Here is a 56,424-nt window from a genome sequence, read left to right as displayed (position 1 = left end):
CGCCCACCTGGAAGGCGAGCAGCAGATGGCCGCCGGGCGCCAGCACCCGGTGGAACTCGGCGAACAGCCGCGGCAGTTCGGCCGTCGGGGTGTGGATGCTGGAGTACCAGGAGACGACGCCGTCCAGCGTGCCGTCGGCGAGCGGCAGCTCCAGCATGGACCCCTGCTCGAAGCGGAGCCCGGGGTTCTCCCGGCGGGCGATGGCGAGCATGGCCCCCGACAGGTCGAGCCCGAACGCGGCCAGGCCGAGCGAGGCGAGGTAGGCGGTGTTGCGGCCCGGCCCACAACCGAGGTCGGCCACCTTCCCGCCGGCCCCGACCAGTTCGGCGTACGCACCGATCAACGCCCGCTCCACCGGCGTGCGCGCGGTCACCCCCGGAAAGTGCCCGGCGTAGTCCTCGGCGACGGTGTCGTAGAAGGTACGGGTGGCGGCGAGAAAGTCCACGTCATCGCTCATGCCCGGGACCGTACCGGGCGGCACTGACACCCCCGTCTAGGCTGCTGTGGTTTGGCCGGCTCAGAGAACGGGGGAAGTGGGCCGATGGACCACGCGACAGACGTCTTCCAGCCACTCCAGGCGGACGATCCACCGGCGGTGGCCGGTTACCGGCTCGCCGCGCGGCTCGGCGCGGGCGGCATGGGCCGGGTCTACCTCTCGCACACCCAGGGCGGCCGCCCGGTGGCGTTGAAGGTCGTACGGCCGGAGCTGGCCGACGACCCGGACTTCCGGCGGCGGTTCCGGCGGGAGATAGCGGCGGCCCGGCGGGTGCGGGGCGCGTACACCGCCGAACTGATCGACGCGGACGCGGACGGCACCCCGCCCTGGCTGGCCACCCTCTACGTGCCCGGTCCCTCGCTGGCGGACGCCGTCGCCCGGCGCGGCCCGCTGCCGGTGCCGGCGGTGCTGTGGCTGATGGCGGGGGTGGCCGAGGCGCTCCAGGTGATCCACGGGGCGGGGATCGTGCACCGGGACCTGAAGCCGTCGAACGTGCTGCTGGCCGCCGACGGGCCCCGGGTGATCGACTTCGGTATCGCGCTCGCCGCCGACGGCACCGCGTACACGGCGACGGGCGGCACCGTCGGCACCCCGGTGTTCATGGCCCCCGAGCAGGCGTCCGGCGCCGAGGTCGGCACGGCGACCGATGTGTTCGCGCTCGCCCAGACCGTGGCCTTCGCGGCGCTGGGCAGGCCGCTGTACGGGGACGGCCCGGCCCTCAACGTGCTGTACCGGATCGTGCACTCCGAACCCGACCTGACCGTGCTGCCCGAACCGCTGCGGCCGGTGCTGGCGCGGTGCCTGGCCGCCGACCCGGCGGAGCGGGCCACGGTGGCGGAGGTCCTGGAGTGGTGCCGGACGCGGCTGGGGGAGGGGACCGACGCGGGCGGGGCACCGGCCGTGTGGCGGGACCTCGCCGGGCCCCCGGCGGTGGTGCCCGCTCCGGTGCCCGACCCGACCCCCGCCTACACCGTGCCGGTGGTCTCGGCGCCCCGACCCTCGCCCGGGGACGGGAAGGGCCGTCGGCGCCGCACCGTGCTGCGCGCCGCCGCCGGGGTGGCCGGGGGCGCGCTGCTGGTGGCGGCGCTGGCCTGGGCGGTCATGGACGCGCGGGGCGGGCTCGGCCACCGGGACGCGGCCGGCTCCACGACCTCCGGCGCGGGCGCCCTCGCCCGCTCGTCGCAGTCGTCGCACTCCTCGCACTCGTCGCCGGAGTCCACCCCGGAGACCTCGCCCTCCTCCGGCCCCGCGGGGTCTTCTGCGGCGGACCCCTCCGCCCCGCCGCGGCAGCCGCAGGCCCAGGCCTACGCCCCGGTGATGGTGGACACGAAGAACTCGCTGAGCCTGGCGGACCCGTACGCGAACCTGGACAACCGCAAGGGAGACATCCGCTTCGACTGCAAGACGGTCGGCTGCGAGCTGGAGAGCGACACCAGCGTGTTCGTCCAGATGTTCGGCAAGCCGGGCACCACCTACGACGACTGCCGGCTCATGCTTCACCACGCCCAAAGGCACCGGCTCCCGCTGGCCTCGGCGGCGAACGGCACCGAGATCTGCATCAAGCACTCCTCCGGTGACATCGCGCTCTTCGTGATCCAGACCAAGTCGACCGCGATGCCGGAGATCGGCTTCGTCTCCGGAGACCTGACCGTCTGGCGGAAGTCCTAGGCCACCCCGGCCATCCGCAGCAGCGCCGTTGTCGCCGCCGCGCCGATCACCACCACCGCGAAGGGGGCCCGGCGCCAGGCCAGGAGGGCGCCCACCAGGACGCCGGTGGGGCGGGCCCAGCCGGCGAAGCCGCCGGACTCGGTCAGGGCGCCGGTGGCCAGCAGGGCGGCGAGCAGGACCACCGCGCCCGCCGAGGCCAGCTGCTGCACCCGGGGCGGGACCGTCACCCGGCCGTGCAGGACCGGGCCCACCAGCCGGAAGGCGTACGTGCCGACCGCGAGGGCCAGGATCACGGCGACCGTGGCGTTCATCCGGCGGCCTCCCGCCCGGCGGGCCGGCGGTGCAGGACCAGTCCGGCGAGGGCGAGCAGCACCGGCACCCCGGCCGGTACGGCGGGCGTGACCGCGAGGGCCAGGGCGGCGCCGAGCAGCGCGCACCGCCGTACCGTCGCGTCCTGCCGCAGGGTGGGCAGGATCAGCGCGACCAGGACGGCCGGGAAGGCGGCGTCCAGGCCGTAGCGGGCGGTGTCGCCGAGGGCCTTGCCCGCCAGCGCGCCGGCCAGCACGCCGATGTTCCACACGGCGAACAGGCCGAGCCCGGAGATCCAGAAGGCCCGCCGCCGCCGTACCGGATCGGTCTGGGCGAGGGCGAAGGCCACGGTCTCGTCGGTGACCAGGTGGGCGCCGAGCAGCCGGCTCAGCCGGCCGGTGCCGATGATCTCGGCGACGGCCAGGCTGAAGGCGGCGACGCGGGTGTTCAGCAGCAGCCCGGTGGCCGCCGCGGCGACCGGCCCGCCCCCGGCGAGCAGCACCCCGACCGCGCTGAACTGGGCCGACCCCGCGTACACCACGATCGACATCAGCACGGGCACCCACACCGGCAGGCCCCCGGCGACGGAGACGGCGCCGAAGGAGACGCCCACGATGCCGCTGGCCAGCCAGACGAGGGAGGCGTCCCGCACCAGGGAGACGTCGTCGGGGGCGGTCGGCGAGGACGGAGTGGTTGTTCGTTGTGGCGAACGCATGTTTCCTACGATGGACACGGACCCGACGGTCCGTCAAGGCGAACGAACGTACCGATGGAGCGAACGACATGTCCGAGGTGCCCTCCCGGCTTCCCATGGAGTGGATCGCCGCGTCCCTGAAGCGGGAGCGCGCCCGCACCGGGCTGTCCCTGTCCGAGCTGGCCAAGCGCGCCGGCATCGCCAAGTCCACGCTGTCCCAGCTGGAGGCGGCGTGCGGCAACCCGAGCATGGAGACGATCTGGGCGCTCGCGGTCGCGCTCGGCGTGCCCTTCAGCACCCTGGTGGAGTCGCCCGCGCCCAGCGTCCAGGTGATCCGCGCCGGCAAGGGCCCGACGGTCCACTCCGACCAGTCCAGCTACCTGGCCTCGCTGCTGTCCGCGAGCCCGCCCGGCGTACGCCGGGACATTTACTTCGTATGGCTGGAACCCGGGACCGTACGGGATTCGGAGCCGCATATTCCAGGAACCACCGAGCACATCGTGGTCAGCGAGGGCCGGGTCAAGGCGGGCCCGCGCGGGGAGACCACGGAACTCGGCCCCGGGGACTACATGTCGTACCGGGGGGATCTCGCGCACTCCTACGAGGCGCTCGCCGCCGGAACGAAGTTCGTCCTGATCATGCAGCACAGGTGAACGGAAAACGAACGGGAAAAGGCAGGAGCCCCTGCGCCGGACGGCGTGGGGCTCCTTGGGTACTGCTCTCAGGTTCTGCGATCAGGGAGAGATCAGGCGGGGGTGACGTTCTCCGCCTGCGGGCCCTTCGGGCCCTGGGTGACGTCGAAGGTCACCGCCTGGTTCTCCTCGAGGGAGCGGAAGCCGTTGGCGTTGATCGCGGAGTAGTGAACGAAGACGTCGGGGCCGCCGCCCTCCTGGGCGATGAAGCCAAAGCCCTTTTCGGCGTTGAACCACTTAACGGTTCCGGTAGCCATAAGCCCTCCTTGGGCCCAAAAGGGTTTGCCCTGCTCCAGAACCTGCAAGTGTGTAACGGTGCTGCACAACTGCATATGTCTGAAAACGACGAGAGCCCGCGGTCACATGCTCCGCAGGCTCTGTACTGCAAGGGAAACCAAACTGCAACTTGCGGCGAGCCTAGCACGCGGGCAGCCGAATGCAATAGAGGTCAAGATCACTTCACCCGGATGTTTGAACATCCGTTAGCCCGTTCGGCGGTGGGGTCGGTACGGGCACCGTACTCCACGGGGTCTAGTCTCGCGATGTGGACAATTCTCGCTCCCGGCGGCCCCGTGTCGGCCACATCCAGTTCCTGAACTGCCTGCCCCTCTACTGGGGGCTCGCGAGAACCGGCACGCTCCTCGACTTCGAGCTGACCAAGGACACCCCGGAGAAGCTCAGCGAACAGCTGGTGCGCGGCGACCTCGACATCGGCCCGATCACCCTGGTCGAGTTCCTGCGCAACGCCGACGACCTGGTCGCGTTCCCGGACATCGCGGTGGGCTGCGACGGCCCCGTCATGTCCTGCGTGATCGTCTCCCAGGTCCCGCTCGACCGGCTGGACGGCGCCCGGGTCGCCCTCGGCTCCACCTCCCGCACGTCCGTCCGCCTCGCCCAGCTGCTCCTCGCGGACCGCTACGGCGTCAAGCCCGACTACTACACCTGCCCGCCCGACCTCGGCCTGATGATGCGGGAGGCCGAGGCGGCGGTCCTCATCGGCGACGCGGCCCTGCGCGCCAACCTCCTCGACGCCCCCCGCTACGGCCTCCAGGTGCACGACCTCGGCGCGCTCTGGAAGGAGTGGACGGGCCTGCCGTTCGTCTTCGCCGTGTGGGCGGCCCGTCGGGACTACCTGGAGCGCGAGCCGGCCATCACCCGCCAGGTCCACGAGGCCTTCCTCGCCTCCCGCAACCTCTCCCTGGAGGAGGTCGGCAAGGTCGCCGAGCAGGCCGCCCAGTGGGAGGCCTTCGACGAGGCGACCCTGGAGCAGTACTTCACCACCCTCGACTTCAGCTTCGGCCCGCCGCAGCTGTCGGCGGTCGCCGAGTTCGCCCGCCGGATCGGCCCGACCACGGGCTTCCCGGCCGATGTCAGGGTGGACCTGCTTCAGCCGTAGTCACTACGGTGGGGACGGGCGCCCGGCCAGGCGCCCGGGCAGAGGCGTTGGGGTACGGGGAAACAAACGGGGGGCGCCGTGCAGCCGCTGGAAGCCGACGAACCCGCCGGCATCGGCCCCTACCGGCTGCTCGGCCGGCTTGGCTCCGGCGGCATGGGCCGCGTCTACCTGGGCCGCAGCGCGGGCGGCCGCACGGTCGCCGTCAAGATCGTGCACCCGCACTTCGCGCTCGACGAGGAGTTCCGCGCCCGGTTCCGGCGCGAGGTCGCGGCCGCCCGCCGGGTCGGCGGCGCCTGGACCGCCCCGGTCCTGGACGCGGACCCGGACGCCCCGGTGCCCTGGGTCGCCACCGGCTACGCCGCAGGCCCCTCCCTCGCGGCGGCCGTGGCCGCCACCGGGCCGCTGCCCGAGCACACGGTACGGGGGCTGGGCGCGGGCCTCGCCGAGGCGCTGGGCGCGGTCCACGGCCTGGGCCTGGTCCACCGGGACGTCAAACCCTCCAACGTGCTGCTGACCCTGGACGGCCCGCTCCTCATCGACTTCGGCATCGCCCGCGCCACGGACGGTACGGCGTCCCTGACCTCCACCGGTGTGTCCCTGGGCTCGCCCGGCTACATGGCGCCCGAGCAGATCCTCGGCAAGGCCGTCACGGGCGCCGCCGACGTCTTCTCCCTCGGCGCGGTTCTCGTCCACGCGGCGACCGGCGCGTCCCCCTTCCCCGGTGACTCCTCCGCCGCGCTGCTCTACAAGGTCGTCCACGAGGAACCCGAACTGGGCGCGCTGACCGGACCGTTGCGGGAGGTCGCGCTGGCCTGCCTGGCCAAGGACCCGACGGCCCGGCCGACCCCCGCCGAGCTGGGCAACCGCCTCGCCCCCGAAGGCGCCGCCCGCCTGATCACGGGCGGCTGGCTGCCGGGCCCCCTGGTGGAACAGGTCAGCCGCAGCGCCGTACACCTCCTCAACCTGGACACATCCGACACCCACCCCTCCGGCCCCCTGACCTTCCCCCCGGGAGCGCTGCACCTCGGTACGGGGTCGACGGGGTCCGGGGAGGCGGGCGGGCAGGGCCGGTTCGGTCCCGCACCCGTGATGCAGACGCCTGCGGGCCCGGCTCCGGTCTCCGCGGCCGCCCTCACGGCCCCACCCGCGGCCGCCGACGGCGCATCCGCCCCACCAGGGCCACCCGCACCCGACGACGCTGCCCGCACCGGTGGTGCGGGTGGGAACCCGGACCCGGCCGCAGGCCGGGTGACCCACCAAGCACCCGCACCGAACAACGCACCCGCACCGGACACCGCACCCGCACCCGCACCCAAGCCCCCCGGCCGCCTCTCCCTCAGCCTCGCCGCCACCACCGCCCCCACCGAGACCGGCCACGGCCGCAAACTGAGCTGCACCCTCGCCCTCGCCGTCGCCGGCGCGCTGGCCCTCACCACCCTGGGCCTCGGCGCCCTGCTCCGGCCCTGGTTCACGGGCGGCGACGAATCGGCCGGAGGCAGCAACTCCGCCCGGACCCCGGCACCGAGCAGCGGCGCCCCCAGCGGACGGCCCGGCGTCATCCCGGCCCGTTACCTCGGCACCTGGGAGGGCCAGGCCACCGGCACCGCACTCGGCAGCACCGTCTCCATGGGCACCTTCCGGGTCACCGTCCACCAGGCCGCCGTGGGACAGGAGCTGGGCCGGCTGAAGCAGACCGACCAGATCGGCGCGGTCTGCACCGACATCCTCACCCTGAAGAAGGTGACGAGGACCCAGCTCCTCGTCACCTCGGCCGGCGCCGAGGGCAACCACCTGGGCTGCGACCCCGCACCGCACCAGATCGAGCTGACCCCGGTCGGCGACCGCCTGAAGTACACCTCGGACAGTGCGGCCGAAGGCAACCCCGAATCCCTGATGTCGAAGGTGGGCTGACGCCCCGCCACCGCGTCAGGAGTCGGAGTCGGACTCCGAGATCTTGGAAAGCCGTACGGTCGCGACGATCTTCCGGATCGTCGCGTCCGGCACCTCCTCCGGCACGTTCGCGGCGCCGAAGAACGACCACGACACCAGGTCCCCCGCGGAGTTCTTGAAGGCGAAGACCCAGGCCTTGCCGTCGGTGGTGCACTTCTTCGACTTCTGCACCCCCACGGACCGGGCGGTGCCCAGGCTGCCCGTGAGACCGGAGTTCGTGGTGAACTCCTCGATGGGGCCCTGCTTCACCTTCTTCCTGTCCGGCTGGGTGTAGCCGCCGTACACCCAGGTCCCGGAGTCGGAACCGGCGATCTGCCGGGTGCTGCGGTAGCCGTTGTTGCCCCGGCTGCCCACCTCGGCCAGCGGTGTGTTCTCCGTCGTACCGTCCCCGTCGTCGTCCGAGGAGCACCACTTCTGCTTCAGGGCCGCGACATTGCGTATCGCGATGAGCGGCTTGTCCTCCGGATCCCCGTTCTTGGAGACGTACGTGACCCAACTGCGGGACAGCAGCTCCCATTGCGGCGGGACGTCGAACGCGATCCCCTGGGCCGGGTTCGTCACGACCTTCCAGCCCTTGACGGTCGCCGTCCGGGCGTCGGACGCCCGGGGATTGGCCGAACTCCCCGATGGCGACGCCGGGCCGGTCGGCCCCGGGTCGGCACCCTTGTGCTTCGTACCGCCGAGCACCAGGAACCCGGTGACGCCCGCGGCCACCACGACAGCCGCCGCGGCGACCCAGGCGATGAGCCGGGTCCGGTTCCGCCCCCTGTTCCCGCCCGGGTCCGGGCTCGGGGCCTGACTCGGGGTCTGATACGGGCCCTGGGTGGGGTTCTGGTAGGGGTTCGGCTGATGATAGCCGGGCTGCTGGTACGGGTTGGGGTGCTGTCCGCCCGGGGTCTGCTCTCCTGGCCACATGCGCCGTAACGATACGACGTGCCGTGTCGGGGTATCGATGCGGCTGTGACGAGTGACGAGTTGCTGTGGGCCGGGGCCGCGCTGTGGGGCGCGGCGGCGGGCGCGCTGCTGCCCAGGGCCGTGCACCGGTTCGCCGTCCCGCAGGGGGAGGGCTGGCGCGCGGCGTGCGCGGACGGCCATGAGCTGAACGGCTGGCTGGGCCCGGCACACTGCCCGCGCTGCCCGTACCGCGCCCGCGCCGGCACCGGTCTCCCCTCCGCCCCGCTCCTCGCCACCGCCACCGCCCTGGTCTGCGCCGCGCTGGCCGCCGCCACCGGCACCCGTCCGGAACTGGCCGTCTGGCTGCTGCTCGCGCCCGTCGGCGTGCTGCTGGCCGCCGTGGACTTCCGGGTACGGCGGCTGCCCGACCCGCTCACCCTGCCGCTGGCCGGCGCCGCCCTCGCCCTGTTGGGCCTCACCGCCCTGCTGCCCGAGCACGCCGGTCACTGGACCACCGCGCTGTACGGCGCCCTCGCGCTGGGCGGCGGCTACTACGCGCTGTACCTCCTCAACCCGAGCGGCATGGGCTTCGGCGATGTGAAGCTGGCCGTGGGGATGGGCGCCGTACTGGGCTGGTACGGCTGGCCGACCGTGCTGCTCGGCTCCTTCGCCGGGTTCCTGCTCGGCGCGTTGTACGGCGGTGTCCTGATCCTGGCCCGGCGCGCGGGCCGCAAGACGGCCGTACCGTTCGGGCCGTTCCTGCTCGCCGGCGCGCTCGCCGGACTGCTGGCCGGCGCGTACGCGGCCTGACGTCCGGCCGCCGAAACCGCTGGCGTAGGCTGGTTCGGTCCGCCCATCCGTCTCCCAACCTTGACGAAAGGGACGCCCTGGTGACCGAGAAGGCCGACCTCCAGTCTGTCCTCGACCGTGCGGCCGCCGGTGGGCGGATCACCCCGGAAGAGGCCCTCGACCTCTACCGGGACGCCCCCCTGCACGCGCTGGGCGCCGCCGCCGACGCCGTACGCCGCCGGATGTACGCGGGTACCGAGCACATCGCGACGTACATCATCGAGCGCAACATCAACTACACGAACGTGTGTGTCACGGCGTGCAAGTTCTGCGCCTTCTACGCGGCCCCGAAGGACAAGGACAAGGGCTGGACCCGCGACCTCGACGACATCCTGCGCCGCTGCGCGGAGACCGTCGAGCTGGGCGGCACCCAGATCATGTTCCAGGGCGGCCACCACCCGGACTACGGCGTCGAGTACTACGAGTCGCACTTCAAGGCCATCAAGGAGGCCTTCCCGCAGCTGGTGATCCACTCGCTGGGCGCCTCCGAGGTCGAGCACATGGCCCGGATCAGCGGCGTCTCGGTGGAGGAGGCCATCACCCGGATCCACGAGGCCGGCCTGGACTCGTTCGCGGGCGCCGGCGCGGAACTGCTCCCCGAGCGCCCCCGCAAGGCGATCGCGCCCCTCAAGGAGAGCGGCGAGCGCTGGCTGGAGATCATGGAGACCGCGCACCGGCTGGGCGTGGAGTCGACGTCGACGATGCTCATGGGCACCGGCGAGACCAACGCCGAGCGCATCGAGCACCTGCGCATGATCCGGGACGTCCAGGACCGCACGGGCGGCTTCCGGGCCTTCATCCCGTACACCTACCAGCCCGAGAACAACCATCTGAAGGGCCGCACCCAGGCGACCCTCTTCGAGTACCTGCGGATGATCGCGATCGCCCGCCTCTTCCTGGACAACGTCCGGCACATCCAGGGCTCCTGGCTCACCACGGGCAAGGAGGTCGGCCAGCTGTCGCTGCACTACGGCGCGGACGACCTCGGCTCGATCATGCTGGAGGAGAACGTCGTCTCCTCGGCGGGCGCCAAGCACCGCTCCAACCGCCTGGAGATCATCGACCTGATCCGCAAGGCGGGCCGCGTCCCGGCGCAGCGCTCGACCACGTACGAGCACCTGGTCGTGCACGACGACCCGGCGAACGACCCCGTCGACGACCGCGTGGTCTCGCACATCTCCTCCACGGCGATCGAGGGCGGCACCGCCCACCCCGAGCTGAAGCTGCTGACGTCCAGCTGAGCGCGCCGTGCTGACGATCCACGCCGACTCCAGGGGCCGGGCCCTCGCCGTCGAGGGCGAGCTGGTCGCGGCCGCCGGCACCCTGGAGGAGCTGGCCGGGGCGTACCCCCGCGCGCGGGTGCGCCAGTGGCCCGGCATCCTCACCCCCGGGCTCGTCAACACGCACGGCACCGAACTGCTGGAGCAGGCGTACCACCCGGACCCCCGGGAGGCCGACGAGCTGGGCACCGAGCCGCTGACCGGCGCCGCCCTCGCCGCACTCGCGCTGGACGACGCCCGCTGGGGCGCCAGTGCCCGGCGCGGGGCGCAGCGCATGCTGGCCCACGGCACGGTCGCGGCGGCCTGCGCGGAGCTGACCAACCGCGCGGTGCGGGACGCCGTACGGCGCACCGGACTGGTGCTCGCCGGCCGCGCCGCCCGCCCGCCCGGCGTGCCGTCCCTGGACCCGTTCGCCACCGGCGCGCCCGCGGTGTTCGCCCCGGCGCCCGGCCCCGGCTCGGCGGCCCGCTTCGCCGTCTTCGACGTCCCCGACGAGACGGAACTGACCGAACGCGGCGCCGCCACCTGTGTGGCGACCGTGCTGTCGGGCCGCCTGCTGTTCCGCCGCCGCTGAGCCGGCGCGCGCCCGGACACACCACCCCAAGCCCCCGCTCCCTCCCGGCGGGCGGGCTGCAACAATGGCCGGGTGACCCGCGCATCCCTGGACAAGCAGCCGCACGAAGTCGCCTCGATGTTCGACAACGTGGCGGACCGGTACGACCTGACCAACGACGTGCTGTCCCTGGGACAGGACCGGCGCTGGCGCAAGGAGGTGTCGAAGGCGGTCGACGCCCGCCCCGCGCAGAAGATCCTCGACCTCGCCGCGGGCACCGCGACCTCCTCGCTGCCCTTCGCCCGCACCGGCGCGTACGTCGTCCCCTGCGACTTCTCCCTGGGCATGCTCCAGGTCGGCAAGCGCAGGCACACCTGGCTGCCGTTCACGGCCGGTGACGCGACCAGGCTGCCGTTCAAGGACGACACCTTCGACGCGGTGACGATCTCCTTCGGGCTGCGCAACGTCCAGGACTTCGACGCGGCGCTGCGCGAGATGTACCGGGTGACCAGGCCCGGCGGCCGGGTCGTGATCTGCGAGTTCTCGCAGCCGACGTGGGCGCCCTTCCGGACCGTCTACACCGAGTACCTGATGCGGGCGCTGCCGCCGGTCGCGCGCGCGATCTCCTCGAACCCGGACGCCTACGTCTATCTCGCCGAGTCCATCCGCGCCTGGCCCGACCAGCCCGCCCTCGCCGAGCGGCTGCGCAAGGCGGGCTGGTCCAAGGTGGCCTGGCGCAACCTGACCGGCGGCGTGGTCGCGCTGCACCGCGGCTTCAAGGGCGACTGACCGGCCGGCTGCCGGCCGCACGACCGGTCGATGGCCGGCCGACTACCCGTTGACCGCCTCGAAGGCGTCTCCGGGCTGGTTCAGTTCGCGCTGGAGCCCGCCCGTGGGCGGCTGCGGGATGCGTGGCTCGCGCACGCCCCCGCCGCCCTCGCCTTCACCGAAGTCGAACCACACGTACACCATCGAGTCCGGCGGCACCTCGGCCCCGGGCTGCGGATACTGGCGTACGACGTAGTCGACGACGGTGCGGTGGAAGTCCGGGCGGTCCGGCGCGTTGAGGAAGAGACCCCGCGTCCGGGCGGTCTCTCGCGCGTCCACGGCCATCAGACCGACCAGCCGTGGGACACGTACTTCGGGTGTTTTGGGCGGTATAGGCACAGATGTCACCCCCAGCGGTACTGGAAGGGTAACTCCCGGGCGGCACGGCCGGAAGGCGCCGGTGTCGGTCCGTGACAGACGGCTACTCTGCGTGATTAAAGGGGGAGTCGGAAGCAGGTTTCAGGGGGAGCCGGAAGCAGAGCGTCGGCTCGTCCAGGGTCGGATGCGGATAGGTCTCCGCCGGCCGCATGCCGAGCCGCCGGGCCACCGCGATCGACCGCTCGTTGCCCGGCCGGACCAGCGCCACCACCTCCGGCACCCCGGCCGCCCGCACCCGCTCCAGCGTCTCGCGCGCGGCCGCGGTGACATATCCCTTGCCCCAGTGCGCCCGGCCGAGCCGCCAGCCGATCTCTATCTCGCCGACCGGCCCCCAGCGCGGCCGCCAGGGCTGGGCGCCGGTGAACCCGATGACCTCGCCCGCCTCGTCCAGCAGTGTCCAGAGACAGAAGCCGAGTTCGGCGTCGTGCCGCCGCTGGCGCGCGGTGAGTTCCTCGTAGACCGACAGGGCCGCCGGTCTGCCGCCGTAGAACTCCATGACCTCGGGATCGTCGAAGACCCGGTGCCAGGCGACCGCGTCCTCGTGAGTGGGAACGCGCAGCCGTACCGCGGGGAGAGGTCGGTTCACAACGCAGCCCTTCAGCCGGGTGATCAATTCTGCTGAATAGACTGCCCATGTCCAGTGCCGGTCGGCACGCAGATTTCGAACTTGGGGAGATCCCGCCGTGACCGTCGTGAAGGAGCCCCTCTCCGAGCACACCGCCGATGTGATCGTCGTCGGCGCGGGGCCGGCCGGCTCCACGACCGCCTACCACCTCGCCAAGGCCGGTCTCGACGTCCTGCTCCTGGAGAAGACCGAGTTCCCCCGCGAGAAGGTGTGCGGCGACGGCCTCACCCCGCGCGCGGTCAAGCAGCTCGTCGCCATGGGCATCGACATCTCCGAGGAGGCCGGCTGGCTGCGCAACAAGGGCCTGCGCATCATCGGCGGCGGCGTCCGCCTCCAGCTGGACTGGCCGGATCTCGCCTCCTTCCCCAACTACGGCCTGGTCCGCAAGCGCGACGACTTCGACGAGCAGCTCGCCCGCAACGCCCAGAAGGCGGGGGCGCGGCTGTACGAGCGCTGCAATGTCGGCGGCCCCGTCATCGACGACCGCACCGGCCGCATCACCGGCGTCACCGCCAAGCTCGGCGAGGAGAAGCGCGAGGTCACCTTCCGCGCGCCGCTCGTGGTCGCCGCCGACGGCAACTCCACCCGGCTGTCCCTGGCGATGGGGCTGCACCGCCGCGAGGACCGTCCGATGGGTGTCGCCGTCCGGACGTACTTCGAGAGCCCCCGCCACGAGGACGACTACCTGGAGTCCTGGCTGGAGCTGTGGGACCGCCGCGGCCCCGAGGACCGGCTGCTGCCCGGCTACGGCTGGATCTTCGGCATGGGCGACGGCACGTCCAACGTGGGCCTCGGGGTGCTCAACACCTCCGCCTCCTTCAAGGAGCTGGACTGGCGCGAGATCCTCAAGGCCTGGTGCGCCTCCATGCCCGCGGACTGGGGCTACACCCCGGAGAACATGACCGGCCCGATCCGCGGCGCGGCCCTGCCCATGGCCTTCAACCGGCAGCCGCACTACACGCGCGGGCTGCTGCTCGTCGGCGACGCCGGCGGCCTGGTGAACCCCTTCAACGGCGAGGGCATCGCCTACGCCATGGAGTCCGGCCAGATCGCCGCCGACGTCATCGTCCAGGCCCACGCGCGGGCCACGCCCGCACAGCGCGAGATCGCCCTCCAGCGCTACCCGCGCGTCCTCAAGGACACCTACGGCGGCTATTACACCCTCGGCCGCGCCTTCGTGAAGCTCATCGGCAACCCGAAGGTCATGCAGATCGCCACCCAGCGCGGCCTGACCCACCCGCTGCTGATGAAGTTCACGCTGAAGCTCCTGGCGAACCTCACCGACCCCACGGGCGGCGACGCGATGGACCGCATCATCAACGGCCTGAGCAAGGTGGCCCCGAAGGCCTGAGCGGCTAGCTGCTCAGGATCGGCTCCTCGGCCCTGGCGGCCCGGCGGGCGAACACCTCGTCCCGCCGGTCCGCCATCTGCCGCAGCGCGTCCTTCTTCTCCCGCCGGGACAGCCGGTCCAGATAGACATGCCCCTGGGTGTGGTCGGTCTCATGGGCGAGGCAGCGCGCGAAATACCCCGTTCCCTCGATGACGACCGGATTGCCGTCCTTGTCCTGCCCGCGCACGACGGCCCGGTCCGGCCGCGGTACGTCCATCACGGCACCGGGCACCGACAGGCATCCCTCGCCCTCGTCCAGCAGCCGCCGGCCGCTCAAGGGCGTCTCCAGCACCGGATTGACGATGTGTCCGACATGCCGGACTCCCTCGTCATCGGGGCAGTCGTACACGAAAAGCCGCAGATCGACCCCGACCTGGTTCGCCGCGAGCCCCGCCCCCTCGGCGACATACATGGTCCGGAACATGTCGTCGACCAGGGCGGCGAGATCGGGCCCGAACTCCGTGACGTCCCGGCACGGCCGGTGCAGCACCTCCTCGCCGACCTCGGTGATCCGGCGCACCGCGCCGCGCCCGGCCTCGGGGGCGTAGCGGGGGTGGGAGCCGACGGGGCTTCCCTGTACGAACACGCGTGGCATCGCACGCTCTCCTTCGCTCGTGACGGACCGCCGGACGGCGGCCCAGCCAGAGCATGGCAGGCGGGGCGGGCGCGTGTCGCCGCTCTGCGCGCGCAGGGCCGCTGCCTACGAGCGGCTGCGGCCCTGCGGGTGCGAGGTGTTGTGCGAGAGGTGCGGGGTGCGCTCAGAGCACCCGCACGGCGCCGGTCGGCTGGTCGTAGGACAGCGGGTGCTCCACGACGCCGTCGGAGGGGTTCTGGGCGCCGACGAACATGCCGTCGCCGACGTACACCGCCACGTGGTACGCGCTGCCCGCGGGGCCCCAGTACAGGATGTCGCCCGGCTGGAGGTTGCTCAGCGAGACCTGGGTGCCGGCGGTCGACTGGTCCTGGGAGACCCGCGGCAGGCTGATGCCGACCTGCTTGAAGGCCGTCTGCACCAGGCCGGAGCAGTCGTAGGCGGACGGGCCGGTGGCGCCGGAGACATACGCCTTGCCCAGCTGCGCCTTCACGAAGCTGACGACGGCCGCGGCCGAGCCGGTGGCCGTGGAGGTGCTGGTGGTGGTCGTCGTCGTGCTGGTGGAGCCGGAGTCCGCCGTGGTGTTGAGGGTCGTCCGCTGCGTGCTGCGCGTGGCGCGGGCGGCGGCCTCCTTACGGGCCTCCTCCTCGGCCTTCTTCTTGGCAGCGGCCTTCTTCTTGGCCTCGGCGAGGTCCGAGTTGGCCTGCTTCGCGGCCTTTGCGGCAGCCGCGTCCCGCTCGGCATCCAGCTGGTAGTTCGCGGCGGCCTGCTGGGTGGCGTCCGCGGACTGGGCCGCCTGAGCGGCCAGATCGGCCGTCAGGGTGGGCAGTTCAAGGGTCTGCGTCACCGGCTCGGACGCGTTGGCCGAGCCGGACGCCCCGGCGACTGCCAGGGTGCTGAGGACGCCACCGGCAACTCCGGCCCGCATCGCGAGGGTCGACGCGTTGCGGCGGGGCTTCCGGTGGCTGCGTATGTGAGCGGTGTGGGACATGGGAACAACCGGTACCAGGGGCTCCTTCATATCTTCAAGAAACGTGTGCTGCGCCACAGTTACTCAACCGAGCCCCCGAATCCCGGGCGTGTCGCTCTTTATTGACGCCGTAACGGACATAGCGGACCTCGATGATCAAGCCGTTGATCACGGTCTTTGATCATTACGTCCGGATTGCCCCCCGCCTACCACTGGTTGGGGTCGATGGCCAAGCCCGGTTCTCAGCCGCCTCTCAGCGGTGTGGCGGAGGTCACGGAACGGTCACCGGAAGCCGGGCGTCCATCGCGCGCGGGTGCTCGTGAATGCGTGCACGCACTCACCGCTCGTCCACATCCGGCCCCCGCCCTACCACTGATGTGTGAACGGGGTCCACTATCAAGATCCATCGCCCAGCGCGAATTTGCATGCAGGCGAACTTTCTTGATATTGAGGCACGCCCTCCGGCCTGCGACGACAAGCGAAAATGTCACTTCTCGTGATCAACTGAACGCTTCGAGTATGAAGATCACCCATCATCCGACTTGATGATCCTTCGTCAGGTGGCAGAGGTCACAAAGCTTGTGGAATACCCCGTGTCGCAGATCACAGAGCGGCGGGCATAAGATGCGAGGCAGTTGGGCTTGTGACCTGCTTCACATGTTCTCGATCTTCGGCCCGGGACGAGCGGGACCTGTGGGACCGGTGAGGCGGAAGTGAGCCCAGTTGCAACCGCAGTCAGCGCCGACTGAGAGGAGCGAGGAGCGGTGAACGCGTATGCGCCCATCCTCGTACTGGGAGCCCTCGGGGCAGGCTTTGCGATCTTCTCCGTGGTCATGGCCACGCTGATCGGTCCGAAGCGGTACAACCGCGCCAAGCTCGATGCCTACGAGTGCGGTATCGAGCCGACCCCCACGCCGGCCGGCGGCGGGCGCTTCCCCATCAAGTACTACCTGACGGCGATGCTCTTCATCGTCTTCGACATCGAGATCGTCTTCCTCTACCCCTGGGCCGTCACCTTCGACGCCCTGGGGATTTTCGGGCTCGTGGAGATGCTGCTCTTCGTGCTCACCGTCTTCGTCGCCTACGCGTACGTATGGCGGCGCGGCGGCCTGGAATGGGACTGAGGGGCCTAACTGACATGGGACTCGAAGAAAAGCTGCCGAGCGGATTCCTGCTGAGCACCGTCGAACAGGCCGCGGGGTGGGTGCGCAAGGCGTCCGTCTTCCCCGCCACCTTCGGCCTCGCCTGCTGCGCCTTCGAGCTGATGGCGACCGGCGCGGGCAGGTACGACCTGGCACGGTTCGGCATGGAGGTCTTCCGCGGCTCGCCGCGCCAGGCCGACCTGATGATCGTCGCGGGCCGGGTCAGCCAGAAGATGGCCCCCGTCCTGCGGCAGATCTACGACCAGATGCCCAACCCCAAGTGGGTGATCTCCATGGGCGTCTGCGCCTCCTCGGGCGGCATGTTCAACAACTACGCGATCGTGCAGGGCGTCGACCACATCGTGCCCGTCGACATCTACCTGCCCGGCTGCCCGCCGCGCCCCGAGATGCTGATGGACGCGATCCTCAAGCTGCACCACAAGATCCAGACCTCGAAGCTCGGGGTCAACGCGGAGGAAGCGGCCCGCGAGGCCGAGGAAGCGGCGCTCAAGGCCCTGCCCACGATCGAGATGAAGGGGCTGCTGCGGTGAGCGACGCCAACGGCACCCACGGCGCGAACGGGTCCGCGAACGGGGTGAACCCCGAGAAGGACCTCTCCGCCTCCAACCTCCCCGGCCAGCGCGGCCAGGGCGGCGAGGAGATCCGCGTCCAGCGCGGCATGTTCGGCGCGAACAACGGCGGTGACACCTCCGGCTACGGCGGTCTGGTCCGCTCGGTCCGGCTCCCGGGACCGGCGGTCCGCCCCTACGGCGGCCCCGGCGGCGCGTTCGACGAGATCGCCGACGAGCTGGAGGGCGCCCTGGAGGAACAGGGCCTCCTCCCGGACAACGTCATCGAGAAGACGGTCGTCGACCGGGGCGAGCTGACCTTCCACATCGAACGCGAGCATCTGCTCCGCGTCGCCCAGACCCTGCGCGACGACCCCGCCCTGCGCTTCGAACTGTGCACCGGCGTCAGCGGCGTCCACTACCCGCACGACAAGGGACGCGAGCTGCACGCCGTCTACCACCTGCGCTCGATCACCCACAACCGGCTGATCCGCCTCGAAGTCAGCTGTCCCGACAGCGACCCGCACGTCCCGTCGCTGGTCCCCGTCTACCCGACGAACGACTGGCACGAGCGCGAGACCTACGACTTCTTCGGGATCGTCTTCGACGGCCACCCCGCCCTCACCCGGATCCTCATGCCGGACGACTGGCAGGGCCACCCGCAGCGCAAGGACTACCCCCTCGGCGGCATCCCCGTCGAGTACAAGGGCGCCCAGATCCCGGCTCCGGACCAGCGGAGGTCGTACTCGTGAGCAGCAGCACCCCCTCAGCAGCCGCCCGGGAAACCACCGAGGGCACCGTCTACACGGTCACCGGTGGCGACTGGGACGAGGTCGTCCGGTCCGCGGCCCGCGCCGACGACGAACGCATCGTCGTCAACATGGGTCCCCAGCACCCGTCCACCCATGGAGTGCTCCGCCTGATCCTGGAGATCGAGGGCGAGACGGTCACCGAGGCCCGCTGCGGCGTCGGCTACCTGCACACCGGTATCGAGAAGAACCTCGAGTACCGGACGTGGACGCAGGGCACCACGTACGTGACGCGCATGGACTACCTGACGTCCTTCTTCAACGAGACCGCCTACTGTCTCGCCGTCGAGAAGCTCCTCGGCATCGAGGACGAGATCACCGAGCGCGCCAAGATCATCCGAGTGCTCCTGATGGAGCTGAACCGGATGTCCTCCCACCTGGTCGCCATCGCCACCGGCGGCATGGAGCTGGGCGCCACCACGATCATGATCTACGGATTCCGTGATCGTGAAATGATTCTCGACCTCTTCGAGCTGATCACCGGTCTGCGGATGAACCACGCGTACATCCGCCCCGGCGGACTCGCCCAGGACCTGCCGCCCGGCGCGGTGGACCAGATCCGCGAGTTCGTGAAGAAGATGAAGAAGAACTTCCCGGAGTACGACAAGCTCGCCACCGGGAACCCCATCTTCAAGGGCCGTATGCAGGACATCGCCTATCTCGACCTGAGCGGCTGCATGTCCCTCGGCGTCACCGGCCCCATCCTGCGCTCCGCCGGCCTGCCGCACGACCTGCGCAAGACCCAGCCGTACTGCGGCTACGAGACCTACGACTTCGACATCCCGACCGCCGACACCTGCGACGCCTACGGCCGCTTCCTGATCCGCCTGGAGGAGATGCGCCAGTCGCTCAGGATCGTCGAGCAGTGCCTGGACCGGCTCCAGCCCGGACCGGTCATGGTCGCCGACAAGAAGATCGCCTGGCCCGCCCAGCTCGCCCTGGGACCCGACGGGCTCGGCAACTCCCTCGACCACATCAAGAAGATCATGGGCACCTCCATGGAGGCCCTGATCCACCACTTCAAGCTGGTCACCGAGGGCTTCCGCGTCCCGCCGGGACAGGCGTACGTGGCCGTCGAGTCACCCAAGGGCGAACTGGGAGCGCATGTCGTCTCCGACGGCGGCACCCGCCCCTACCGGGTCCACTTCCGCGACCCGTCCTTCGCCAACCTTCAGGCACTGGCGGCGATGTGCGAGGGCGGCCAGGTGGCCGACGTCATCGTCGTCATTGCGTCCATCGACCCCGTGCTGGGAGGCGTCGACCGGTGAACACCTCTTCTACGGAGCGGGGCGTCGGCCTGGGCATGCCCGAACTGCCCGCGCCCCCCTACCCGGACGACGTCCGGGCCCGGCTGGAGGCGGACGCGCGCGAGGTGATCGCGCGCTACCCGAACTCCCGGTCCGCCCTGCTGCCGCTGCTGCACCTCGTGCAGTCGGAGGAGGGGCACGTCACGCGCACCGGGATGCGGTTCTGCGCGGACATGCTGGGCCTGACCACCGCCGAGGTCACCGCGGTCGCCACCTTCTACACCATGTACCGGCGCAAGGCCTCCGGCGACTACCAGGTCGGGGTGTGCACCAACACGCTGTGCGCGGTGATGGGCGGCGACGCGATCTTCGAGACCCTCCAGGACTACCTGGGCGTCGGCAACGGCGAGACCACCGACGACGGCCTGGTCACCCTGGAGCACATCGAGTGCAACGCGGCCTGCGACTACGCGCCGGTCGTGATGGTCAACTGGGAGTTCTTCGACAACCAGACCCCGGCGAGCGCCAAGCGCCTGGTCGACGACCTGCGCGCGGGCCGGCCCGTGGAGCCCACGCGCGGGGCGCGGCTGTGCACCTTCAAGGAGACCGCGCGGATCCTGGCCGGCTTCCCCGACGAGCGGCCCGGGGCCGTCGAGGAGAGCGGCAGTGCGGGACCCGCGTCGCTGGTGGGCCTTCGCCTGGCAAGGGGAGAGGCCGCACCCGCGCGCGTGGTCCATCCGCGCGGAGGTCCGCAGGAGGTGCCGCAGGACACGGTGCACGAGCCGTCGCCGTCCGAGCACCTCAGTTCCCATGACGCGCCGCTTCGGACATCGGCCTCCGATCCTGCCCACCCGGCAGGGCCTGCCACCGAGGAGGGGGAGTGATGACCGTGGTACCCGAACTCAAGGACACCAGCCCCGAGAAGCTGCTCGCACCCGTGCTGTCGGCCTTCTGGGACGAGGACCGGTCCTGGACCCTGGACGTCTACCAAAGGCACGAGGGGTACGAGGGGCTCCGCAAGGCGCTCGCCATGTCACCGGACGACGTGATCGCCTACGTCAAGGAGTCCGGGCTGCGAGGCCGCGGCGGCGCGGGATTCCCGACCGGAATGAAGTGGCAGTTCATTCCTCAGGGTGATGGAAAACCGCACTATCTAGTTGTCAACGCCGACGAGTCGGAGCCCGGCACCTGCAAGGACATCCCGCTCCTCTTCGCGAACCCGCACAGCCTCATCGAGGGCATTGTGATCGCGTGCTATGCCATCAGGTCGTCGCATGCCTTCATCTATCTGCGGGGTGAAGTCGTCCCCGTTCTGCGGCGGTTGCACGAGGCCGTGCGCGAGGCCTATGCGGCGGGCTATCTCGGCGAGAACATCCTGGGCAGCGGGCTCGACCTCACTCTCACCGTGCACGCCGGCGCCGGGGCGTACATCTGCGGTGAGGAGACCGCACTGCTCGACTCGCTCGAGGGCCGCCGTGGCCAACCGCGGCTGCGTCCCCCCTTCCCTGCGGTGGAAGGCCTCTATGCCTGTCCGACTGTAGTGAACAACGTCGAGTCGATCGCGTCGGTTCCCGCCATCATGAAGAACGGGAAAGACTGGTTCAGGTCGATGGGCAGCGAGAAGTCCCCGGGCTTCACGCTCTACTCGCTCAGCGGCCATGTCGCCAGCCCCGGCCAGTACGAGGCCCCGCTCGGCATCACGCTCCGCCAGCTCCTCGACATGAGCGGCGGGATGCGGCCCGGACACCGGCTGAAGTTCTGGACCCCGGGCGGCTCCTCCACGCCGATGTTCACCGACGAGCACCTCGACGTCCCCCTCGACTACGAAGGGGTGGGCGCCGCGGGCTCCATGCTCGGCACCAAGGCGTTGCAGTGCTTCGACGAGACGACCTGCGTGGTGCGGGCGGTGACCCGCTGGACCGAGTTCTACGCCCACGAGTCCTGCGGCAAGTGCACCCCCTGCCGCGAAGGGACGTACTGGCTGGTGCAGTTGCTCCGGGACATCGAGGCCGGCAAGGGCGCCATGGCCGACCTCGACAAGCTCGCCGACATCGCCGACAACATCAACGGCAAGTCCTTCTGCGCCCTCGGCGACGGCGCCGCGTCCCCCATCTTCTCCTCGCTGAAGTACTTCCGTGAGGAGTACGAGCAGCACATCACGGGCCGGGGCTGCCCCTTCGACCCGGCCAAGTCGACGGCCTGGGCGGACCGCCCGGAGGTGAACGCATGACCGTGACCACGAGCGCCCCCGCGGGGGGCGGAGAGGCGGCGGTCCCGCCGGAAGACCTCGTCACGCTGACGATCGACGGCGTCGAGATCAGCGTGCCCAAGGGCACCCTGGTCATCCGGGCCGCCGAGCAGCTCGGCATCGAGATCCCCCGCTTCTGCGACCACCCCCTCCTGGACCCGGCCGGCGCCTGCCGGCAGTGCATCGTGGAGGTCGAGGGCCAGCGCAAGCCGATGGCGTCCTGCACCATCACCTGCACCGACGGCATGGTGGTGAAGACCCAGCTCACCTCGCCGGTGGCCGAGAAGGCCCAGCACGGGGTGATGGAGCTGCTCCTCATCAACCACCCGCTGGACTGCCCGGTCTGCGACAAGGGCGGCGAGTGCCCGCTCCAGAACCAGGCCATGTCGCACGGCAACGCCGAGTCCCGCTTCGAGGGCCGCAAGCGGACCTACGAGAAGCCCGTACCGATCTCCACCCAGGTGCTGCTCGACCGCGAGCGGTGCGTGCTGTGCGCCCGCTGCACCCGCTTCTCCAACCAGATCGCCGGCGACCCGATGATCGAGCTGGTCGAGCGGGGCGCGCTGCAACAGGTCGGCACCGGCGAGGGCGACCCGTTCGAGTCGTACTTCTCCGGCAACACCATCCAGATCTGCCCGGTCGGCGCGCTCACCTCGGCGGCCTACCGGTTCCGCTCCCGCCCCTTCGACCTCGTCTCCTCGCACTCGGTGTGCGAACACTGCGCGGGCGGCTGCGCCGTGCGCACCGACCACCGGCGCGGCAAGGTGATGCGGCGGCTCGCGACCCCGGACCCCGAGGTCAACGAGGAGTGGGTGTGCGACAAGGGGCGCTTCGCGTTCCGGTACGCCCAGCTCAAGGACCGGCTCGACACCCCGCTCGTCCGCAACGCCGACGGGGTACTGGAGCCCGCCTCCTGGCCCGAGGCCCTGGAAGTGGCCGCGCAGGGCCTGACCGCCGCCCGCTCCCGGGCCGGCGTCCTCATCGGCGGCCGGCTGACCGTCGAGGACGCCTACGCCTACAGCAAGTTCGCGCGCGTGGCGCTCGACACCAACGACATCGACTTCCGCGCGCGCGTGCACAGCGGCGAGGAGGCCGACTTCCTGGCCGCCCGGGTGGCCGGCCGCGGCCGTGACCTCGACGGTACGGGCGTCACGTACACGGCGCTGGAGCAGGCACCCGCCGTCCTGCTGGTCGGCTTCGAGTCGGAGGAGGAGGCCCCCGGCGTCTTCCTGCGGCTGCGCAAGGCCTGGCGCAAGCGCGGGCAGCGGGTGTTCGCGCTGGCCACGCACGCGACCCGGGGCCTGGAGAAGGCGGGCGGCACCCTGCTGCCGGCCGCTCCCGGCACCGAGACCGAGTGGCTGGACGCGCTCGCGGGCGGCGTCGGCCTGGAGGAGCCGGGCACCCGTGCCGCCGAGGCGCTGCGCGCCGAGGGCGCCGTCATCGTCGTGGGCGAGCGGCTGGCCGCCGTGGCCGGCGGGCTCACCGCCGCCGTACGCGCCGCCACGGCGACCGGCGCCCAGCTGGTGTGGATCCCGCGCCGGGCCGGTGAGCGCGGAGCGATCGAGGTGGGCGCGCTGCCCTCGCTGCTGCCGGGCGGCCGTCCGGCGACCGACCCGCGCGCGCGGGAGCAGGTCGCCGCCGCCTGGGGGCTCGCCGAACTCCCGCTGCGCTACGGCCGCGACACCCATCACATCATCGAGGCCGCCGCGACCGGCGAACTGTCGGCCCTCGTGGTCGCGGGCGTCGAGGTCGCCGACCTGCCCGACCCGGCACGCGCGCGTGAGGCGCTGCGCAGCGTCGGCTTCCTGGTCTCGCTGGAGCTGCGGCCCAGCGAGGTCACCGAGCACGCCGATGTCGTCCTGCCGGTCGCCGCGGTCGCCGAGAAGGCGGGCACCTTCCTCAACTGGGAGGGCCGCGTGCGCTTCTTCGAGGCGGCGCTGAAGCCCGAGCAGATGACCCGCCGCCTGGCGCCGACCGACACGCGCGTGCTGCACATGCTCGCCGACGCCATGGACCGTGCCGAAGGCGCCGACGGACGCTGCCGGCTGGGCCTGCCCGATCTGCGCAGCACCCGCGCGGAGATCGACCGGCTCGGCTCCTGGGACGGCGCCCGGGCCACCGATCCCCTGGAGGTGGCGGGCGTGCTGCCCCGGCCGGCCGTCGGCGAGGCGGTGCTCGCCGGGCACCGGCTCCTGCTCGACCAGGGCGTCCTCCAGGAGGGCGACGAGGCGCTCGCCGGCACCCGGCACGCCGCACGCGCACGCGTGTCGGCCGCGACGGCCGCCGAGGCCGGCGTGCGGGACGGCGAGACCCTCGTGGTCACCGGCCCGGCCGGCCGCGTCGAACTGCCGCTGCTGATCACCGAGATGCCCGACCGGGTGGTCTGGCTCCCGCTGAACTCCGCCGGTTCCGGCGTCGCCTCCGACACCGGGGCGCGGCCCGGCTCGCTCGTCCGTATCGGCCCGGCGGCAGTCGCCGGAGAGGCCCCCGAGGAGGTGGAGGCATGAGCCCGTACCTCGCTGTTGAAGACCTCTCGATGTTCGGCCGCGACCCGTGGTGGCTGGTCGTCGTCAAGGCCGTCTTCTGCTTCGCCTTCCTGATGGTGACCGTGCTGTTCTCCATCGTCTGGGAACGCAAGGTCGTCGCCTGGATGCAGCTGCGCATCGGCCCCAACCGGCACGGGCCCTGGGGCATGCTCCAGTCGCTCGCCGACGGCGTGAAGCTGATGCTCAAGGAAGACGTCATCGTCAAGCGCGCGGACAAGGTGGTGTACGTCCTCGCGCCGATCGTCGCGGCCATCCCGGCCTTCATGGCGATCGCGGTGATCCCCTTCGGGCCGGCCGACAACGAGATCTCGGTCTTCGGCCAGCGCACCACGATGCAGCTCACCGACCTGCCGATCGCGATGCTCTACATCCTCGCGGTCGCCTCCGTCGGCATCTACGGCATCGTGCTCGCGGGCTGGAGCTCCGGATCCACCTATCCGCTCCTCGGCGGCCTGCGCTCCTGCGCTCAGATGATCTCGTACGAGATCGCCATGGGCGCCGCGTTCGCGTCCGTGTTCCTCTACTCGGGGTCGATGTCGACGTCCCGGATCGTGGAGCAGCAGCACGACCGCTGGTACATCCTGCTGCTGCCGGTCTCCTTCATCCTCTACATCGTCACCATGGTCGGCGAGACCAACCGCGCGCCCTTCGACATGCCGGAGTCCGAGGGCGACCTGGTCGGCGGCTTCAACACCGAGTACTCGTCGATCAAGTTCGCGATGTTCATGCTCGCCGAGTACGTCAACATGGTGACGGTCTCGGCCGTCTCGACCACCCTGTTCCTCGGCGGCTGGCGCGCGCCCTGGCCGATCAGCGGCTTCTGGGAGGGCGCGAACCACGGCTGGTGGCCTCTGCTCTGGTTCGTGATCAAGGTCCAGCTGCTGCTGTTCTTCTTCATCTGGCTGCGCGGCACGCTTCCGCGGGTCCGCTACGACCAGCTGATGAAACTCGGCTGGAAGGTCCTCATCCCGGTCTCGGTGACCTGGCTGATGCTGGTCGCGACCGTACGGGCGCTGCGCAACGAGAACTACGACTTCGCCGACATCGCCCTGTACGTCGGCGGCGGCGTCCTCGCGCTGCTGCTGATCTCCTTCGTCGCCGACATGTTCCGGGCGAAGGCGCAGACGGCCGAAGAGGTGGCCGCCGAGCCGGAATTCGACCCGATGGCGGGCGGATTCCCCGTGCCGCCGCTGCCCGGACAGGAGCTGCCGCCGGTGCCCAGGCGGCGCCCCCGCCGCGAGCGGGAGCTGATTGTCAGTGGCGGGCCGGACACTGTCAGTGACGGAACTGTCGGATCTTCGCAGGGAAAGGAGGCGTCCGATGGCTGAGGAGCCCAAGGAGACCAAGCCCGGTTTCCTGAACCCCGTGGCCGGCTTCGGCGTGACCTTCAAGGCCATGTTCAAGAAGCGGCTGACCGAGCAGTACCCGGAGCAGAAGAAGACCACGGCTCCGCGGTTTCACGGACGGCACCAGCTCAACCGCCATCCGGACGGCCTGGAGAAGTGCGTCGGCTGCGAGCTGTGCGCCTGGGCCTGCCCCGCCGACGCCATCTATGTCGAAGGCGCCGACAACACCGACGAGGAGCGCTACTCGCCCGGCGAGCGGTACGGCCGCGTCTACCAGATCAACTACGCCCGCTGCATCCTGTGCGGCCTGTGCATCGAGGCGTGCCCCACGCGCGCGCTCACGATGACCAACGAGTTCGAACTGGCCGACTCCAGCCGCGCCAACCTCATCTACACCAAGGAGCAGCTGCTCGCCGGTCTCGAGGAGGGCATGGTCGACACCCCGCACGCGATCTTCCCGGGCACGGACGAACAGGACTACTACCGCGGCCTGGTCACCCAGGCCGCGCCCGGCACGGTCCGCCAGGTCGCCGTCTCCAAGGGGGAGACCCCCGAGGCCGCGGACACCGAGGAGGTGGAGGCATGAGCGCGCAGCTCGCCGCCTACTCCACCTCCACCGGCGAGGCCTTCCAGTTCTGGGTGCTCGGCACCGTCGCCGTGCTCGGCGCCCTGGGCACCGTCTTCATGAAGAAGGCCGTGCACAGCGCCCTGAGCCTGGCCGGCACCATGATCGTCCTGGCGGTGTTCTACCTCGCCAACGGCGCCTACTTCCTGGGCATCGTGCAGATCGTCGTCTACACCGGCGCGATCATGATGCTGTTCCTGTTCGTGGTGATGCTCGTCGGCGTCACGGCCGCCGACTCGCTGCGGGAGACCATCAAGGGCCAGCGCTGGCTGGCCCTGCTGTGCGGGACCGGCTTCGGCGTGCTGCTCCTGGCGGGCATCGGGAACGCCTCCCTGAAGGACTTCGACGGCGCCGGCAAGGCGAACGCGGGCGGCAACGTGGAGGGCCTCGCCTCCCTCATCTTCACCAAGTACGTCTTCGCGTTCGAGATCACCGGCGCCCTGCTGATCACGGCCGCCGTCGGCGCCATGGTGCTCACCCACCGCGAGCGCACCGAGCGCGCCCGCACCCAGCGCGAGCTGTCCGAACAGCGCGTCCGCGAGGGCAAGCACGTCCCGCCGCTGCCCGCTCCCGGTGTCTACGCCCGGCACAACGCCGTGGACATCGCGGGCCTGCTCCCCGACGGCACCGCCTCCGAACTGACCGTCAACCGGACCCTGCGCGAGCGCGGCCAGATCCGCGACGTGTCCGCGGAGGCGCTGGAGGACCTGAGGGCGCTGGAGCAGCGCGCGGAGGAACGCCTGGAGCGCAGGGCGGTCGAACCGGCGACGTTCAAGCGGTCCGAGGAGGCGTCGAAGTGAACCCGGTCAACTACCTGTATCTCGCCGCGGTGCTGTTCACGATCGGCGCGACCGGCGTCCTGATCCGGCGCAACGCCATCGTGGTCTTCATGTGCATCGAACTGATGCTGAACGCCTGCAACCTCGCGTTCGTCGTCTTCTCCCGGATGCACGGCAACCTCGACGGCCAGATCATCGCCTTCTTCACGATGGTCGTCGCCGCCGCGGAGGTCGTGGTGGGCCTCGCGATCATCGTGTCGCTGTTCCGCACCCGCCACTCGGCCTCGGTCGACGACGCCAGCCTGATGAAGCTGTAAGGGGTCGGAAGAATCGTGGAGAACCTGATCGCGCTGCTCATCGCGGCGCCCCTGCTCGGAGCGGCCGTCCTGCTGGTCGGCGGCCGGCGCCTGGACCGCGTCGGCCACTGGGTCGGCACGCTCCTGTCGGCCGCCTCCTTCGTGTTCGGCCTGGTCCTGTTCGCCGATCTGCTCGGCAGGAACGCCGAACACCGCACCCTCGTCAAGCACCTGTTCAGCTGGGTCCCGGTGGCCGGGTTCCAGGCGGACGCCACCCTCCGCCTCGACCAGCTGTCCATGACGTTCGTGCTGCTGATCACGGGTGTCGGCTCGCTGATCCACCTGTACTCGGTCGGGTACATGGAGCACGACGAGCGCCGCCGCCGCTTCTTCGGCTACCTGAACCTGTTCCTCGCGGCGATGCTGCTGCTGGTCCTCGCCGACAACTACCTGCTGCTGTACGTCGGCTGGGAGGGCGTCGGTCTCGCCTCCTACCTGCTGATCGGCTTCTGGCAGCACAAGCCGAGCGCCGCCACGGCCGCGAAGAAGGCCTTCCTGGTCAACCGCGTCGGCGACATGGGCCTGTCGATCGCGATCATGCTGATGTTCACCACCTTCGGCAGCTTCGCCTTCGGCCCGGTCCTCGGCCACGCCACCGACGCCTCCGAGGGCAAGCTGACCGCGATCGGCCTGATGCTGCTGCTCGCCGCCTGCGGCAAGTCCGCGCAGGTGCCGCTCCAGTCCTGGCTCGGCGACGCCATGGAGGGCCCGACCCCGGTCTCGGCCCTGATCCACGCGGCGACGATGGTGACCGCGGGCGTGTACCTCATCGTCCGCTCGGCAGCGATCTTCAACGCGGCCCCCGACGCCCAGCTGGCCGTCACCGTGGTCGGCGCGGTCACGCTGCTGTTCGGTGCGATCGTCGGTTGCGCCAAGGACGACATCAAGAAGGCGCTGGCCGGCTCGACCATGTCCCAGATCGGCTACATGGTCCTCGCCGCGGGCCTCGGCCCCATCGGCTACGTCTTCGCGATCATGCACCTGGTGACCCACGGCTTCTTCAAGGCCGGCCTCTTCCTCGGCGCCGGTTCGGTCATGCACGGCATGAACGACGAGGTCGACATGCGCCGCTACGGCGGCCTGCGGAAGTACATGCCGGTCACGTTCGTCACCTTCGGTCTCGGCTACCTCGCCATCATCGGCTTCCCGGGCCCGTCCGGCTTCTTCTCCAAGGACAAGATCATCGAGGCGGCCTTCGCCAAGGGCGGCACCGAGGGCTGGATCCTCGGCGGCGTGGCCCTGCTGGGCGCCGCCATCACAGCCTTCTACATGACGCGCGTGATGCTGATGACGTTCTTCGGAGAGGAGCGCTGGCGGAACCAGCCCACCCCGTCCCCGGCCGAGCCCAGCGTGGAACCGGCCGCCGAGACGCGCGGCGCGCACGCCGAACCGCATCCGCACGAGTCCCCGAAGGTCATGACGATCCCGATGATCGTGCTGGCGTTCGGCTCGGTCTTCGGCGGTGCCTTCTTCAGCATCGGCGACCGCTTCCTGCACTGGCTGGAGCCGGTCACCGGGCACAGCGAGGGCCACTCCCCGGTCGGCGCCGCGACGGTCACCGGGGCCACCATGGTCTGCCTGGTCATCGGCGTCGGCATCGCCTGGGCCCAGTACGGCCGCAAGCCCGTCCCGGCCGTCGCCCCGCGCGGCTCCCTGCTCACCCGCGCGGCCCGCCGCGACCTGCTCCAGGACGACTTCAACCATGTGGTCCTGGTGCGCGGCGGCGAGCACCTGACGCGCTCCCTGGTCTACGTCGACCACACCCTGGTGGACGGTGTCGTCAACGGCACGGCGGCCGGCTTCGGCGGTCTGTCCGCACGGCTGCGCCGGCTCCAGAACGGCTTCGCCCGCTCCTACGCGGTCTCGATGTTCGGCGGCGCGGCCCTGCTGGTCGCCGCGACCCTGCTGATGAGGGCGGTCTGATACCGATGTCCTTTCCTCTGCTGACAGCGACGGCGGCGCTCCCGGCGCTCGGGGCCGTCGCCACGGCCGCCGTGCCGGCCGCGCGGCGCACCGCCGCCAAGTGGCTGGCGCTGCTCGTCTCGCTCGCCACGCTCGCCCTGGCGATCACCGTCCTGGTCCGCTTCGACCCGGGCGGCGCCCGCTACCAGCTCACCGAGTCCCACGCCTGGATCAAGGACTTCGGGGTCCGGTACGAGCTGGGCGTCGACGGCATCGCGGTCGCGCTGATCGCGCTGACCGCCCTGCTGATCCCGTTCATCGTCCTGGCCGGCTGGCACGACGCCGATCCGCTGGAGACGGGCAGCCGCCGCTGGCGGCCCACCCAGGGCTTCTTCGCGCTGATCCTCGCCGTCGAGGCGATGGTGGTCATCTCGTTCGAGGCGACGGACGTCTTCCTCTTCTACATCTTCTTCGAAGCGATGCTCATTCCGATGTACTTCCTCATCGGCGGCTTCGGGGACCGTGCGCACGAGCACGGGGAGGAGGCGGCCTCGCGGCAGCGGTCCTACGCCGCGGTGAAGTTCCTGCTCTACAACCTGGTCGGCGGTCTGATCATGCTGGCCGCGGTGATCGGCCTCTATGTGGTCGCCGGGAACTTCTCCCTCCAGGAGATCGCCCACGCGCGCGCGAACGGCACGCTGCACATGGCGACGGGCACCGAACGCTGGCTGTTCCTCGGCTTCTTCTTCGCCTTCGCGGTGAAGGCGCCGCTGTGGCCGCTGCACACCTGGCTGCCCAACGCCATGCAGGAGTCCACCGCCCCGGTCGCCGTCCTCATCACCGCGGTCGTCGACAAGGTGGGCACCTTCGCGATGCTCCGCTTCTGCCTCCAGCTGTTCCCCGCGGCCAGCAAGTGGGCGACGCCCGTGATCCTCGTACTGGCGCTGATCAGCATCGTCTACGGCGCGCTGCTCGCCGTCGGCCAGCGGGACATCAAGCGTCTGGTGGCGTACGCGTCGATCTCCCACTTCGGCTTCATCATCCTGGGCATCTTCGCGATGACCAGCCAGGGCCAGTCCGGCGCCACCCTGTACATGGTCAACCACGGCATCTCCACGGCCGCGCTGATGCTGGTCGCCGGCTTCCTGATCTCCCGGCGCGGCTCGCGGCTCATCGCCGACTACGGCGGTGTGCAGAAGGTCGCCCCGGTGCTCGCCGGCACCTTCCTGATCGGTGGCCTCGCCACGCTCTCGCTGCCCGGTCTCGCACCGTTCGTCAGCGAGTTCCTGGTCCTGGTCGGCACCTTCACGCGCTACCCGGCGATCGGCGTCATCGCCACCTTCGGCATCGTCCTCGCCGCGCTCTACACCCTCGTGCTGTACCAGCGGACGATGACCGGCCCGGTGAAGCCCGAGGTGTCGGCGATGCCCGACCTGCGCGTGCGGGAACTCGTGGTCGTCGCCCCGCTGATCGTGCTGCTGATCTTCCTCGGCGTCTACCCGAAGCCCGTCACGGACATCGTCAACCCCGCGGTCCAGCAGACCATGTCCGACGTACACAAGACCGACCCCAAGCCCTCGGTGGAGGCGGCCAAGTGAGCGCAACAGCCGTCCACAGCCTGTGGACAACCGCGGCCGACCCGATCGCCAAGATCCCGGCGCCGAAGATCGAATACGGACAATTGTCGCCGACTCTGATCGTCATCGGCGCCGCGCTCGTCGGCGTGCTGATCGAGGCGTTCGTCCCGCGCAGATCCCGCTACTACGCCCAGCTGTTCGTCTCCGTCGTGGCGCTGTGCGCCGCGTTCGCCGCGGTGGTCGGGCTGGCGGCCGACGGCTACGGCACCACGAAGGCGCACATCGCCGCCATGGGGGCGATCGCGGTCGACGGCCCGGCCCTCTTCCTCCAGGGCACGATCCTGCTGGCCGCTCTGGTCGCCCTGTTCACCTTCGCCGAGCGGCGCCTGGACCCGGCCGCGCACGGCAACCGCGTCGACTCCTTCGCCGCCCAGGCCGCGTCCGTGCCGGGCAGCGACAGCGAGCAGGCCGCGGTCAAGGCCGGGTTCACCACCACCGAGGTGTTCCCGCTGCTCCTCTTCGCGGTCGGCGGCATGCTGGTCTTCCCCTCGGCCAACGACCTGCTGACCCTGTTCGTGGCCCTGGAGGTCTTCTCCCTGCCGCTGTACCTGCTGTGCGCGCTGGCCCGCCGCAAGCGGCTGATGTCGCAGGAGGCCGCGGTCAAGTACTTCCTGCTCGGCGCGTTCGCCTCCGCCTTCACCCTGTTCGGCATCGCCCTGCTCTACGGCTACGCGGGCTCCGTGTCGTACGCGCGGATCGCGCAGGTCGTCGACGGCACGGTCACCGACGTCGACCCGGCCCTCGCCAACACCATGGGCAACGACGCGCTGCTGCTGGTCGGCGCCGCGATGATCGTGATGGGGCTGCTGTTCAAGGTGGGCGCGGTGCCGTTCCACATGTGGACGCCCGACGTCTACCAGGGCGCCCCGACCCCGGTGACCGGCTTCATGGCGGCGGCGACCAAGGTGGCCGCGTTCGGCGCCCTGCTCCGCCTGCTGTACGTCGTCCTGCCCGGCCTGCGCTGGGACTGGCGGCCGGTGATGTGGGCGGTGGCCATCATCACCATGCTGGGCGGCGCGATTGTCGCGATCACCCAGACCGACATCAAGCGACTGCTGGCGTACTCGTCCATCGCGCACGCCGGATTCATCCTCGCGGGTGTCATCGCCACGTCGAAGGAGGGCGTCTCCTCGGTCCTCTTCTACCTGGCCGGCTACTCGTTCGTGACGATCGGCGCGTTCGCCGTGGTCACCCTGGTCCGCGACGCGGGCGGCGAGGCCACCCACCTGTCCAAGTGGGCGGGGCTCGGCCGCCGCTCACCGCTGGTCGCGGCCGTGTTCGCGGTGTTCCTGCTGGCCTTCGCCGGTATCCCGCTGACCTCCGGGTTCGCGGGGAAGTTCGCCGTGTTCAAGGCGGCGGCGGACGGCGGCGCGGTCCCGCTGGTGGTGATCGGTGTGATCTCCTCGGCGATCGCGGCGTTCTTCTACATCCGGGTGATCGTGCTCATGTTCTTCAGCGAACCGCGGCCCGAGGGTCCGACCGTGGCCGTGCCGTCGCCGCTGACCACGCTGGCGATCGGGGTCGGCGTCGCGGTCACGCTGGTCCTGGGTGTGGCACCCCAGTACTTCCTGGACCTGGCGGGTCAGGCCGGGGTGTTCGTGCGCTGATTCTGCCCACCGGACCGGCCGCTGCCCGGCTCCCTCTTCCCCGAGGGCGCCGGGCAGCGGCCTGTCCGCTTCCTGGCTCGGTGACGAGCGACACCGCACCGGATCCGACCGAGCCTGTGGATAACTCCGGGGCTGTCGGTCCGGCCCCCTATCGTTGAGGAAGTGGTCGACGGACGACACACGGGGGACCGGCGGGGGACAGGACGATGGGCGCGACGGGCGGGATCAGCGAGATGCCAAGGGTGACCGAGGGGCCGGGAGCGGCCGCCAGCGAGGCGCTGGCCACACTGCACCGGGTCTTCGGATACGAGGCCTTCCGGGGCGAGCAGGAAGCGATCATCGAGCATGTGGTGGCGGGCGGCGACGCCCTCGTCCTCATGCCGACCGGCGGCGGCAAGTCGCTGTGCTACCAGATCCCCGCCCTGGTCAGGCCCGGTACGGGCATAGTGATCTCCCCGCTGATCGCGCTCATGCAGGACCAGGTGGACGCGCTGCGCGCCCTCGGCGTGCGGGCCGGCTTCATCAACTCCACGCAGGACTTCGACGAGCGTCGCACGGTCGAGGCCGAGTTCCTGGCCGGCGAGCTGGACCTGCTCTACCTGGCCCCGGAGCGACTGCGCCTGGAGGGCACGCTCGACCTGCTCTCCCGCGGCAAGATCTCCGTCTTCGCGATCGACGAGGCGCACTGCGTGTCCCAGTGGGGCCACGACTTCCGCCCGGACTATCTCACCCTGTCCCTCCTCGGCGAGCGCTGGCCGGACGTCCCGCGGATCGCCCTGACCGCCACGGCCACGCGCGCCACCCACGAGGAGATCACCCAGCGGCTGAACCTGCCGGCGGCCCGCCACTTCGTCGCCAGTTTCGACCGGCCCAACATCCAGTACCGGATCGTCCCCAAGGCCGACCCCAGGAAGCAGCTGCTCGCCTTCCTCCGCGAGGAGCACCCGGGCGACGCCGGCATCGTGTACTGCCTCTCCCGCAACTCGGTGGAGCGCACGGCGGAGTTCCTGACCGCCAACGGCATCGCGGCGGTGCCGTACCACGCGGGCCTGGACGCGGGCACCCGCGCCGCGCACCAGTCCCGGTTCCTGCGCGAGGACGGCCTGATCGTGGTGGCGACCATCGCCTTCGGCATGGGCATCGACAAGCCGGACGTGCGCTTCGTCGCCCACCTGGACCTGCCCAAGTCGATCGAGGGCTACTACCAGGAGACCGGCCGCGCCGGCCGGGACGGCCTGCCCTCCACGGCCTGGATGGCGTACGGCCTCAACGACGTCATCCAGCAGCGCAAGCTGATCCAGTCCGGCGAGGGCGACGAGGCATTCCGCCGGCGGGCCCAGGCCCACCTCGACGCGATGCTCGCGCTCTGCGAGACCGCCCGCTGCCGCCGCGGCCAGTTGCTCGCCTACTTCGGCCAGGACGCCCCGGCCGCGGACTGCGGCAACTGCGACACCTGCCTCACCCCGCCTGAGACCTGGGACGGCACGATCGCCGCCCAGAAGGCACTGTCGACGGTGGTACGGCTCCAGCGGGAGCGCGGGCAGAAGTTCGGCGCGATGCAGATCGTGGACATCCTGCTCGGCAAGCGCACCGGCAAGGTGATCCAGTTCGACCACGACCAGCTGTCGGTGTTCGGCATCGGCCAGGACCTCACCGAGGCGGAGTGGCGGGGCGTCATCCGGCAGCTGCTGGCGCAGGGGCTGCTCGCGGTCGAGGGGGAGTACGGCACGCTGGTGCTCACCGAGGCGAGCGGTTCGGTGCTGCGGCGGGAGCGCGAGGTGCCGCTGCGCAAGGAGCCGAAGAAGCCGGCCGTCTCCCGGTCCCGGTCGGGCTCCTCGGGCGGCGACCGCAAGCCGAGAGCCGCCGCGGCCGAGCTGCCCGACGAGCTGCTGCCCGCCTTCGAGGCGCTGCGTGCCTGGCGTGCCGAGCGGGCCCGGGAGCAGGGCGTCCCGGCGTACTTCATCTTCAACGACGCCACCCTGCGGGAGATCGTCACCCGCCGGCCCGGCTCGGTGCGGGAGCTGGGCGCGGTGAACGGCGTCGGCGAGAAGAAGCTGGCGACCTACGGGGAGGGCGTCCTCGCGGTGCTGGCGACCCTCGACGGCGCGAACCCGGCCCCGAACCCGGCCTCCGGCCCGGGCCATGAGGACCACTGGCCCGAGCCGGCCGAGGAACCGGAGCCGGAACCGGACGACTGGATATAGGGCGACTGGACAGAGCGGGCGGCTGGACGTCACGGGCGACTGACGGTGCGGCCGTTCGCCCGGCCGCACCGCCGCACGACCCGGTCAGGCCAGCGTCGTCAGCAGTCCGGGCGCGAAGGTGATCAGGAGGGGCAGCAGCGGCACCAGCGCGGCCACCGTCGTCGTCAGGGCCCGCTGCCGGCGCAGCAGCCGGGGCGGCGGCTCCAGCAGCCGGTCCACGCGTTCGCCGAGCAGCCGGCGGCTGGAGGCGCAGGACAGCACGCCCCGGTGCTGGTTCAGCTCGATCAGCGCGAGGGCGGTGGTCAGGTGCCCGCAGCGCCGGGAGGCGGTGTCGTCGGCGGCCAGTTCCACCAGGCGGTGCGTCTGGTCGCAGAAGTGGGCGAAGAGCGGCACGCGCGGAAAGCCGGTGGCGAGCGCGGTGGACAGGTGCAGCAGCCAGTCGTGGTGGGCGCGGGCGTGACCCCGCTCGTGGGTCAGGACGGCGTCCAGCTGGTGGTCGGTGAGCCGGTGCAGCGCCCCCGTGGTGACGACGAGCTGAGCCGGGTGCCCGGGCATCCACCAGGCGTCCGGGTACTCGTCCTCCAGCACCAGCATCGGACCGCGCGCCGCGGGCAGCCCGGCCGGCAGCTCGGGGGCGCGTTCGCGCAGCTGCGCCCGGGCCTGGTCGCGGCTGCGACGGGCCTCGACCAGCTCCCGGGCGAGCATCGCGGTCGTCCAGGCGGCCCCGCAGGCCAGCAGGACGGTCAGCGCGGCGGCCCACACCGGGGCGGCGGAGAGGTCGTAGGCGGCGGTGACGGAGGGCGGCGCCGGCGCGAACACCCGGTCGCGGACGGTGTGGAAGACGGCCGCCGCGCCCAGCACCAGTGCCGTCAGACAGCACAGCAGGACGGTGGCGACCAGGCACTGCCACACCCACAACGCGACCACGGGTTCCCGCTCGGGCCAGCCGGCGCGGGTCAGCGCGCGCGGTGCCGGGACGGCCGCCGTCAGCGCGACGACACTCAGCAGGAGCAGGCAGACGGTCATGCCGGGGCTCCGGTTCCTGGTCGGAGAGGTGTGCGGATATCGGCGGCGGCGCGCGGGGACGCGCGCCGCTGGGTGGTGCGTGTCCCGTCAGTATGACGGGACACGCGGCACACGTCAGGTGCCCGGGACGAACCGCCGCAGCCCCCGGGCCGGCCGGTGCCTCAGCCCGCCACGATCCGCCCGGTGACCTCGCCGAGGCCCACCCGGGTGCCGTCCGGGCCCGGGGCCCATGCGGACAGGGTCACCACATCGCCATCCTCCAGGAACGCCCGCTTGCCGTCGGGGAGTTCGAGGGGGTCGCGGCCGTTCCAGGTCAGTTCCAGCAGGGAGCCGCGCTGGCGCTCCTCGGGCCCGCTGACCGTGCCGGAGCCGTACAGGTCGCCGGTGCGCAGCGAGGCGCCGTTGACCGTCATGTGGGCCAGCTGCTGGGCCGCGGTCCAGTACATGGTGGAGAAGGGGGGTTCGGAGACGACATGGCCGTTGATCGAGACGGACATCCGCAGGTCGTAGCCGCCGGGCTCGATGCCGGGCGCCGAGTCGTCCAGGTAGGGCAGCAGGGGGTGCGTGCGCTCCGGCGGTGCCACGCGCGCGTGTTCCAGCGCCTCCAGCGGGGTGATCCACGCCGACACGGAGGTCGCGAAGGACTTGCCGAGGAACGGGCCGAGCGGGACGTACTCCCAGGCCTGGATGTCCCGCGCGGACCAGTCGTTCAGCAGGCAGAGGCCGAAGACGTGGTCCTCGAAGTCGGCCAGTGCGACCGGCCGGCCCAGCTCGGAGGGCACGCCCACGACGAACCCGACCTCGGCCTCGATGTCCAGCCGGACCGACGGCCCGAAGACGGGTGCCGGGTCGCCGGGACCCTTGCGCTGCCCGGAGGGCCGTACGACGTCCGTGTCCGAGACGACGATGGTGCCGGAGCGGCCGTGGTAGCCGATCGGGAGGTGCTTCCAGTTGGGCGTGAGGGAGTCCTCGGCGTCCGGGCGGAAGATTTGGCCGACGTTCCTGGCGTGGTTCTCCGAGGCGTAGAAGTCGACGTAGTCCGCCACCTCGACGGGCAGGTGCAGGGTGACCTCGGACAGCGGGTGGAACAGCGGCTCGATCGCCTCCTGGTGGACGGGGTCCGTGATCCAGGAGGTGAGGGCGCGCCGTACGTCCGACCAGGTGGTGCGGCCGGCGGCCAGCAGCGGGTTAAGGGTGGGACGGGCGAGCAGGGAGTGGTACGGCGAGCCGAGCGCGGCGGCCGCGGCGCCCGCGTCGAGGACGTGGTCCCCGAGCCGGACACCGACCCTGCGCTCCGTGCTGCCGGAGGGCGAGAACACGCCATAGGGAAGGTTGTGCGGGCCGAAGGGGTCGCCCTCGGGGACGTCGAAGGGGGGCATGTGGTGCTGCCTCACTCTCATCCGCGCCATGCATGGCGATGCGTTCCATGTGGTTGCGCCACACGTTACGGCCGGGTGGCGTGTCTTGGGCAGTGCCGCAGGCCTCCCGGCACGGCGTGGGCATCCGCCCTCGGTACGACGCTCGGCGCATCGCTCGAAAGGTTGCTCGCACAATGTCTAAAGAGTTCGCAATGTCCGAATGACCCTTGTCGGAGCGGGCAATTCCGGCTTAGCGTCCTTTGGGACACGGACGGGGTGGGTCCGTTCCATTGGGGGGACACGTGGGGGGACCCGTGGCCAAGACCGCCGTCGGCATGCCGTTCGAGGTCGACCGTGACGTGCCGGGACTGATCGTCAAGTTCGGCGACTATCCGCTGCACCACGGCGGTGTGGGGGCCATCCGCAGCCTGGGCCGGCTGGGGGTGCCCATGTACGCCGTCACCGAGGACGCGTACACGCCGGCCGCCGCCTCGCGCTATCTGAAGAAGGCGTTCGTCTGGCCGACGACGGGCGCGGAGGACCCCGGCCACCTGGTCGAGGGCCTGCTGCGCATCGGCCGCCGGATCGGCCGCCCGGCGGTGCTGGTCCCGACGGACGAGGAGGCCGCCGTACTGATCGCCGAGCACCAGCACGAGCTGGCCGGCTCCTTCCTCTTCCCGCGCGTGGACCCCGCGCTGCCCCGCCGGCTCGCCAGCAAACAGGGACTGCACGAACTGTGCGTGGAACACGGTGTCGCGAGCCCGCGGACCGCGTTCCCGCGCTCGTACGACGACATCGCCGCCTTCGCCGACACGGCCCGCTTCCCGGTGGTGGCCAAGAACCGCGAGGCGTTCGTCCGGCGCGAACGCCCCGCCGTGTACGGCACCACGCGGATCGCCACCCGCGCGGGCCTGCTCGGCCTCGCCCGCGACTGGGGCGACGACCCCGGCGTGGTCCTCCAGGAGTATCTGCCGCGCGAGGAGGCCGAGGACTGGATCGTGCACGCCTGCTTCGACCGGGACTCCGCCCCGCTCGCGCTGTTCACCGGGGTGAAGGTCCGCTCCTGGCCGCCGCACGCGGGCATGACGGCGACCGCGTACGTCGTCGACAACCCGGAACTCTCCGACCTCGCGGCCCGTTTCATCAAACAGATCGGCTTCAGCGGCATCATCGACCTCGACCTGCGCTTCGACCGGCGCGACGGACAGTACAAGCTCCTCGACTTCAACCCGCGCATGGGCGCCCAGTTCCGGCTCTTCGAGAGCGAGTCGGGGGTGGACGTCGTCCGCGCGATGCACCTGGACCTGACCGGCCGCACCGTTCCGGAGGGGGAACAGCGCGCCGGCCACCGTTACATCGTGGAGAACATCGACCTGCCCGCCCTCCTCGCCTACCGCCGCAGCGGCTATACGACGCCGCACGCACCGGCGAGGGCGAGCGGGACCGAACTGGCCTGGTTCGCGGGTGACGACCCGCTGCCGTTCCTCACGATGCTCGCCCGCTTCGTGCGCCCGGGCGCGAAGCACCTCTATCAGCTGTGGCGGACCAACCGCCGCGGCAGCAGCACCTCCACGAAGTAGGCAAGGCCACCGAGGGGTGGCGCACCGCGTCCTGGGGAGGGACTTCGTGATGCGACCGGTTGCAGTCATCGGGGCAGGGCCGTTCGGCCTGTCCACCGCCGCCCATCTACGGGCGCGCGGCATCCCCGCCCGGATCTTCGGCGACCCCATGGTCAGCTGGCGTGACCACATGCCCGAGGGCATGCTCCTGAAATCGACCCCCGCCGCCTCCAGCTTCCACTGCCCGCAGTCCGGCCACACCCTGGGCGACTACTGCGACGCGGCCGGGATCCGCCGCCTGGTGACCGACGAGGACATCATCCCGGCGGAGACGTTCATCGCCTATGGCGAGTGGTTCCAGCAGCGGCTGGTCCCCGACCTGGAGCGGGTGCGGGTCGTCTCGGTGGACCGGGACAGGAGCGGCGGCTTCGAACTGAAGCTGGACTCGGGGGAGTTGTTCACCGCGCGCGCGGTCGTCGTCGCCACCGGCCTGTCCGGGCTGGCGCATCTGCCCGCGGAACTGGCCGGTGCGGCGGCCGACGGCCCCGCCCCGGCGGGCCCGGTCTCGCACAGCTCCCAGCACCACGACCTCGGCCGCTTCGCCGGCAAGGAGCTGATCGTGATCGGCGCCGGCCAGTCCGCGCTGGAGACGGCGGCGCTCGCCGCCGAGGCGGGCGCACGCGTGCGCGTGGTCGCGCGCGGCCGCGGCCGGGTCGCCTTCGGCGCCCCGCCCTGGGGCCAGCCGAAGCTGCGCCCCGAGTCCCCGTTCGGCCGCGCCTGGTCGCTGTGGGCGCTCAGCTACCACGCGCAGCCCTACCGCCACCTGCCCGAGCCCACCCGCCACTACCTGGTCCGGCGGGTCCTCGGCCCGCTCGGCGCCTGGTGGCTGCGCGAGCGCTTCGAGAGTGCCGTGCAGGTGCAGGAGGTGCAGCGGGTGGTGAGCGCCGAGGCGCCGGACGGCACCCCCGTCCTCACCGTCCGCACCCACGGCGGCCGTACCGAGCGGCTCACCGCCGACCATGTCATCGCCGCGACCGGCTACCGCGTCGACATCGCGGCGATGGACTTCCTCGGCCATGAGCTGCGCACCCGGCTCGCGCTCAGCCGGGGCACGCCCAAGCTCGGTGCCGGCTTCGTCTCCTCCGTACCCGGCCTGTACTTCACCGGCCTGCCGGCGGCGTCGTCGTACGGACCGGTGATGCGCTTCGTGTGCGGTACGGACTTCGCCTCCCCGCGCCTGGCGAAGCACCTGGCCGCGGCCCACGGCTGAGCTCCGGGCCGACGCGGGGCGTCATCAGCGGGAAGACACACACCAGTTGGGGGTGATCAGCACACAAGTGCGCGCTGTGACAGATGAGTCGGCGGGGCGTGGTGTCCGTATTCTCTGATCATGGCACCCTCCCCCGCATATTCACTCATCGCCACCGACCTGGACGGAACCCTGCTGCGCGGTGACGACACCGTCTCCGACCGGTCGCTCGCCGCGCTCGCGCGGGCGGCGCGGGCCGGTGCCCGGCATCTGGTGGTCACGGGCCGCCCGGCCCCGCGGGTACGGCCCCTGCTGGCCGTGCTCGGCTGCACGGGGCTCGCGGTATGCGGGCAGGGCGCGCAGGTCTACGACGCCGGGGCCGGCCGTCTGGTGTGGTCGGTCCGGCTGGACCGGGAGCTGGCCGAGACGGCGCTCGGCAAGATCGAGGCGGAGGTGGGACAGGTCTTCGCCGCCGTCGACCAGGACGGGGTGGACGGGCTCACGCTCATCGAGCCCGGGTACCGGATGCCGCATCCGGCCCTGCCCGCCGTCCGGGTCGGCCGGCGCGACGACCTGTGGTGCGCGCCCATCAGCAAGGTGCTGCTGCGCCACGCCACCCTGTCGGACGACGAACTGGCGGCCACCGCGCGCGCGGTGGTGGGGTCGCTGGCGACGGTCACCATGTCGGGCCCGGGGATGGTGGAGCTCCAGCCGCGCGGGGTGACCAAGGCGACCGGGCTGGCGCTGGCCGCCGAGCGGCTCGGCACCGGCGCCGACCGGGCGCTGGCGTTCGGGGACATGCCCAACGACGTCCCGATGTTCGAGTGGGCCGGGCACGGGGTCGCCATGGCCAACGCGCATCCGGAACTGAAGGCGGTGGCCGACGAGGTCACCCTGTCGAACGAGGACGACGGCATCGCCGTCGTCCTCGAAAGACTCTTCCCTACCGACTGACCGGTTCTTCAGTAGGCACCGGCCGGTCGGGGACCTCAGTACGCGCCGAAGACGTTGTCGATGGACCCGTACCGCGCGGCGGCGTAGTTGCAGGCGGCCGTGATGTTCGCGACCGGGTCGTAGGGGTCGAAGGAGGTGCCGGCCACGTGGTAGGCCTGGAAGGTCGGGTCGATGACCTGGAGCAGGCCCTTGGAGGGGATGCCCGCGGCGGCGTTGGAGTCCCAGAGGTTGATGGCGTTCGGGTTGCCGGAGGACTCCCGCATGACATTGCGGTAGATGCCGTTGTAGGTGCCCGGGATGCCCTTCTGGGCCATGATCGCGAGCGACTCGCGGATCCAGCCGTCGAGGTTGTTCGGGTACCCGGCGAGCGTGGTGGAGGCCGTGGCGGTCGTGCCGGTGGCGGCGGACGCGGTGGTGGCGCCGATGAGCGGCAGGGCGAGGACGGCGACGCCGGTGCCGGCGACGGCGAGCGCGCGGACGAGGCGGTTGGTGCGGGGACGGCGGGGCTGAGCGGCAGCAGACATGGGGGCGTTCCTCTCCGGCGCCTGCGAGGTGAGCTGTCGGGTTCGGGCGGGGAGGTGCCCGGCCGTGCCCTGGAGGAGGCATGGCTTCACCCCTAGCCGGGCCGGTGCGGCGTGTGCCTTCCGGTCCGGCGGCTTACCTGGGTCCCCCGCTCCTGCCGTACGAATGGGTTCGTGGATGGGTATGCGGGCGGCGGCAGGATTCGGCGTCCGCCCGACGGCCCGGAACGTATGCGAGAGCACATGTCGGGAACAAGTACTGGATTCACACAACGCACTATTTGACCTTGGTCTGCGCCATATGGGGTACTTGATCCTTTGCGGTTGCCAATGCTCAACTCGCTTGCAGGGCAAGGAGGAAGCGGGCCTGCGGGGGAGGGGTGCCCGGGAGTGGCCGCGTGACCCAATTCACGGAATAGCAAGTCATTCCAAAACGGACATGAGGGATTCAAGGTACCCATTGGATCTAATGGGTGTAATGGATGTAATGGAGTTGCCCGCGCGGCGCGACAAGGCGCTCGGAGTTCTGTTAAGTCGATAGATGTCCGTTCTTACCATCCGATCGGAACCTTAGTGATCATGATCCGATGTCGACCGGGCTGGACCGGTGGGCGCTATCGGTGATCGAAACAGGACCGGATACGCTGACTCGAGTGATGGCAGCGACCTATCGACAAACCGTGTAATCGCCAGCAGACACCAGCAGACAGGAGACCCCTCGTGACCGTCGTCGGGCCGTTCGGGCTGAGCGTGCGGGACCAGGCTCTGGAAGCCGATGTCCAGGCCGGATTGACGGCTGTCGAGGAAGGCTTGCTCGAGGCCACCAAGAGCGAGGTTCCGTTCATCACGGAGGCCGCACAGCACCTCGTACGGGCCGGCGGGAAGCGGTTCAGGCCACTGCTCGTCATGCTCGCGGCGCAGTTCGGCGACCCCTACGCCCCGGGCGTGGTGCCGTCGGCCGTCGTCGTCGAGCTGACCCATCTGGCCACGCTGTACCACGACGACGTCATGGACGAGGCCGCCGTGCGGCGCGGCGTGGACAGCGCCAACACCCGCTGGGGCAACTCCGTCGCGGTCCTCACCGGCGACTTCCTCTTCGCCCGGGCCTCCCAGATCCTCGCCGACCTGGGCCCCGAGGCGGTCCGGGTCCAGGCCCTCGCGTTCGAACGGCTGGTCACCGGCCAGATCCTGGAGACCGCCGGTCCCTCGGACGGCCGTGACCCGGTCGAGCACTACCTGGACGTGCTCGCCGGCAAGACGGGCTCGCTGGTGGCGGTCTCCTGCCGGTTCGGCGCGATGATGTCCGGCGCCGACGAGACGGTCGTCGACGTCCTCACCCAGTACGGCGAGCGGCTCGGGGTCGCCTTCCAGCTCGCCGACGACGTCCTGGACATCGCCTCCGACTCGCACGAGTCCGGCAAGACCCCGGGCACCGACCTGCGCGAGGGCATCCCGACCCTCCCCGTGCTCCGGCTGCGCGAGCGGGCGGCCCGGCTGGGTCTGCCCGAGGACATCGCGCTGTGCGAGCTGCTCGACTCCGACCTCAGCGACGACGCACGGCACGCCGAGGTGCTGACCGCGCTGCGTGCCCACCCCGCGCTGGAGCAGGCCCGCCGGGACACGGTGCGGTACGCGGAGGAGGCGCGGGCCGCGCTGTCGCCGCTGCGGGAGTGCGACGCCAAGGTGGCGCTGCTGGAGCTGTGCGACGCGGTGGTCCACCGGGCCGGCTGACGCCCGTTCGACGGATGCCCTGCGGGCCCCGTGCGGGCCCCGTGTGGGCCCTGGGCGGGCCCGACCCCTACGGGTTCGAAGCGGTCGCAGCGCCTCCATGTCATACCCCAGGCGTACACGGAGTTGGCTCCGAGGTCTGACGCTTTCTCATGGCCGATTTGGTGAGATGGAAACCACGGAAATCACCACTCCTCACCGATTCGGGTGAGAATGGCGGCTCAGGTGGACCAGCGTGGGGACAGCCGCCGCCGACGACGGAGGTAAGGCACACATGGCACCGTACGAATCCGACGACGCACCGAGCGCTGCGCGGGACGAGGACGCGCGCTCCGGCCGACGCAAGGCCGCCCGGTACGCCGTGCCGGTCGCGGTGGTGGGAGTGGCGGCGGCCACCATCGGGCTGGTCCCGGCGCTCGCCAACTCCGGCGACCCGGACCTGCCCCGGGTCACCGCACAGCAGCTCATCGAGAAGATCGCCAAGTCGGACGTGCAGCAGCTGTCCGGCACCGTGAAGATCAGCACCGACCTCGGCCTGCCGAACCTCGGCGGCCTGGAGAACAGCCTCGCCTCCGGCGCGGGCAAGGGCGACGGCTCCTCCGCCGACCCGCAGGCCAAGCTCACCGAGCTGGTCTCCGGCACGCACACGCTGCGCGTCGCCGCCGACGGCCCCGACCGGCAGAAGCTGTCGCTGCTGGAGACCGGCGCCGAGTACAGCATCATCCACAACGGCCGGGACGTCTGGGGGTACGACAGCCGGAGCAACCAGGTCCACCACAGCACCAAGGCTGCTCCCGGCGCCCGGCACGGGGAGCGCGCGGGCGAGCCGCCGGCCACGCCCAAGGACTTCGCCGACCAGGCCCTGAAGGCGGTGGACGACACCACGTCCGTCACCGTCGACGGCACCGCGCAGGTCGCCGGGCGGGACGCCTACAAGCTGCTGATCAAGCCCAGGCAGTCGGGCACCACGGTCGGCGCGATCAGCATCGCCGTCGACGCGAAGACGGGCCTGCCGCTGAAGTTCACGCTGACCCCGAAGAGCGGCGGCGCCGCCGTCGTCGACGTGGGCTTCACCCGGGTCTCCTTCGCCAAGCCGGCCGCCGCCACCTTCGACTTCACCCCGCCCAAGGGCGCGAAGGTCACCGAGGACAAGCAGGACCACAAGGCCCGCGAGCACGCTCCGGCGGCGGGCCGGGACTTCGCCCGGGGGTTCGATCCGGCCGAGGTGCTGGGCAAGGGCTGGTCGTCCGTGGCCACCTTCGACACCGGTGCCAAGGGCGGCCTGCCCACCGGCGCCAAGGGCGGTGACCTCGGTGGCTTCCTCGGCTCGCTCGGCGATCACGTCTCCGGGAAGTTCGGCAAGGGCACGGTCTTCTCCACCCGCCTGGTCAACGCGCTGATCACCGACAACGGCAAGGTGTACGCCGGAGCGGTGACCAAGGAGGCCCTGGTGAAGGCGGCCAACGAGGGCAAGTAGGCCCTGCCGGGGGGCGGGGCCGGGCCCCGGGGAGGCGGCCTTCGCCTCCCCGGGCGGGCACGGGACGAGGGGGAGCCGATGGGCGAGCCGTCACAGGACCTGCGCGCTTCAGGGGACGCGGACCCACGCGCCGCCGACCCACCTGCCGCCGACCCGCCTGTCGCGGACCCACCTGCCGCCGACCCGCCTGTCGCCGACCCGCCTGTCGCGGACCCGCACGCCGCTGGCCCGCACGCCGTGGCGGACGCCCCGCCGTATGCCATCGCCACCCGCGGCCTCACCAAGCGCTACCGCGGCGGACAGCTCGCCGTCGACGGCCTGGACCTGACCGTCCCGGCGGGCAGCGTCTTCGGCTTCCTCGGCCCGAACGGCTCCGGCAAGACCACCACCATCCGCATGCTGATGGGCCTGATCGAGCCGACCTCCGGCACCGCCCGGGTACTGGGCCGCCCGATGCCCCGGGCGGCCCGTGCCGTGCTGCCCCAGGTGGGCGCGCTCATCGAGGGCCCCGCGCTGTACGGCTTCCTCTCCGGCCGGGACAACCTGCTGCGCTACGACGCCGCCGACCCGACCGCCGACCCCCGCACCCGGTACGCACGCGTCGCCGCTGCGCTGGACCGGGTGGGTCTCACCGCCGCGTCCGGCAAGAAGGCGAGCGCCTACTCGCTCGGCATGAAACAGCGCCTGGGACTGGCCGCCGCCCTGCTCCAGCCGCGCCGGCTGCTCGTCCTGGACGAGCCGACCAACGGCCTCGACCCGCAGGGCATGCGCGAGATCCGCACCCTGGTCAGGGAGTTGGCCGCCGACGGCACCACCGTGTTCCTCTCCTCGCACCTGCTCGACGAGATCGAGCAGGTCTGCACCCACGCGGCGGTCATGACGCAGGGCCGGCTCGTCGTGCAGGGCTCGGTGGCCGAGCTGGCGGCCGGGGCGCGCGGGCGGCTGGCGGTGACCACTCCGGACCCGGCCGAGGCGGCCCGGGTGCTCAAGGAGCTGGGGCTCGCGGATGTCACCACCGACGGCGACCGGGTCACCGGGGAACCACCCGCGCGGGACCTCGCCGAGGTGAACGCGGCCCTGGTCGCGGCCGGCATAAGAGTGCGCGGCTTCACGCTCGAACGGGCCTCGCTGGAGGACGCGTTCGTGGCGCTGACCGGGGAGGGCTTCGATGTCACGGGCTGAGACCCTGCCGGGCGGGGCTGAGAGCCTGCCGGGCGGGGGTGAGAGCCTGCCGGGCGCACCCCCGCCTCCGGCCGCCCGCCGGCCCAGCCCGCTCTGGACTCTCGGCCTGCTCCGCAGCGAGCTGTTCACCACCGTCCGCCGCTGGCGCACGCTCGCGCTGCTCGGGGTGCTGGCCGCGGTGCCGGTGCTGATCGGGATCGCGGTGAGGATCGAGACGCGCGGCGGGGTGGGCGGCGATCACCGGGCGGGCGGCCCGGCGTTCATCACCCAGGTCACCAACAACGGCCTGTTCCTGGTGTTCACGGCGCTGGCCGCGACCCTGCCGTTCTTTCTGCCGATGGCCGTCGGTGTCGTCGCGGGCGACGCGATAGCGGGCGAGGCGGGCGCAGGAACCCTGCGCTATCTGCTGGTCGCCCCGGCCGGCCGGACCCGTCTGCTGCTCACCAAGTACGCGACCGTGCTGGCCTTCTGTCTGCTGGCCACGCTGGTGGTCGCGGTCTCGGCGCTGCTGGTCGGCGCGTTGCTGTTCCCGCTCGGCGAGCTGACGACCATATCGGGCACCCGGATCGGCTTCGCCGAGGGGCTCGGCCGGGCCCTGCTGATCGCCCTGGTCGTCGCCGCCTCACTGGTCGGGGTGGCGGCGCTCGGCCTGTTCGTGTCGACCCTCACCAACAGCGGCATCGCGGCGATGGCGACCACCGTGGGGCTCCTGATCACCGTGCAGATCCTCGACCAGATACACCAGCTCCACGCCGTGCAGCCGTACCTCTTCTCGCACTACTGGCTGTCCTTCGCCGACCTGATACGCGACCCCGTCTACTGGGACGACCTGACGAGGAACCTCGGCCTCCAGGCCCTGTACGCAGCGGTGTTCGGCTCGGCGGCCTGGGCGAGGTTCACGACGAAGGACATCAGCGCGTAGTCGTGGACGCTTCCCCGGCCGTCTCGTGCGGGTAGCGCGCGAAGGGTGCCTCCCGGTCGAAGAACGTCTTCGCGCGGGCCAGCGCCTCGGTGTCCTTCAGCACGTCGCCGGGTGCGGTGCCGTTGCCGAGCAGCACCCCGCCGAAGCGCATGCCCATGTAGGCGGCGGAGTTGTTGAGCGTGCCGAGGTAGGGATCGGCGACGGACGCTTCCTCCGCCGCCAGCGCGGCGATGCCCCAGAGAGTGCGGCCGGCCAGGGTCGCCCGGAAGTCCGCGCCGGGTGTGCGGAGCCAGCCCGACCAGTAGTCCAGGTAGCGCTTGGTGAGGCCGGACACCGAGTACCAGTACAGCGGCGAGGCGATCACGATGTCCGTGGCCGCGAGGGTGGCGTCCAGCAGCAGGGCCTCCGCGCTGTCGGACGGCGGCTGTGCGTGGTCGCTGCCGTGCCGCAGGTCCGCGAAGTCGGGCAGCGGAAGCTCGGCGAGCCGTATCCACTGCTGCTCGACATCCGCCGGCAGCTGTTCGGCGGCCGCGCGGGCCAGCAGCTCGGTGTTGCCCTCGGCACGGGCACTGCCCAGCACGAACAGGAAACGGCGTGTGGTCATGACTACCCCCAGGGGTCACCGGCGGACGGGCACTGCGCAACATAATGCACCTGCATTATATGCACACGCAAGAGAATCCCGCTCAGGTCGATGACCCGTCACCGGAACCACTGCCGAGCAGCAACGCCATGACACCGACCAGCGTCGCGCTGCTGACGATCTCCCGGCGGGCGATCATCCCGGGCACCCGGGAAAGAGGGATCCACTCCATCCGGTCGGACTCGTTGCGCTCGGTCGGGGCACCGATCCGCCGGGCGTCGTCCGCGCGGAACACGAAATGCCGGGCATCGGTGATACCGGCGGCGGGCTCCGCGTACACCAGCTCCCGCAGCGACCCCGGCCGCCAGCCCGTCTCCTCCTCCAGCTCCCGCGCGGCCGCCCGCACCGGCTCCTCACCGTCCTCGACCAGCCCCATCGGCAACTCCCACGCCCAGGTGTCCGTGACGAACCGGTGCCGCCACAGCATCAGGACCCGCCGCTGCCCGTCGACGGCGGCCGTCACCGCGACATCCCGCAACCGCACCACGTGGTAGTCGACCCGGGCGCCGTCGGGCTGCTCGACGTCGAGCGACCGCAGACGCACCCAGGGCGTGTCGTAGACCGCCCGCTCCCCGTGAACCGTCCACCGCATCACAAACCCCTCCTCGCGCCAACGCAGTTGCCACCCGCTCCCGAGATCACGGCGAGCGGCATGACCACCATGAACAGGAACCCTCGTGCATGCGAGGCGGCCCGGCATCTGGGACGAGGCTGTGACGTCGCGGTGACGCGTGAGCCGAACCGAGGGGACAGACTGGTGAGTACGACACGAGGGGTACGACCGGATCGCACGGCGGGGGAGAGAGGCACACCGATGGCCCGACTCAGCTTCGAGAAGAAGCGGGCACCACAGCCCGTGGCGCACCCGGCGGCGGTGGCCGTCCGGGTGTTCGGCGCGGGCGACGCGTCGGTGGGCGGAACATCGGTCATGGCGGCCCCCGGGGAGGACATCCAGCAGGCCGTCCTGAACCACCTCCAGCGCCTGGCCATCAGCCTGGGCGCCCCCATACACGCCACCATCCAGGACGACGTCGCCGGCTGCGTGGTTCCCCTGGAGGTCTCGGCGGACGGATCCAGCAGGGTGGCGGGCGAGCCGACACGGGTGGCTCCGCCGGTACGGCCGCAGGAGCCCGCGGAAGAGTCCGCCCCCGCCCCGGCACCGGCCGCCCCCGCCCCGGTGAAGCCCGCCCCGGCACCGGCCGTCCCCGAAGCGGAATCCGTCCTCCCCGACTACACGACCACCCACACCCCTCCCCGCGGATTCGACGCCGTCGCCGAGGAGATGCTGGGCGACGGCCCGCTGACCGAGACCGCGGAGGGCGCCGAGCTGCTGGGCGAGCCGATCGCGCGGATCAACGAGGCCGTACGGGAAGGGCGTATCGAGCTGGCGGTGGATCTCGTGGACCGTACCGTCGAAGAGGCGACGGCGGCGCTGGGCCCGCACCACGCCGAGGTGCTGCACCTGCGCGAACTCACCGCCTACATCGCCTACCTGGCGGGCGACCCGGTCCGCGCCTTCCGCCTCTCCCTCGACCTCGCCCGCCAGCGCCGGCAGACGCGGGACGCGGAGGCGGCCTACGGCAATGTGCAGAGCGCGGCGATGGCGTGGCGTGCGGTACGCGACCCCGAGGTGGGGCTGCGGCTCGGCCACGACCTCATCGACCTCTGGACGCACCTCGCCGCGGAGCCCGGCCCCGCCGCCGAAGACCCCCACCCCCTGGACTCGGCCCGCGCCCGCATGCTCCGCCTGACGGACAGGGCGGCCCGGCTGGCAAAGCCGTAACCGGCGCCCGCTGCCTAGGACGTCATCCAGTGGTCTCGTCCGAAGGCCTGGCGTTACGCCGCTCCTCGGGGACCAGCTTCTCGTACAGGGCGAGCACCCGCTCCTTTCCTTCCCGAAGTTCAAATCTAATGCCTTGGTCTCCGGGGTATGGGTTTCGGTGGTCGAATCCGCCACGGTAGATGGTGCGGGGAACCCCGTCAGGGAATGCGTCGCAGTAAGGGATCCACTGATCCAGCGAGGACCTGCCAGCGGGATTTCTGCGCTGCTTCACTTTGGTGCAGGCATCACAAATGTTGGGGAGTCGGCGCATCCGTCATCTCCTCCTAATTGGCTTTGAGGTGCTTGTCTATGATTTTGCCGATTTCCGAGGCGAATGGCCGGGGGGTGGGGGCGAGTCTGTGCTCGGTGAACGCCTCTGCCATCATCTCGTGCGGCGTGGTGGAGCCATAGTCGGAGAGTAGCTGACTGAGTGCCTCGCCTGTCGGGGCGTCATGGTCCTTCAAAGAATCATACGAGCGCCCGATGTGCCGGGAGACGGCATCGTTCAACTCCAGACGGGCGGACGGCGAGTCGAAAATCTGCTGCGCGCAATGGTGGCCGAATTCATGATAGAACACGCCTTTGGGGGAGCCCCCGCCGGGCACAGTAAATCCGCTGGCTTCCTCTTCGGCTCCTCTGAGTGCGGCCTCTTCCGCGTCGGAGAACGCTTCGGCGTTGACGTAGATGCCGGAATCCGGCGTCCCGGAATATGGTAGTGCGTATGCCAGGACGCTCGGGTCTATGGGTTGCTCGGTCCGCACTTGGTTCATGCCATCGAATACCGTCGGGTAATCGGCAGACAGTTCCTTCATTGCTTCATTGAATTGTGTGGCGCATTCTGGTGATACTGGATCGGTCATGTAGTCCAGTGCTACGTTGTGCGGCTTTGTGATTTCCCGGCCGTCCTTTTGAGCTGTTTCCAGCCGTTGGGTGGGGTCTTCGGGAGCCACTGGGGCCTCGGTCTTCTCCGGAGCGAGCTGTGCAGGCGCTTCCGTGGCGTGAGAGTCGCGAGCCTCGGCAGACTTCGATTCACCGCGAGGAGTGTCCGCTACCTCGCCGAATCCTGCCGTTTCGGCAAGTCCTTCAGTCGGCTCTGGCGCTTCCTCGGCGGATTGCAGTGGTTCGGCCGGCTCCGGCACTGTCTCTGCGTATCCGGTCGTGTCGGGTGGCTCTGCTGCCTCCTCGGCCTCCGATGCCTGAAGCGGCTCGGGTGCCTCCTCGGAGTCAGCGTCTGCCTCGTGAGGCTCGGGTGCCTCGGCAGAATCCGTCAGCTCGCCGGGCTCCGGGGCTTCGGCAAGTCCTTCAGTCGGCTCCGGCGTTTCCTGGGTGGATTCCGGTTCCGGCGCTTCAGGGAACCCGGGTTCCGGAGCCTTCTCCGGCTCCGCTTCCGGCGCCTCTCCGGACGCGGGCTCCGGCGCTTCCCGCGCCTCTATCGGCTCCGGTGCCTCCGGCTCGGGCGCCTCCGGCGGCTGCGGTGTTTCCGCAGGCTCAGGCTCAGGGGCTTCCGTGGGGTCCGGCGCTTCTGCCGGCGCTGGTGCTTCCACTGGCTCCGGTGCCTCTATCGGCTCCGGCCCCTCCGTCGGTTCTGCCTCCTTCTCCGGCTCGGGCTCAGGCGCCTCCGCTGGCTCTGGGGCTTCCGTCGGTTCCCGCGCCGCCTGTGCGTCGCTCGGCTCGGGGGCCTCCGATGCCTCCATCGGCTCCGGTGCCTCTGTCGGTTCAGGGGCCTCCGGCTCCGGTCGGCGCTCCGGCCGGCGGTCGGTCACGCGCCGTCCTCGGGGGGCTGGTGGGTGCGGAAGAGGCGGACCCAGGGCAGGGTCTTGCGTTGCCAGGCCTCGCGGGCGACATGGGTGAAGACACAGGCCTGGTAGTCGGCGGCCGCCGTGGGCTCGCTGGTCGCGGCGGGGAGGGGGACCCGGTCCGCGATGTCGCCGATCCAGGTGGCCGTCGACTGCCACCAGACCGCCTGTTCCTGCTTGGACTTGGGATACGAGGTGACGCGCTGCCGCAGTTCCTTGCCGTCTTCCGGCCAGACCGCCGTCGCCGCCCGGGAGCGGAAGAGGCAGCGGTGCCGGCAGCCCTCGCACTCCGGGAAGGGGGCGAGGGCGTCCTCGATCGACGGGTGGGCCGCGGCGATCGAGCGGAACCGGGCGGAGAGTTCGGCGGGAGTGGCCAGGGGCGCCCGGGGGACACCCGCCTCGCGGGCCGCTGCCGCGCGCACGTCCGGGACCGCGACCAGGGCCGGGCGGTCCAGCCGGTCGTGGTGGACGAAGGCCTGGAACGGCTCCAGGGTGGCCGCGTACCGCTCCTGGTCGGCGGAGAACCGCATGGTGCCGCCGATGAGTTCACGGTCGGCCGCGGCCGGCAGGCGGTGCATCACCTTCAGGTTGGTGTTCTTGTACGCGTCCTCCACCAGCTTGCCCGGCACCTGCTCGACGATCACGATGCTCTCGCCGTACTTCCGGTTCTCCGCCAGGGTGTTGGCGAAGGCCTGGGCGGCGCGGGCCTGGGCGTTGCCCTCCTTGCTGTCACCGGACTGGCCAGCGGGGCGGCCGAGCAGACGGTGCGCCTCCTCGATCACCGTGACATGGGCGAGGGAGCCGCCGGCCCGGTTGGCCTTGTAGTGCTCGGTCATCGACTGGAGGATCAGCGCGGTGATCAGCGACTGCTCCTTCTCGTTGTCACCGACCGCCGCCAGCTCCACCACCACCGGACGGTTCAGCAGCTCGGTCACCGGGTACGACCGGGCCACGTCCAGCGTGCTCCCGCAGGCGCCCTCGGCCAGCGCCTCGGCCCGCAGCCGCGACGCCGCGATGATGTTGTCCCGGACCTCGCCGGAGTAGTCGAGCGCCTCGCACTGCCGGCGCATCTCGGCGATGAAGTCCCGCAGCGTGGGCCACTCATGGGAGGAGTCCGCGATGTCCGTCGGGACGATGCCCTTGCGGGCGTACGTGGCCCGCAGCGCGCGGTTGTAGATGTTCGGCAGCGGGTCCCACAGGCCGAACGCCGCATCGAAGCAGGCCATGAGCCCGGCGATATGGGTGCTGATGCGGACGCCGGCCGGCACCTCGAAGGGGTTCAGCCGGAACGGCGCCGTGGTCTCGTCGCCGACCGTCAGGACCAGCAGGTCCTCGAAGCCGGGGCGGGTGGCCAGCCAGCGGTAGTCGTCCAGGTCGGAGTTGACCGGTTCGAGGACGAGGAAGGGCACCGCGTGGTCGCGCCAGAGCTGTTCGCAGAAGGCCAGGGTGGTGTTGGTCTTGCCCGAGCCGGTGGTGCCGACGAAGAGGGCGTGCCGGGTCAGGTCGCCCAGGGCGATGCCCAGTGGGCCGGCCGGGGTGTCGTTGACGAGCTGGCGGCCAAGGGTGAGCGACGGGCCCGACGCCTGGTACACCGTCTCACCGGCCAGGCCCGGCCGCCGTACCGGGAAGCCGGCCATATGGCCGTTCACGGCGAGCGGGAGCCGGAAGGCGGCGCTGGCCTCCCGGGCGTCGACCAGGTCGGCGAGCAGCCGCAGCGGAGGGGAGAGCGGCTCGGGCAGCCGCCAGGCGTGGTCGCCGCCCCAGCGGGCCTGTTCCAGGGTGGTCAGGGCGTGCCAGGCGGCCGGCAGCTCCGCGGGGGTGGGGCGGATCACGGTGTGCGCGGGGCCGGTGAACGTCTCGGTGAGCACCCCCTGCTCACGGGCCAGCTCCTGCGGTGAGATCGTCGCGCCGGCCAGTTCCGCCAGCGACTCGGGCAGCGGGGCGGGGGAGGCCAGGGCGATACGGGTGCGGAAGGCGCGGTCGGTGTAGCGGCGCGCGGCGTCCGCGTAGATCCGGGAGGCGTCGACGGCGAAGGCGTCCGCGGCGAGCTGGGCGCCCGGCGACCACAGGCCGTCCGGCAGCTGGCCGGGGGTGCCGAGCCGGCCGTACTGGGTGGCGATCCGGTGCAGCAGCGGACCCAGGTCGTCCGGTACGACGTACGGCTCCAGGCCGATGGTCAGCAGCACCGGGTGCGGGTGCTCGGCCAGCGCCCGCCACAGCGCGTCCCACGGCGGCGCGGACGCGGTGAAGGGCTGCGGCGAGAGGTAGTAGCGGACGCCCGCGTCGGGGCGGTTGGGCAGGCCCGTGCGGTACCGCTTGCGGATCTCGGCCAGGCCCGAGTACGGCTCCGGGGTGAACGGCGTCAGCAGACGCGCCACCTCGGCCGGGTCCTCGACCGGGCTGGCGCTCACATGGCGCGGCAGCGTGGCCAGCCGGCCGCGCAGGGCGAGCGCGGCGGCCTCCGCCGCGGCCGGGGTGGGCGCCTGGACCCGGCCGAGCAGCGCGCAGGAGATCCGGTGCTCCGCCGGGTCGGTGAGATAGCGCAGTTCGAGCCGCTCGCCGTGGCTGGTGTTCCACTGCCCGCTCAGCCAGGCGGTCTCGGCCGCGACCGCCTTGATGCGGCGTTCCGTCTCCGTCAGCGCCGCGTACTCCGCCGTCTCGGTGAGGTCGGCGGCCGCGTCGATGCGCACCGCGACCCAGGCCCAGGTGGTCGGGCCCGCGGAGACGGTCAGCACGCCGGGCCCCGGCGGCACACCCGGTGCCGACCCGGTGGCCGCCCAGTCGGCGGTGCCTCCCGCCGGTGCGTTGACCATCGCCCCGTCCCCCGATTTCCGTGATCGCTGCTGCGTTGTCGCCCTGATTCCGGGGCAGTTGGCCCCTGCGGCCAGGCGATTGATCACGATAGTGCATGGGTCCGACAGGCCGACCGGGCTGTGGAAAAGCAGCCGACCGGGCTGTGGAAAAGAGGGGAGACCGGGCTGTGGGCCACCCCGGGAGCAGCCCTGGCTAGGCGTCCACCGGTGCCGCGTCCGCCCGGGGCGCGGCGGGGACGGCGAGCGGGGGCGCCGGGCGGCGCGCGGCGCGCCACGCGTCGCCGGTCAGCAGGAGCAGCGCCGCCCAGACCAGGGCGAACCCCGCCCACCGCACGGGGGGCATGTCCTCGTGGAAGTACAGGACGCCCAGCGCGAACTGGAAGACGGGCGCCAGGTACTGGAGCAGTCCGAGGGTGGACAGTGGCACCCGGATCGCGGCCGCGCCGAAGCAGACCAGGGGGAGCGCGGTGACCAGGCCGCTGGAGGCGAGCAGGGCCGCGTGGCCGGGGCTGCCGTTCAGGAAGCTGGAGTCGCCGTGCGCGCCGAGCCAGACCAGGTAGCCGAGCGCGGGGAGGAACTGGATCGCGGTCTCGGCGGCCAGCGACTCGACCCCGCCGAGTCCGACCCGCTTCTTCACCAGCCCGTAGGTGGCGAAGGAGAAGGCGAGGCAGAGGGAGATCCACGGCGGGCGGCCGTAGCCGATGGTGAGGATGACGACGGCGGCGAGGCCTGTCCCGACCGCCGCCCACTGTATGGGCCGCAGCCGCTCCTTCAGCAGCAGGACGCCCATCGCGATGGTGACCAGCGGGTTGGTGAAGTAGCCGAGGGAGGTCTCGACCACATGGCCGGCGTTCACGGCCCAGATGTAGACGCCCCAGTTGACGGAGATGACGGTGGCGGCCACCGCGACCAGTGCGAGCCGGCGCGGCTGGCGCAGCAGCTCACCGGCCCAGGCCCAGCGCCGTACGAAGAGCAGGGCCGCGGCGACGAAGAGCAGGGACCACACCATGCGGTGGGCGAGGATCTCCAGCGCGCCCGCGGGCTTCAGCAGGGGCCAGAACAGGGGGACCAGCCCCCACATCCCATAGGCGGCGAAGCCGTTCAGCAGACCTGTACGGTGCTCGCTCTTCGACTTCCCGGCCACAGGGCCCCCTCTCGCGTCCTCGCGTGCCCCGTCGTCGGCACGCGGGAACGACGGTAGCGCCGAGCACCCCCCGCTGTCATGCCCGTATCGGCATACGGTCATGACAGCCGGGGGGTGCCGGGAAGGGGTCAGGCCTTGAGCGCGGCGGCGATCGACTCGGCGATCGGGGTGGCCGGCCGGCCGATCAGACGGGCGAGGTCGCCGCTGGTGACGACCAGCTCGCCCTTCTCGATGGAGGCGTCGGTGTCGGCCAGGGCCACGGCCAGCGGCTCGGGCAGCCCGGCGCCGGTGAGGATGCCGGTGAGGGCCTCGACGGAGACCGGGGTGTAGACGATCTCCCGGCCGGTCTGCCGGCTCAGCTCGGCCGCGTACTCGGCGAAGCTCCACGACTCGTCGCCGCCCAGCTCGTACGTCGCGTTCTCGTGCCCCTCGCCGGCCAGTACGGCGACGGCGGCGGCCGCGTAGTCGGCGCGGGAGGCCGAGGAGACACGGCCGTCACCGGCGGCCTGGACGACCGCGTCGTGCGCCAGCACGGGGGCCAGGTTCTCGGTGTAGTTCTCGTGGTACCAGCCGTTGCGCAGCAGGACGTACGGCAGCCCGGAGGCGAGGATCGCCCGTTCGGTGCCGCGGTGCGCGTCGGCGAGTGCGCTCGTCAGGGTGCCCGGTGTGCTGGTGTAGGCGAGGAGCGCGACCCCGGCCGCCTTGGCGGCGTCGATGACGACCTGGTGCTGGGCCACCCGGTCCTTGTCGATCTCGCTGCCGGAGATGAGCAGCACCCGGTCGCCGGCGGCGAACACGCCGGCGAAGGTCTCGGGGCGGTCGTAGTCCGCGACGGCCAGCCGCACTCCGCGCGCGGCGAGCGCCGCGCCCTTCGCCTCGTCGCGTACGACGGCGGTGATCCGGTCGGCCGGGACGCGCTCCAGCAGGCCCTCGATGACGTGCTTGCCGAGCTGTCCGGTGGCTCCGGTGACGACGATGCTCATGGTGCTGACTCCTTGCGGGGGTGGTGGCCTGTCGGCCCGTGCCGATGCACTCACCCTACGAGGGGCGCTAACCATTTGAAAGTACCCACTTTGAAGTAAGGTACTGGCGTGGCAGTAAGTATGCGAAAGAGCATCGAAATGGACGACGTGCTCGGCGCCCGCAGCGCCTACGACGAAGCCCGGGAGCAGCAGCGCTCCCGGGCTTCGTGACAGCGAACGGCAGGGTCAGCCGACGACCGTCCAGGTGTCGCCGCCTGCCAGGAGTGCGGCGAGGTCGCCCTTGCCGTGTTGTTCGACGGCGGTGTCGAGTTGGTCGGCCATGGCGGTGTCGTAGACGGTGCGGTCGACGGAGCGGAAGACGCCGATGGGGGTGTGGTGGAGGGTGTCGGGGTCGGCGAGGCGGGAGAGGGCGAAAGCGGTGGTCGGGGACGCGGCGTGGGCGTCGTGGACCAGGATGTCGGCCTCGTTCTCCGGGGTCACGGTGACCACCTCCAGGTCTCCGGTGGCCCGGTTGCGTACGACGCCTCTGGTGCCGTCGGCGCCGAAGCGGATGGGCTGCCCGTGTTCGAGACGGATGAGGGCTTCTTCGGCCTGTTGTTTGTCCTTGAGGGCGTCGAAGGCGCCGTCGTTGAAGATGTTGCAGTTCTGGTAGATCTCGATGAGGGC

Annotated in this window: 50 protein-coding genes, 1 pseudogene and 1 riboswitch (1 of these 52 only partly in view); of the genes and pseudogenes, 32 read left to right on the top strand and 19 right to left on the bottom strand. The window is 71.2% G+C overall.

The window, feature by feature from the left end; genetic code table 11:
- A protein-coding gene (locus ACZ5CZ_RS12945) for a class I SAM-dependent methyltransferase (protein WP_385841863.1) crosses the window boundary here: on the bottom strand, positions 1-457 show its 5' portion. 203 nt of this gene lie to the left of the window's left edge; the window shows 457 of its 660 coding nt (coding positions 1-457); it begins with the start codon at positions 455-457; its stop codon lies off the left edge, out of view.
- An 84-nt stretch (positions 458-541) separates the two neighbouring features.
- Here ACZ5CZ_RS12945 and ACZ5CZ_RS12940 point away from each other — a divergent pair, with 84 nt between their 5' ends.
- Positions 542-2,164, top strand: a complete 1,623-nt coding sequence (locus ACZ5CZ_RS12940; RefSeq protein WP_468942185.1) for a serine/threonine-protein kinase — start codon at positions 542-544, stop codon at positions 2,162-2,164.
- On the opposite strand, the gene ACZ5CZ_RS12935 is transcribed toward ACZ5CZ_RS12940, so the two are convergent.
- Together ACZ5CZ_RS12935 and ACZ5CZ_RS12930 are read right to left on the bottom strand one after the other, a co-directional pair.
- Positions 2,161-2,475, bottom strand: a complete 315-nt coding sequence (locus ACZ5CZ_RS12935; RefSeq protein WP_385841861.1) for an AzlD domain-containing protein — start codon at positions 2,473-2,475, stop codon at positions 2,161-2,163. The two genes, ACZ5CZ_RS12940 and ACZ5CZ_RS12935, sit on opposite strands and share 4 nt — an antisense overlap.
- Positions 2,472-3,188 (bottom strand): AzlC family ABC transporter permease, encoded by a 717-nt coding sequence (locus ACZ5CZ_RS12930; protein WP_385841859.1) that lies wholly within the window; start codon positions 3,186-3,188, stop codon positions 2,472-2,474. Before ACZ5CZ_RS12930 ends, ACZ5CZ_RS12935 begins: the two co-directional genes overlap by 4 nt.
- 68 nt (positions 3,189-3,256) lie before the next feature.
- Here ACZ5CZ_RS12930 and ACZ5CZ_RS12925 point away from each other — a divergent pair, with 68 nt between their 5' ends.
- Positions 3,257-3,820, top strand: coding sequence for a helix-turn-helix domain-containing protein (locus ACZ5CZ_RS12925; RefSeq protein ID WP_385841858.1), 564 nt, complete (start codon positions 3,257-3,259; stop codon positions 3,818-3,820).
- A 92-nt stretch (positions 3,821-3,912) separates the two neighbouring features.
- Here the strand turns inward: ACZ5CZ_RS12925 and ACZ5CZ_RS12920 are convergent, their stop codons facing one another.
- Complete coding sequence (locus ACZ5CZ_RS12920) at positions 3,913-4,116, bottom strand: cold-shock protein (RefSeq protein ID WP_003948780.1); 204 nt, start codon at positions 4,114-4,116, stop codon at positions 3,913-3,915.
- A gap of 287 nt (positions 4,117-4,403) precedes the next feature.
- Here ACZ5CZ_RS12920 and ACZ5CZ_RS12915 point away from each other — a divergent pair, with 287 nt between their 5' ends.
- Entirely contained in the window at positions 4,404-5,255 is an 852-nt protein-coding gene (locus ACZ5CZ_RS12915) for a menaquinone biosynthetic enzyme MqnA/MqnD family protein (protein WP_450791856.1), read from the top strand.
- Positions 5,256-5,333: 78 nt separating this feature from the next.
- Positions 5,334-7,166 carry a serine/threonine-protein kinase gene (locus ACZ5CZ_RS12910; RefSeq protein ID WP_468942180.1) on the top strand — a complete coding sequence of 611 codons (1,833 nt, stop codon included), beginning with the start codon at positions 5,334-5,336 and terminating at the stop codon, positions 7,164-7,166.
- A gap of 15 nt (positions 7,167-7,181) precedes the next feature.
- Here ACZ5CZ_RS12910 and ACZ5CZ_RS12905 read toward each other — a convergent pair whose 3' ends face one another.
- Positions 7,182-8,120 (bottom strand): DUF8017 domain-containing protein, encoded by a 939-nt coding sequence (locus tag ACZ5CZ_RS12905; RefSeq protein WP_468942177.1) that lies wholly within the window; start codon positions 8,118-8,120, stop codon positions 7,182-7,184.
- A gap of 45 nt (positions 8,121-8,165) precedes the next feature.
- Here ACZ5CZ_RS12905 and ACZ5CZ_RS12900 point away from each other — a divergent pair, with 45 nt between their 5' ends.
- The 4 genes from ACZ5CZ_RS12900 to ACZ5CZ_RS12885 all read left to right on the top strand — a co-directional run bounded on the left by ACZ5CZ_RS12900 (position 8,166) and on the right by ACZ5CZ_RS12885 (position 11,570).
- Complete coding sequence (locus ACZ5CZ_RS12900) at positions 8,166-8,909, top strand: prepilin peptidase (protein ID WP_468942174.1); 744 nt, start codon at positions 8,166-8,168, stop codon at positions 8,907-8,909.
- An 80-nt stretch (positions 8,910-8,989) separates the two neighbouring features.
- On the top strand, positions 8,990-10,189 hold the full coding sequence (gene mqnC / locus ACZ5CZ_RS12895; RefSeq protein WP_385841852.1) for a cyclic dehypoxanthinyl futalosine synthase: 1,200 nt from the start codon (positions 8,990-8,992) through the stop codon (positions 10,187-10,189).
- Between the two features lie 7 nt (positions 10,190-10,196).
- The gene (locus ACZ5CZ_RS12890; RefSeq protein ID WP_468942170.1) at positions 10,197-10,802 is read left to right on the top strand and encodes a hypothetical protein; all 606 of its coding nucleotides are present in this window, start codon (positions 10,197-10,199) and stop codon (positions 10,800-10,802) included.
- 72 nt (positions 10,803-10,874) lie between these two features.
- Positions 10,875-11,570 carry a demethylmenaquinone methyltransferase gene (locus ACZ5CZ_RS12885; protein ID WP_385841850.1) on the top strand — a complete coding sequence of 232 codons (696 nt, stop codon included), beginning with the start codon at positions 10,875-10,877 and terminating at the stop codon, positions 11,568-11,570.
- 42 nt (positions 11,571-11,612) lie between these two features.
- Here ACZ5CZ_RS12885 and ACZ5CZ_RS12880 read toward each other — a convergent pair whose 3' ends face one another.
- Both ACZ5CZ_RS12880 and ACZ5CZ_RS12875 read right to left on the bottom strand, forming a co-directional pair.
- Positions 11,613-11,948 (bottom strand): PASTA domain-containing protein, encoded by a 336-nt coding sequence (locus tag ACZ5CZ_RS12880; protein ID WP_385841849.1) that lies wholly within the window; start codon positions 11,946-11,948, stop codon positions 11,613-11,615.
- 82 nt (positions 11,949-12,030) lie between these two features.
- Positions 12,031-12,573 (bottom strand): GNAT family N-acetyltransferase, encoded by a 543-nt coding sequence (locus ACZ5CZ_RS12875; protein ID WP_385841848.1) that lies wholly within the window; start codon positions 12,571-12,573, stop codon positions 12,031-12,033.
- Between the two features lie 97 nt (positions 12,574-12,670).
- Here ACZ5CZ_RS12875 and ACZ5CZ_RS12870 point away from each other — a divergent pair, with 97 nt between their 5' ends.
- Entirely contained in the window at positions 12,671-13,963 is a 1,293-nt protein-coding gene (locus ACZ5CZ_RS12870; RefSeq protein ID WP_385841847.1) for a geranylgeranyl reductase family protein, read from the top strand.
- Positions 13,964-13,967: 4 nt separating this feature from the next.
- Here ACZ5CZ_RS12870 and def read toward each other — a convergent pair whose 3' ends face one another.
- Positions 13,968-14,597, bottom strand: coding sequence for a peptide deformylase (def, locus tag ACZ5CZ_RS12865; protein ID WP_468942167.1), 630 nt, complete (start codon positions 14,595-14,597; stop codon positions 13,968-13,970).
- A gap of 163 nt (positions 14,598-14,760) precedes the next feature.
- A complete protein-coding gene (locus tag ACZ5CZ_RS12860; protein ID WP_385841845.1) occupies positions 14,761-15,585 on the bottom strand; it encodes a C40 family peptidase in 825 nt (274 codons plus the stop codon).
- Between the two features lie 743 nt (positions 15,586-16,328).
- Between ACZ5CZ_RS12860 and ACZ5CZ_RS12855 the strand changes: the two genes are divergently transcribed.
- From ACZ5CZ_RS12855 to recQ, 15 genes are all read left to right on the top strand, one after another.
- A complete protein-coding gene (locus ACZ5CZ_RS12855) occupies positions 16,329-16,688 on the top strand; it encodes an NADH-quinone oxidoreductase subunit A (protein WP_053654533.1) in 360 nt (119 codons plus the stop codon).
- A 14-nt stretch (positions 16,689-16,702) separates the two neighbouring features.
- A complete protein-coding gene (locus tag ACZ5CZ_RS12850; RefSeq protein ID WP_385841844.1) occupies positions 16,703-17,257 on the top strand; it encodes a NuoB/complex I 20 kDa subunit family protein in 555 nt (184 codons plus the stop codon).
- Entirely contained in the window at positions 17,254-18,027 is a 774-nt protein-coding gene (locus ACZ5CZ_RS12845) for an NADH-quinone oxidoreductase subunit C (protein WP_385841843.1), read from the top strand. Before ACZ5CZ_RS12850 ends, ACZ5CZ_RS12845 begins: the two co-directional genes overlap by 4 nt.
- Positions 18,024-19,352, top strand: coding sequence for an NADH-quinone oxidoreductase subunit D (locus ACZ5CZ_RS12840; RefSeq protein WP_385841842.1), 1,329 nt, complete (start codon positions 18,024-18,026; stop codon positions 19,350-19,352). Before ACZ5CZ_RS12845 ends, ACZ5CZ_RS12840 begins: the two co-directional genes overlap by 4 nt.
- Complete coding sequence (gene nuoE, locus ACZ5CZ_RS12835; protein ID WP_385841841.1) at positions 19,349-20,215, top strand: NADH-quinone oxidoreductase subunit NuoE; 867 nt, start codon at positions 19,349-19,351, stop codon at positions 20,213-20,215. The genes ACZ5CZ_RS12840 and nuoE overlap by 4 nt, the downstream gene beginning before the upstream one ends.
- Positions 20,215-21,561: an NADH-quinone oxidoreductase subunit NuoF gene (gene nuoF / locus ACZ5CZ_RS12830; RefSeq protein WP_385841840.1), complete on the top strand. Its 1,347-nt coding sequence runs from the start codon at positions 20,215-20,217 to the stop codon at positions 21,559-21,561. The genes nuoE and nuoF overlap by 1 nt, the downstream gene beginning before the upstream one ends.
- Positions 21,558-24,086 (top strand): NADH-quinone oxidoreductase subunit G, encoded by a 2,529-nt coding sequence (locus tag ACZ5CZ_RS12825; RefSeq protein WP_385841839.1) that lies wholly within the window; start codon positions 21,558-21,560, stop codon positions 24,084-24,086. The genes nuoF and ACZ5CZ_RS12825 overlap by 4 nt, the downstream gene beginning before the upstream one ends.
- Positions 24,083-25,453 (top strand): NADH-quinone oxidoreductase subunit NuoH, encoded by a 1,371-nt coding sequence (gene nuoH, locus ACZ5CZ_RS12820; RefSeq protein WP_468942159.1) that lies wholly within the window; start codon positions 24,083-24,085, stop codon positions 25,451-25,453. The genes ACZ5CZ_RS12825 and nuoH overlap by 4 nt, the downstream gene beginning before the upstream one ends.
- Entirely contained in the window at positions 25,446-26,057 is a 612-nt protein-coding gene (gene nuoI, locus ACZ5CZ_RS12815) for an NADH-quinone oxidoreductase subunit NuoI (protein WP_468942157.1), read from the top strand. Before nuoH ends, nuoI begins: the two co-directional genes overlap by 8 nt.
- A complete protein-coding gene (locus ACZ5CZ_RS12810; RefSeq protein ID WP_468942154.1) occupies positions 26,054-26,896 on the top strand; it encodes an NADH-quinone oxidoreductase subunit J in 843 nt (280 codons plus the stop codon). Before nuoI ends, ACZ5CZ_RS12810 begins: the two co-directional genes overlap by 4 nt.
- Positions 26,893-27,192, top strand: coding sequence for an NADH-quinone oxidoreductase subunit NuoK (gene nuoK / locus ACZ5CZ_RS12805; protein WP_385841835.1), 300 nt, complete (start codon positions 26,893-26,895; stop codon positions 27,190-27,192). Before ACZ5CZ_RS12810 ends, nuoK begins: the two co-directional genes overlap by 4 nt.
- A gap of 15 nt (positions 27,193-27,207) precedes the next feature.
- Positions 27,208-29,154, top strand: coding sequence for an NADH-quinone oxidoreductase subunit L (gene nuoL, locus ACZ5CZ_RS12800; RefSeq protein ID WP_468942151.1), 1,947 nt, complete (start codon positions 27,208-27,210; stop codon positions 29,152-29,154).
- Between the two features lie 5 nt (positions 29,155-29,159).
- Positions 29,160-30,731, top strand: a complete 1,572-nt coding sequence (locus ACZ5CZ_RS12795) for an NADH-quinone oxidoreductase subunit M (protein ID WP_385841833.1) — start codon at positions 29,160-29,162, stop codon at positions 30,729-30,731.
- The gene (nuoN, locus tag ACZ5CZ_RS12790) at positions 30,728-32,377 is read left to right on the top strand and encodes an NADH-quinone oxidoreductase subunit NuoN (RefSeq protein WP_468942147.1); all 1,650 of its coding nucleotides are present in this window, start codon (positions 30,728-30,730) and stop codon (positions 32,375-32,377) included. The genes ACZ5CZ_RS12795 and nuoN overlap by 4 nt, the downstream gene beginning before the upstream one ends.
- A 206-nt stretch (positions 32,378-32,583) precedes the next feature.
- A complete protein-coding gene (recQ, locus tag ACZ5CZ_RS12785) occupies positions 32,584-34,581 on the top strand; it encodes a DNA helicase RecQ (protein ID WP_468942144.1) in 1,998 nt (665 codons plus the stop codon).
- Between the two features lie 84 nt (positions 34,582-34,665).
- Here recQ and ACZ5CZ_RS12780 read toward each other — a convergent pair whose 3' ends face one another.
- Together ACZ5CZ_RS12780 and fahA are read right to left on the bottom strand one after the other, a co-directional pair.
- The gene (locus ACZ5CZ_RS12780; RefSeq protein WP_385841830.1) at positions 34,666-35,607 is read right to left on the bottom strand and encodes a M56 family metallopeptidase; all 942 of its coding nucleotides are present in this window, start codon (positions 35,605-35,607) and stop codon (positions 34,666-34,668) included.
- 161 nt (positions 35,608-35,768) lie between these two features.
- Positions 35,769-36,986: a fumarylacetoacetase gene (fahA, locus tag ACZ5CZ_RS12775; protein WP_385841829.1), complete on the bottom strand. Its 1,218-nt coding sequence runs from the start codon at positions 36,984-36,986 to the stop codon at positions 35,769-35,771.
- Positions 36,987-37,300: 314 nt separating this feature from the next.
- Here fahA and ACZ5CZ_RS12770 point away from each other — a divergent pair, with 314 nt between their 5' ends.
- The 3 genes from ACZ5CZ_RS12770 (at position 37,301) to ACZ5CZ_RS12760 (ending at position 40,727) form a co-directional block, all read left to right on the top strand.
- Complete coding sequence (locus ACZ5CZ_RS12770; RefSeq protein WP_385842199.1) at positions 37,301-38,545, top strand: carboxylate--amine ligase; 1,245 nt, start codon at positions 37,301-37,303, stop codon at positions 38,543-38,545.
- A gap of 46 nt (positions 38,546-38,591) precedes the next feature.
- Entirely contained in the window at positions 38,592-39,794 is a 1,203-nt protein-coding gene (locus tag ACZ5CZ_RS12765) for an FAD-dependent oxidoreductase (RefSeq protein ID WP_468942141.1), read from the top strand.
- A 120-nt stretch (positions 39,795-39,914) separates the two neighbouring features.
- Positions 39,915-40,727 carry an HAD family hydrolase gene (locus tag ACZ5CZ_RS12760; RefSeq protein ID WP_468942138.1) on the top strand — a complete coding sequence of 271 codons (813 nt, stop codon included), beginning with the start codon at positions 39,915-39,917 and terminating at the stop codon, positions 40,725-40,727.
- Positions 40,728-40,762: 35 nt separating this feature from the next.
- Here ACZ5CZ_RS12760 and ACZ5CZ_RS12755 read toward each other — a convergent pair whose 3' ends face one another.
- Entirely contained in the window at positions 40,763-41,251 is a 489-nt protein-coding gene (locus ACZ5CZ_RS12755; RefSeq protein WP_385841826.1) for a transglycosylase SLT domain-containing protein, read from the bottom strand.
- A 5-nt stretch (positions 41,252-41,256) separates the two neighbouring features.
- Positions 41,257-41,436, bottom strand: a riboswitch (cyclic di-AMP (ydaO/yuaA leader).
- 532 nt (positions 41,437-41,968) lie between these two features.
- Between ACZ5CZ_RS12755 and ACZ5CZ_RS12750 the strand changes: the two genes are divergently transcribed.
- The 4 genes from ACZ5CZ_RS12750 to ACZ5CZ_RS12735 all read left to right on the top strand — a co-directional run bounded on the left by ACZ5CZ_RS12750 (position 41,969) and on the right by ACZ5CZ_RS12735 (position 46,557).
- Positions 41,969-42,979 (top strand): polyprenyl synthetase family protein, encoded by a 1,011-nt coding sequence (locus ACZ5CZ_RS12750; protein WP_468942134.1) that lies wholly within the window; start codon positions 41,969-41,971, stop codon positions 42,977-42,979.
- Positions 42,980-43,250: 271 nt separating this feature from the next.
- On the top strand, positions 43,251-44,453 hold the full coding sequence (locus ACZ5CZ_RS12745) for a LolA family protein (RefSeq protein WP_468942131.1): 1,203 nt from the start codon (positions 43,251-43,253) through the stop codon (positions 44,451-44,453).
- A gap of 78 nt (positions 44,454-44,531) precedes the next feature.
- Positions 44,532-45,635 (top strand): ABC transporter ATP-binding protein, encoded by a 1,104-nt coding sequence (locus tag ACZ5CZ_RS12740; RefSeq protein WP_468942128.1) that lies wholly within the window; start codon positions 44,532-44,534, stop codon positions 45,633-45,635.
- Complete coding sequence (locus ACZ5CZ_RS12735; RefSeq protein ID WP_468942126.1) at positions 45,622-46,557, top strand: ABC transporter permease; 936 nt, start codon at positions 45,622-45,624, stop codon at positions 46,555-46,557. Before ACZ5CZ_RS12740 ends, ACZ5CZ_RS12735 begins: the two co-directional genes overlap by 14 nt.
- Here the strand turns inward: ACZ5CZ_RS12735 and ACZ5CZ_RS12730 are convergent.
- On the bottom strand, positions 46,547-47,161 hold the full coding sequence (locus tag ACZ5CZ_RS12730) for a flavodoxin family protein (protein ID WP_468942124.1): 615 nt from the start codon (positions 47,159-47,161) through the stop codon (positions 46,547-46,549). The genes ACZ5CZ_RS12735 and ACZ5CZ_RS12730 overlap by 11 nt on opposite strands.
- An 82-nt stretch (positions 47,162-47,243) precedes the next feature.
- A complete protein-coding gene (locus ACZ5CZ_RS12725) occupies positions 47,244-47,792 on the bottom strand; it encodes an NUDIX hydrolase (protein ID WP_468942122.1) in 549 nt (182 codons plus the stop codon).
- A 222-nt stretch (positions 47,793-48,014) separates the two neighbouring features.
- Here ACZ5CZ_RS12725 and ACZ5CZ_RS12720 point away from each other — a divergent pair, with 222 nt between their 5' ends.
- Positions 48,015-48,983: a tetratricopeptide repeat protein gene (locus ACZ5CZ_RS12720; RefSeq protein ID WP_468942119.1), complete on the top strand. Its 969-nt coding sequence runs from the start codon at positions 48,015-48,017 to the stop codon at positions 48,981-48,983.
- A 323-nt stretch (positions 48,984-49,306) separates the two neighbouring features.
- On the opposite strand, the gene ACZ5CZ_RS12715 is transcribed toward ACZ5CZ_RS12720, so the two are convergent.
- The 5 genes and pseudogenes from ACZ5CZ_RS12715 to ACZ5CZ_RS12695 form a co-directional block, all read right to left on the bottom strand.
- Positions 49,307-50,566, bottom strand: a complete 1,260-nt coding sequence (locus tag ACZ5CZ_RS12715; protein ID WP_468942117.1) for a hypothetical protein — start codon at positions 50,564-50,566, stop codon at positions 49,307-49,309.
- A 215-nt stretch (positions 50,567-50,781) separates the two neighbouring features.
- Positions 50,782-53,631 (bottom strand): hypothetical protein, encoded by a 2,850-nt coding sequence (locus tag ACZ5CZ_RS12710; RefSeq protein ID WP_468942114.1) that lies wholly within the window; start codon positions 53,629-53,631, stop codon positions 50,782-50,784.
- Between the two features lie 193 nt (positions 53,632-53,824).
- Positions 53,825-54,775 (bottom strand): EamA family transporter RarD, encoded by a 951-nt coding sequence (rarD, locus tag ACZ5CZ_RS12705; protein ID WP_468942112.1) that lies wholly within the window; start codon positions 54,773-54,775, stop codon positions 53,825-53,827.
- A gap of 128 nt (positions 54,776-54,903) precedes the next feature.
- Complete coding sequence (locus tag ACZ5CZ_RS12700) at positions 54,904-55,758, bottom strand: SDR family oxidoreductase (RefSeq protein WP_468942109.1); 855 nt, start codon at positions 55,756-55,758, stop codon at positions 54,904-54,906.
- 225 nt (positions 55,759-55,983) lie between these two features.
- Positions 55,984-56,424: pseudogene (locus ACZ5CZ_RS12695) on the bottom strand (2-oxoacid:ferredoxin oxidoreductase subunit beta); the annotation flags it as partial.

This window comes from Streptomyces sp. NPDC031418, assembly GCF_055581605.1.
Note: the sequence above shows the minus strand (reverse complement) of the source record. Positions and strands in the feature narration are given on the sequence as shown.

Bases quoted from the DNA above. Each gene is read 5' to 3' on its own strand.
- ACZ5CZ_RS12940 (WP_468942185.1), top strand. From the start codon at position 542: ATGGACCACGCGACAGACGTCTTCCAGCCACTCCAGGCGGACGATCCA.
- ACZ5CZ_RS12935 (WP_385841861.1), bottom strand. From the start codon at position 2,475: ATGAACGCCACGGTCGCCGTGATCCTGGCCCTCGCGGTCGGCACGTAC.
- ACZ5CZ_RS12930 (WP_385841859.1), bottom strand. From the start codon at position 3,188: ATGCGTTCGCCACAACGAACAACCACTCCGTCCTCGCCGACCGCCCCC.
- ACZ5CZ_RS12925 (WP_385841858.1), top strand. From the start codon at position 3,257: ATGTCCGAGGTGCCCTCCCGGCTTCCCATGGAGTGGATCGCCGCGTCC.
- ACZ5CZ_RS12920 (WP_003948780.1), bottom strand. From the start codon at position 4,116: ATGGCTACCGGAACCGTTAAGTGGTTCAACGCCGAAAAGGGCTTTGGC.
- ACZ5CZ_RS12905 (WP_468942177.1), bottom strand. From the start codon at position 8,120: ATGTGGCCAGGAGAGCAGACCCCGGGCGGACAGCACCCCAACCCGTAC.
- def (WP_468942167.1), bottom strand. From the start codon at position 14,597: ATGCCACGCGTGTTCGTACAGGGAAGCCCCGTCGGCTCCCACCCCCGC.
- ACZ5CZ_RS12860 (WP_385841845.1), bottom strand. From the start codon at position 15,585: ATGTCCCACACCGCTCACATACGCAGCCACCGGAAGCCCCGCCGCAAC.
- ACZ5CZ_RS12850 (WP_385841844.1), top strand. From the start codon at position 16,703: ATGGGACTCGAAGAAAAGCTGCCGAGCGGATTCCTGCTGAGCACCGTC.
- nuoF (WP_385841840.1), top strand. From the start codon at position 20,215: ATGACCGTGGTACCCGAACTCAAGGACACCAGCCCCGAGAAGCTGCTC.
- ACZ5CZ_RS12825 (WP_385841839.1), top strand. From the start codon at position 21,558: ATGACCGTGACCACGAGCGCCCCCGCGGGGGGCGGAGAGGCGGCGGTC.
- nuoH (WP_468942159.1), top strand. From the start codon at position 24,083: ATGAGCCCGTACCTCGCTGTTGAAGACCTCTCGATGTTCGGCCGCGAC.
- nuoI (WP_468942157.1), top strand. From the start codon at position 25,446: ATGGCTGAGGAGCCCAAGGAGACCAAGCCCGGTTTCCTGAACCCCGTG.
- ACZ5CZ_RS12810 (WP_468942154.1), top strand. From the start codon at position 26,054: ATGAGCGCGCAGCTCGCCGCCTACTCCACCTCCACCGGCGAGGCCTTC.
- ACZ5CZ_RS12795 (WP_385841833.1), top strand. From the start codon at position 29,160: ATGTCCTTTCCTCTGCTGACAGCGACGGCGGCGCTCCCGGCGCTCGGG.
- recQ (WP_468942144.1), top strand. From the start codon at position 32,584: ATGGGCGCGACGGGCGGGATCAGCGAGATGCCAAGGGTGACCGAGGGG.
- ACZ5CZ_RS12780 (WP_385841830.1), bottom strand. From the start codon at position 35,607: ATGACCGTCTGCCTGCTCCTGCTGAGTGTCGTCGCGCTGACGGCGGCC.
- fahA (WP_385841829.1), bottom strand. From the start codon at position 36,986: ATGCCCCCCTTCGACGTCCCCGAGGGCGACCCCTTCGGCCCGCACAAC.
- ACZ5CZ_RS12770 (WP_385842199.1), top strand. From the start codon at position 37,301: ATGCCGTTCGAGGTCGACCGTGACGTGCCGGGACTGATCGTCAAGTTC.
- ACZ5CZ_RS12760 (WP_468942138.1), top strand. From the start codon at position 39,915: ATGGCACCCTCCCCCGCATATTCACTCATCGCCACCGACCTGGACGGA.
- ACZ5CZ_RS12755 (WP_385841826.1), bottom strand. From the start codon at position 41,251: ATGTCTGCTGCCGCTCAGCCCCGCCGTCCCCGCACCAACCGCCTCGTC.
- ACZ5CZ_RS12745 (WP_468942131.1), top strand. From the start codon at position 43,251: ATGGCACCGTACGAATCCGACGACGCACCGAGCGCTGCGCGGGACGAG.
- ACZ5CZ_RS12740 (WP_468942128.1), top strand. From the start codon at position 44,532: ATGGGCGAGCCGTCACAGGACCTGCGCGCTTCAGGGGACGCGGACCCA.
- ACZ5CZ_RS12735 (WP_468942126.1), top strand. From the start codon at position 45,622: ATGTCACGGGCTGAGACCCTGCCGGGCGGGGCTGAGAGCCTGCCGGGC.
- ACZ5CZ_RS12730 (WP_468942124.1), bottom strand. From the start codon at position 47,161: ATGACCACACGCCGTTTCCTGTTCGTGCTGGGCAGTGCCCGTGCCGAG.
- ACZ5CZ_RS12725 (WP_468942122.1), bottom strand. From the start codon at position 47,792: ATGCGGTGGACGGTTCACGGGGAGCGGGCGGTCTACGACACGCCCTGG.
- ACZ5CZ_RS12720 (WP_468942119.1), top strand. From the start codon at position 48,015: ATGGCCCGACTCAGCTTCGAGAAGAAGCGGGCACCACAGCCCGTGGCG.
- ACZ5CZ_RS12710 (WP_468942114.1), bottom strand. From the start codon at position 53,631: ATGGTCAACGCACCGGCGGGAGGCACCGCCGACTGGGCGGCCACCGGG.
- ACZ5CZ_RS12700 (WP_468942109.1), bottom strand. From the start codon at position 55,758: ATGAGCATCGTCGTCACCGGAGCCACCGGACAGCTCGGCAAGCACGTC.